This is a genomic window from Glycomyces niveus, assembly GCF_017592475.1.
GTDB classification, from domain to species: Bacteria; Actinomycetota; Actinomycetes; order Mycobacteriales; family Micromonosporaceae; genus Glycomyces; species Glycomyces niveus.
The window spans coordinates 1-55,853 of the sequence record NZ_JAGFNP010000009.1 but is presented as its reverse complement, the minus strand read 5'-3'; the positions used below and the strand labels follow the sequence as shown (position 1 = coordinate 55,853).

General features: G+C 70.9%; 50 protein-coding genes and 2 pseudogenes (1 of these 52 running past the window's edge). 24 read left to right on the top strand and 28 right to left on the bottom strand.

Features of this window, described 5'->3' with window-relative positions; genetic code table 11:
• Nucleotides 1-301 carry the 5' portion of a sugar nucleotide-binding protein gene (locus J5V16_RS16145; RefSeq protein ID WP_208497474.1) on the bottom strand. It extends 530 nt beyond the left edge of the window, so 301 of the gene's 831 nt are visible here — the first part of the coding sequence; it begins with the start codon at nt 299-301; its stop codon lies off the left edge, out of view.
• 93 nt (nt 302-394) lie between these two features.
• Between J5V16_RS16145 and J5V16_RS16140 the strand changes: the two genes are divergently transcribed.
• Nucleotides 395-1,228, top strand: coding sequence for an MBL fold metallo-hydrolase (locus J5V16_RS16140; RefSeq protein WP_208497473.1), 834 nt, complete (start codon nt 395-397; stop codon nt 1,226-1,228).
• Here the strand turns inward: J5V16_RS16140 and J5V16_RS16135 are convergent.
• Together J5V16_RS16135 and J5V16_RS16130 are read right to left on the bottom strand one after the other, a co-directional pair.
• Entirely contained in the window at nt 1,225-3,528 is a 2,304-nt protein-coding gene (locus J5V16_RS16135; protein WP_208497472.1) for a beta-galactosidase, read from the bottom strand. The two genes, J5V16_RS16140 and J5V16_RS16135, sit on opposite strands and share 4 nt — an antisense overlap.
• Entirely contained in the window at nt 3,525-6,920 is a 3,396-nt protein-coding gene (locus J5V16_RS16130) for a DUF5107 domain-containing protein (protein ID WP_208497471.1), read from the bottom strand. Before J5V16_RS16130 ends, J5V16_RS16135 begins: the two co-directional genes overlap by 4 nt.
• 67 nt (nt 6,921-6,987) lie before the next feature.
• On the opposite strand from J5V16_RS16130, the gene J5V16_RS16125 reads away from it, so the two are divergent.
• Complete coding sequence (locus tag J5V16_RS16125; RefSeq protein WP_208497470.1) at nt 6,988-7,878, top strand: helix-turn-helix domain-containing protein; 891 nt, start codon at nt 6,988-6,990, stop codon at nt 7,876-7,878.
• On the opposite strand, the gene J5V16_RS16120 is transcribed toward J5V16_RS16125, so the two are convergent.
• Nucleotides 7,851-9,110 carry an MFS transporter gene (locus J5V16_RS16120; RefSeq protein WP_208497469.1) on the bottom strand — a complete coding sequence of 420 codons (1,260 nt, stop codon included), beginning with the start codon at nt 9,108-9,110 and terminating at the stop codon, nt 7,851-7,853. The two genes, J5V16_RS16125 and J5V16_RS16120, sit on opposite strands and share 28 nt — an antisense overlap.
• A 99-nt stretch (nt 9,111-9,209) precedes the next feature.
• On the opposite strand from J5V16_RS16120, the gene J5V16_RS16115 reads away from it, so the two are divergent.
• From J5V16_RS16115 to J5V16_RS16105, 3 genes are all read left to right on the top strand, one after another.
• Entirely contained in the window at nt 9,210-10,295 is a 1,086-nt protein-coding gene (locus tag J5V16_RS16115; RefSeq protein ID WP_243901324.1) for a helix-turn-helix domain-containing protein, read from the top strand.
• Nucleotides 10,296-10,333: 38 nt separating this feature from the next.
• Nucleotides 10,334-11,269, top strand: a complete 936-nt coding sequence (locus J5V16_RS16110) for a nucleoside hydrolase (RefSeq protein WP_208497468.1) — start codon at nt 10,334-10,336, stop codon at nt 11,267-11,269.
• A gap of 61 nt (nt 11,270-11,330) precedes the next feature.
• On the top strand, nt 11,331-12,320 hold the full coding sequence (locus J5V16_RS16105; RefSeq protein ID WP_208497467.1) for a lactonase family protein: 990 nt from the start codon (nt 11,331-11,333) through the stop codon (nt 12,318-12,320).
• Here J5V16_RS16105 and J5V16_RS16100 read toward each other — a convergent pair.
• Nucleotides 12,309-12,992 (bottom strand): response regulator, encoded by a 684-nt coding sequence (locus J5V16_RS16100; protein ID WP_208497466.1) that lies wholly within the window; start codon nt 12,990-12,992, stop codon nt 12,309-12,311. The genes J5V16_RS16105 and J5V16_RS16100 overlap by 12 nt on opposite strands.
• Nucleotides 12,989-14,128, bottom strand: a complete 1,140-nt coding sequence (locus tag J5V16_RS25555) for a sensor histidine kinase (protein WP_208497465.1) — start codon at nt 14,126-14,128, stop codon at nt 12,989-12,991. The genes J5V16_RS16100 and J5V16_RS25555 overlap by 4 nt, the downstream gene beginning before the upstream one ends.
• Before the next feature lie 109 nt (nt 14,129-14,237).
• On the opposite strand from J5V16_RS25555, the gene J5V16_RS16090 reads away from it, so the two are divergent.
• A complete protein-coding gene (locus J5V16_RS16090) occupies nt 14,238-14,939 on the top strand; it encodes a hypothetical protein (protein ID WP_208497464.1) in 702 nt (233 codons plus the stop codon).
• 85 nt (nt 14,940-15,024) lie between these two features.
• Here the strand turns inward: J5V16_RS16090 and J5V16_RS16085 are convergent, their stop codons facing one another.
• Nucleotides 15,025-17,256, bottom strand: coding sequence for an ATP-binding cassette domain-containing protein (locus J5V16_RS16085; protein WP_208497463.1), 2,232 nt, complete (start codon nt 17,254-17,256; stop codon nt 15,025-15,027).
• 62 nt (nt 17,257-17,318) lie between these two features.
• Here J5V16_RS16085 and J5V16_RS16080 point away from each other — a divergent pair, with 62 nt between their 5' ends.
• A complete protein-coding gene (locus tag J5V16_RS16080; protein ID WP_208497462.1) occupies nt 17,319-18,275 on the top strand; it encodes a helix-turn-helix transcriptional regulator in 957 nt (318 codons plus the stop codon).
• Nucleotide 18,276: 1 nt separating this feature from the next.
• Here J5V16_RS16080 and J5V16_RS16075 read toward each other — a convergent pair whose 3' ends face one another.
• Nucleotides 18,277-19,470: an MFS transporter gene (locus J5V16_RS16075; RefSeq protein ID WP_208497461.1), complete on the bottom strand. Its 1,194-nt coding sequence runs from the start codon at nt 19,468-19,470 to the stop codon at nt 18,277-18,279.
• 289 nt (nt 19,471-19,759) lie between these two features.
• Here J5V16_RS16075 and J5V16_RS16070 point away from each other — a divergent pair, with 289 nt between their 5' ends.
• The 3 genes from J5V16_RS16070 (at nt 19,760) to J5V16_RS16060 (ending at nt 22,688) form a co-directional block, all read left to right on the top strand.
• Nucleotides 19,760-20,272 (top strand): SigE family RNA polymerase sigma factor, encoded by a 513-nt coding sequence (locus J5V16_RS16070; RefSeq protein ID WP_208497460.1) that lies wholly within the window; start codon nt 19,760-19,762, stop codon nt 20,270-20,272.
• Nucleotides 20,273-20,284: 12 nt separating this feature from the next.
• On the top strand, nt 20,285-21,817 hold the full coding sequence (locus J5V16_RS16065) for a hypothetical protein (RefSeq protein ID WP_208497459.1): 1,533 nt from the start codon (nt 20,285-20,287) through the stop codon (nt 21,815-21,817).
• A 295-nt stretch (nt 21,818-22,112) separates the two neighbouring features.
• On the top strand, nt 22,113-22,688 hold the full coding sequence (locus tag J5V16_RS16060) for a DUF7144 family membrane protein (protein WP_208497458.1): 576 nt from the start codon (nt 22,113-22,115) through the stop codon (nt 22,686-22,688).
• Nucleotides 22,689-22,727: 39 nt separating this feature from the next.
• Here the strand turns inward: J5V16_RS16060 and folE are convergent, their stop codons facing one another.
• The gene (gene folE / locus J5V16_RS16055) at nt 22,728-23,315 is read right to left on the bottom strand and encodes a GTP cyclohydrolase I (RefSeq protein WP_208497457.1); all 588 of its coding nucleotides are present in this window, start codon (nt 23,313-23,315) and stop codon (nt 22,728-22,730) included.
• A 90-nt stretch (nt 23,316-23,405) separates the two neighbouring features.
• Here folE and J5V16_RS16050 point away from each other — a divergent pair, with 90 nt between their 5' ends.
• Nucleotides 23,406-24,068, top strand: coding sequence for a helix-turn-helix transcriptional regulator (locus tag J5V16_RS16050; protein WP_208497456.1), 663 nt, complete (start codon nt 23,406-23,408; stop codon nt 24,066-24,068).
• Nucleotides 24,069-24,126: 58 nt separating this feature from the next.
• Here the strand turns inward: J5V16_RS16050 and J5V16_RS16045 are convergent, their stop codons facing one another.
• On the bottom strand, nt 24,127-24,498 hold the full coding sequence (locus J5V16_RS16045) for a VOC family protein (protein WP_208497455.1): 372 nt from the start codon (nt 24,496-24,498) through the stop codon (nt 24,127-24,129).
• Nucleotides 24,499-24,580: 82 nt separating this feature from the next.
• Between J5V16_RS16045 and J5V16_RS16040 the strand changes: the two genes are divergently transcribed.
• A complete protein-coding gene (locus tag J5V16_RS16040) occupies nt 24,581-25,519 on the top strand; it encodes a helix-turn-helix transcriptional regulator (RefSeq protein ID WP_208497454.1) in 939 nt (312 codons plus the stop codon).
• A 20-nt stretch (nt 25,520-25,539) separates the two neighbouring features.
• Here J5V16_RS16040 and J5V16_RS16035 read toward each other — a convergent pair whose 3' ends face one another.
• Nucleotides 25,540-25,977, bottom strand: a complete 438-nt coding sequence (locus J5V16_RS16035; RefSeq protein ID WP_208497453.1) for a universal stress protein — start codon at nt 25,975-25,977, stop codon at nt 25,540-25,542.
• A gap of 335 nt (nt 25,978-26,312) precedes the next feature.
• Between J5V16_RS16035 and J5V16_RS16030 the strand changes: the two genes are divergently transcribed.
• A complete protein-coding gene (locus tag J5V16_RS16030) occupies nt 26,313-27,182 on the top strand; it encodes a C40 family peptidase (RefSeq protein ID WP_208497452.1) in 870 nt (289 codons plus the stop codon).
• A 147-nt stretch (nt 27,183-27,329) separates the two neighbouring features.
• Here J5V16_RS16030 and J5V16_RS16025 read toward each other — a convergent pair whose 3' ends face one another.
• The 7 genes from J5V16_RS16025 to J5V16_RS15995 form a co-directional block, all read right to left on the bottom strand.
• Entirely contained in the window at nt 27,330-27,947 is a 618-nt protein-coding gene (locus J5V16_RS16025; protein ID WP_208497451.1) for a hypothetical protein, read from the bottom strand.
• A 141-nt stretch (nt 27,948-28,088) separates the two neighbouring features.
• Complete coding sequence (locus J5V16_RS16020) at nt 28,089-28,352, bottom strand: GlsB/YeaQ/YmgE family stress response membrane protein (RefSeq protein WP_208497450.1); 264 nt, start codon at nt 28,350-28,352, stop codon at nt 28,089-28,091.
• A 254-nt stretch (nt 28,353-28,606) separates the two neighbouring features.
• Nucleotides 28,607-29,392, bottom strand: a complete 786-nt coding sequence (locus J5V16_RS16015) for an ABC transporter ATP-binding protein (protein WP_208497449.1) — start codon at nt 29,390-29,392, stop codon at nt 28,607-28,609.
• Nucleotides 29,389-30,444 (bottom strand): FecCD family ABC transporter permease, encoded by a 1,056-nt coding sequence (locus J5V16_RS16010; protein ID WP_307792989.1) that lies wholly within the window; start codon nt 30,442-30,444, stop codon nt 29,389-29,391. Before J5V16_RS16010 ends, J5V16_RS16015 begins: the two co-directional genes overlap by 4 nt.
• Nucleotides 30,441-31,487 carry an ABC transporter substrate-binding protein gene (locus J5V16_RS16005; RefSeq protein WP_208497448.1) on the bottom strand — a complete coding sequence of 349 codons (1,047 nt, stop codon included), beginning with the start codon at nt 31,485-31,487 and terminating at the stop codon, nt 30,441-30,443. The genes J5V16_RS16010 and J5V16_RS16005 overlap by 4 nt, the downstream gene beginning before the upstream one ends.
• Nucleotides 31,488-31,771: 284 nt before the next feature.
• On the bottom strand, nt 31,772-32,983 hold the full coding sequence (locus tag J5V16_RS16000) for a NosD domain-containing protein (RefSeq protein ID WP_208497447.1): 1,212 nt from the start codon (nt 32,981-32,983) through the stop codon (nt 31,772-31,774).
• Nucleotides 32,984-33,033: 50 nt separating this feature from the next.
• Nucleotides 33,034-33,210 carry a hypothetical protein gene (locus J5V16_RS15995; protein WP_208497446.1) on the bottom strand — a complete coding sequence of 59 codons (177 nt, stop codon included), beginning with the start codon at nt 33,208-33,210 and terminating at the stop codon, nt 33,034-33,036.
• Between the two features lie 243 nt (nt 33,211-33,453).
• On the opposite strand from J5V16_RS15995, the gene J5V16_RS15990 reads away from it, so the two are divergent.
• The 6 genes and pseudogenes from J5V16_RS15990 to J5V16_RS25775 all read left to right on the top strand — a co-directional run bounded on the left by J5V16_RS15990 (nt 33,454) and on the right by J5V16_RS25775 (nt 39,982).
• On the top strand, nt 33,454-34,758 hold the full coding sequence (locus J5V16_RS15990; RefSeq protein ID WP_208497445.1) for an extracellular solute-binding protein: 1,305 nt from the start codon (nt 33,454-33,456) through the stop codon (nt 34,756-34,758).
• Nucleotides 34,759-34,834: 76 nt separating this feature from the next.
• On the top strand, nt 34,835-35,722 hold the full coding sequence (locus J5V16_RS15985) for a carbohydrate ABC transporter permease (RefSeq protein ID WP_208497444.1): 888 nt from the start codon (nt 34,835-34,837) through the stop codon (nt 35,720-35,722).
• A complete protein-coding gene (locus tag J5V16_RS15980; RefSeq protein WP_208497443.1) occupies nt 35,719-36,558 on the top strand; it encodes a carbohydrate ABC transporter permease in 840 nt (279 codons plus the stop codon). Before J5V16_RS15985 ends, J5V16_RS15980 begins: the two co-directional genes overlap by 4 nt.
• Nucleotides 36,559-36,595: 37 nt before the next feature.
• A complete protein-coding gene (locus J5V16_RS15975) occupies nt 36,596-37,645 on the top strand; it encodes a LacI family DNA-binding transcriptional regulator (RefSeq protein ID WP_208497442.1) in 1,050 nt (349 codons plus the stop codon).
• A gap of 3 nt (nt 37,646-37,648) precedes the next feature.
• Nucleotides 37,649-38,302 (top strand): annotated as a pseudogene (locus tag J5V16_RS25780) (glycosyl hydrolase family 32); the annotation flags it as partial.
• Nucleotides 38,303-38,620: 318 nt separating this feature from the next.
• A complete protein-coding gene (locus J5V16_RS25775) occupies nt 38,621-39,982 on the top strand; it encodes a right-handed parallel beta-helix repeat-containing protein (protein WP_408612470.1) in 1,362 nt (453 codons plus the stop codon).
• Nucleotides 39,983-40,157: 175 nt separating this feature from the next.
• Here the strand turns inward: J5V16_RS25775 and J5V16_RS15965 are convergent, their stop codons facing one another.
• The 4 genes from J5V16_RS15965 to J5V16_RS15950 all read right to left on the bottom strand — a co-directional run bounded on the left by J5V16_RS15965 (nt 40,158) and on the right by J5V16_RS15950 (nt 45,613).
• Entirely contained in the window at nt 40,158-41,261 is a 1,104-nt protein-coding gene (locus J5V16_RS15965) for a hypothetical protein (RefSeq protein ID WP_208497440.1), read from the bottom strand.
• Nucleotides 41,262-41,589: 328 nt separating this feature from the next.
• Nucleotides 41,590-42,141: a peptide-methionine (S)-S-oxide reductase MsrA gene (gene msrA / locus J5V16_RS15960; protein WP_208497439.1), complete on the bottom strand. Its 552-nt coding sequence runs from the start codon at nt 42,139-42,141 to the stop codon at nt 41,590-41,592.
• A gap of 151 nt (nt 42,142-42,292) precedes the next feature.
• On the bottom strand, nt 42,293-43,924 hold the full coding sequence (locus J5V16_RS15955) for a GH39 family glycosyl hydrolase (RefSeq protein ID WP_208497438.1): 1,632 nt from the start codon (nt 43,922-43,924) through the stop codon (nt 42,293-42,295).
• A gap of 147 nt (nt 43,925-44,071) precedes the next feature.
• Nucleotides 44,072-45,613 (bottom strand): hypothetical protein, encoded by a 1,542-nt coding sequence (locus J5V16_RS15950; RefSeq protein WP_208497437.1) that lies wholly within the window; start codon nt 45,611-45,613, stop codon nt 44,072-44,074.
• A gap of 245 nt (nt 45,614-45,858) precedes the next feature.
• Between J5V16_RS15950 and J5V16_RS15945 the strand changes: the two genes are divergently transcribed.
• Both J5V16_RS15945 and J5V16_RS25770 read left to right on the top strand, forming a co-directional pair.
• Nucleotides 45,859-46,830, top strand: coding sequence for a DUF389 domain-containing protein (locus tag J5V16_RS15945; RefSeq protein ID WP_208497436.1), 972 nt, complete (start codon nt 45,859-45,861; stop codon nt 46,828-46,830).
• A gap of 131 nt (nt 46,831-46,961) precedes the next feature.
• A pseudogene (locus J5V16_RS25770) lies at nt 46,962-47,300 on the top strand (SHOCT domain-containing protein); the annotation flags it as partial.
• 289 nt (nt 47,301-47,589) lie between these two features.
• Here J5V16_RS25770 and J5V16_RS24555 read toward each other — a convergent pair.
• From J5V16_RS24555 to J5V16_RS15930, 3 genes are all read right to left on the bottom strand, one after another.
• Nucleotides 47,590-48,234, bottom strand: coding sequence for an NIPSNAP family protein (locus J5V16_RS24555; protein ID WP_243901322.1), 645 nt, complete (start codon nt 48,232-48,234; stop codon nt 47,590-47,592).
• Nucleotides 48,231-48,671, bottom strand: coding sequence for an Rrf2 family transcriptional regulator (locus tag J5V16_RS15935; protein WP_208497434.1), 441 nt, complete (start codon nt 48,669-48,671; stop codon nt 48,231-48,233). Before J5V16_RS15935 ends, J5V16_RS24555 begins: the two co-directional genes overlap by 4 nt.
• Before the next feature lie 316 nt (nt 48,672-48,987).
• On the bottom strand, nt 48,988-51,339 hold the full coding sequence (locus J5V16_RS15930; RefSeq protein WP_208497433.1) for a beta propeller repeat protein: 2,352 nt from the start codon (nt 51,337-51,339) through the stop codon (nt 48,988-48,990).
• Nucleotides 51,340-51,694: 355 nt separating this feature from the next.
• Here J5V16_RS15930 and J5V16_RS15925 point away from each other — a divergent pair, with 355 nt between their 5' ends.
• A complete protein-coding gene (locus J5V16_RS15925; RefSeq protein ID WP_208497432.1) occupies nt 51,695-52,003 on the top strand; it encodes a hypothetical protein in 309 nt (102 codons plus the stop codon).
• Between the two features lie 41 nt (nt 52,004-52,044).
• Here the strand turns inward: J5V16_RS15925 and J5V16_RS15920 are convergent, their stop codons facing one another.
• Together J5V16_RS15920 and J5V16_RS15915 are read right to left on the bottom strand one after the other, a co-directional pair.
• On the bottom strand, nt 52,045-52,542 hold the full coding sequence (locus J5V16_RS15920) for a hypothetical protein (RefSeq protein ID WP_208497431.1): 498 nt from the start codon (nt 52,540-52,542) through the stop codon (nt 52,045-52,047).
• Between the two features lie 54 nt (nt 52,543-52,596).
• Entirely contained in the window at nt 52,597-54,189 is a 1,593-nt protein-coding gene (locus tag J5V16_RS15915; protein WP_208497430.1) for an LPXTG cell wall anchor domain-containing protein, read from the bottom strand.
• 194 nt (nt 54,190-54,383) lie between these two features.
• Here J5V16_RS15915 and J5V16_RS15910 point away from each other — a divergent pair, with 194 nt between their 5' ends.
• Nucleotides 54,384-54,737, top strand: a complete 354-nt coding sequence (locus J5V16_RS15910; RefSeq protein WP_208497429.1) for a LuxR C-terminal-related transcriptional regulator — start codon at nt 54,384-54,386, stop codon at nt 54,735-54,737.
• A 21-nt stretch (nt 54,738-54,758) separates the two neighbouring features.
• Here the strand turns inward: J5V16_RS15910 and J5V16_RS15905 are convergent, their stop codons facing one another.
• Nucleotides 54,759-55,094 carry a hypothetical protein gene (locus tag J5V16_RS15905; RefSeq protein WP_208497428.1) on the bottom strand — a complete coding sequence of 112 codons (336 nt, stop codon included), beginning with the start codon at nt 55,092-55,094 and terminating at the stop codon, nt 54,759-54,761.
• 189 nt (nt 55,095-55,283) lie between these two features.
• Here J5V16_RS15905 and J5V16_RS25550 point away from each other — a divergent pair, with 189 nt between their 5' ends.
• Nucleotides 55,284-55,448: an N-acetylmuramoyl-L-alanine amidase gene (locus J5V16_RS25550; protein WP_208497427.1), complete on the top strand. Its 165-nt coding sequence runs from the start codon at nt 55,284-55,286 to the stop codon at nt 55,446-55,448.
• Nucleotides 55,449-55,853: the final 405 nt, after the last annotated feature.

Sequence of the window (55,853 nt, the reverse complement as noted above, 5' to 3'; positions counted from 1 at the left end):
GGATCACGCGCTGCGGCAGCGCGGGCAGCGCCTTGGCGAGGCGTCGCAGCGGGGTCACGAGGTCGGGCGAATCGGACCGGTCCGGGGTCAGGGTGACGACCATCGAATCGACGGCCGGGAGCGCCGCGTTGAAGGGCCGGCGGTAGTCGAGGGCGATACCCGTGAACGAGTCGGGGAGAGCGGCGGCATCGCGTCGCACCGCGAACACCGGGCGGCCGGATTCGACGAGCGCTTCCCCGAGCCGGGTGCCGACCTTGCCGCAGCCGAAGAGGAGCACCGGGGCATCGCGGTTGTCCGTCACGACCGGCCCCCTTCCTCTCTACGATTGTCGCATGAGTGATCGCCGCGGCCGTCCTGCGAGGAGCGGTCGCCGACCGTCCCGAGGAGGAGTTCGATGCTGAGCCAGGTCGCGGAGGGCGTGTTCACCCACCAGAGCGCGTTGCTGGAGAACAACGCCGTCGTCGTGCAGGGCCCGACCGGCGCACTGCTCGTCGACCCCGGGCTGACCGAGGCCGAAATGGCCTGCCTCGCAAGCGATCTGCGCGAGTCGGGCCAGACCGTCGCGGCGGGATTCGCGACGCACCCCGACTGGGACCACGTGCTCTGGCACCCCGACCTCGGCGAAGCGCCGCGTTACGGCACCGCCCGCTGCGCGGCGTTCATGCGGGACTTCCGTTCGAACCCGGACTGGCAGGCCCTCGCCGCCGCGGCCCTGCCGCCGGAGATCGCGGACGAGACCCCGCTGGACCTGTTCGGCCTCATCACCGGCCTGCCCGCCGGCACGACCGAGTTCCCTTGGGACGGGCCGCGAGTCCGCATCATCGAGCACCCGGCGCACGCCCCGGGCCATGCGGCGCTGCTCGTCGGGGACCGCGGTGTGCTCATCGCCGGCGACATGCTCTCCGACGTCCTGGTCCCGAACCTCGACACGTTGAACGACGCCAACGACCCGACCGAGGAGTACCTGGTCGGTCTGCGGCGGCTCGAGGCCGTGGCCGGCGAGGTCGACGTCATGATCCCCGGCCACGGCTCGGTCGGCGGCGCCGACGAGTTGCGCGCTCGCATCGACCGGGACCGGGCCTACGTCCTCACGCTGCAAGAAGGGGACGTCCCCGAGGACCCGCGCGTCGGCCCGACCGCCAAGCCCGGCTGGGAGTGGACGACCGACATCAGCACCGACCAGGTCAGGCGCCTCGCCGAGCGCCACGAACACGCGGCCCCCGCCTAGGGAACCGCCGACGTTGCGGCACTGAGGCGGACGCTGCCGATCCTGACGATCGCGGCGGAGCGGATCGCGATGCCGTCCTCGATGTCGCGGACCGACGGGTCGACCCAGACGCCGGTGGCGCCCCGCCACGGGAGGAGTTCGAGCCGGACGCCGTGCCGGGCGACGACGTCGCGGTGCGGGGTCAGGTCGATGTCCCAGTCGCGGCCGTGCCAGAAGTGGTCGCTGACGAACGTGTCGCCGATGTAGGCGCGGCCGGTGTCGCCGGTCCACTCGAGGCGCAGCAGGGCGCGATCGGCGTCGCCGAAGTCCGGCACCTCGATGTGGACGGTAGCCGCGCCCGTGTAGTCGGTCGGAGCGCTGAGGCGGTCCATGGGGCCGCCGCGGCGCGGTTCGGGTGCGGTGGCGGATCCGGGCGGTTCGACCGGGACCGGGATCGCACCGGCGTGTGCCGCGGTGAGCGTCCAGGTCGCCCAAGGACCGTCGCCGGTGTCGGCTGCGAGTCGGCCGCCTTCGGCTTTGAGTGCGGTCGGTGCGGGGAGGATCGCGATCGCGGCGTACTCGGTGTCAGGTCGGACGATGAGGTCGCCGTTGTCGAGGTGGACGGGGGCGTCGGAGAGGATGAGGCGGTCGCGGCCGGCGAACGGGAGTCGGTAGAGGCGGTTCGCGCTCGCGTCGTCGAGCACCAGGAGGCTCACGCCGTCGAGGTCGATGCGGCAGTCGGGGCCGGGCGGCGCGGGCGGGTCGAGGACTGTGCCGTCGCCGAGGACGATCTCGACCGGGACGCCGTCCGTCGCGGCCAGGACGACGAGGTCGTCGATCCGGGTGAGCAGTTGCGCTGTGGCGCTGCGCAATTCGAGGTCGGCGGTGAGCGGGTAGCGCAGCGGCCAAGCCACCGAGACGCCGGCGGGGAGGTCGATCGGTGCGGCCGGAACGGTCACCTCGCCCTCATCGAAGCGGACGGTGAACTGGACGCCCGGCTGGGCGGCGATGGGCCGCTTGGGCGGCTGGTACGTGGTGGCGAACAGGTAGCCGCTGCGGCCGTCGGAGCGGACGGCCCACCGCAGCTCCTCCGGATCGGCGCTGCCGCCGCCCACGGTGGAGGCCATGGTCGCGATCCGGTGGCCCTCCTCGCGCAGCCAGAGGTGCTGGCGGCGCAGGTAGTGGTGGTGCGGGCGGATCTGGCCGTGCGCGCCGATCGGCGCGTGGAAGTCGTAGGTCAGCTGCGGGACGTCGTTGGGGTAGCCGGTGGCGTGCGATTCCTGTTCGGTCCCTTGGGCTCCGGTGCGCTGCATGCCGCCGGCGTACATGTAGTAGCCCTGCCAGGCCGAGCCGGAGCCGATCTTGGCGAGCGCCAGGTTCGCCACGTCTTCGGGGGAGACGAGCGGGCGGCGGTGGTAGGCGACGTGCATGCCGCCGCCGAGTTCGCAGGTGGCGAACGGGGTCCGGTCGTCATGCTCGAGCGGTTCGGTGGACTCGGTGGCGATCCCGTCGAGCGCTTCGCGGAGGTCGGCTCCCACCGTGAGGTCGTCGCGGACCTCGGAGTAGCGGAAGTGGAAGGGCGCGAAGGCGGGCCACTCGACGGTCGAGTCCTCCCAGAACCCCTCGGAGTAGGCGCTGTAGAGCGGCAGGAGCGTGTCGGGCACCTGCGCGCCGCCCCATCCGGTGGCCGTCCACATCGGCACCAGCAGGCCGGATTCCTCGGCGATCTCGCGGAGGGTCGCGAGGTGGTCGGGCTGGTCGTAGAGCTCGTTGTCGACCTGGGCGCCGATGATCGGGCCGCCCTCGTTGTGGGTGAGGCCCTTGAGTTGCGCGATGATCTGCGCGTAGAGGGGTCGCACCAGTTCGAGGTAGGCCGGGTCGTCGGTGCGGGTGCGGAGGTCGTCGCGTTCGACGAGCCATTCGGGGAAGCCGCCGTAGCGGTACTCTCCGTGGCCCCACGGGCCGAGGCGGACGATCATGTCGAGGCCGTGCGCGGCGGCGAGCTCGATGAACGCGCGCAGGTCGCGGTTCCCGGTCCAGTCGAAGCGGCCCTGCTCGGGCTCGTGGACGCGCCAGAACACGTACGTCGCGATCGAATCGAGGCCGCCGGCGCGGGCGTGGCCGAGCACTTCGCTCCAGCGTTCGCGCGGGATGCGGGAGTAGTGGATCTCGCCGGTGATCGGCATCCACGGGCGGCCGCCGCGCTCGAACCACCGGCTGGTGACCTCGATCCGGTCGGGTGTGCCCGCGGCATCGCCGAACGGCAAGTGCCTGCGGAGGGGCGGGACGGGAGGGAGGACCCGCAGTTCGTGGGCGTTCATGTCGCTCCTTTGAGCAGGCTCGGGGTGGGTGTCGGCGTCTTCGGTGAGGCTGCGGTGCGCGCGTAGGGGTTGAGGGGGTCGCGGGCGAGGACGCGGCGCGCGAGGTCCGCGGCCCCTTCCGTGTCGCCGTCCAGGAGCGCGAGCTGGGCGCGGAGGACGAGCACACGCGTCTCATGGATGGCCTGAGTGTCCACGGCGAACAGCAGCATGGTCGGCAGGGATGTCGCGAAGTAGTCGACCGCCGCCACCGCCTGGGCCTGCTCGGCGATGTACCGCTCGAGGTCGTCGCGCAAGGCGGTCGCGGCGCCGCGCTTGCCGAGGCGGCGCAGCGCGGTGACCGCAGCGGCGGTGTGCTCGGAGTAGGCCTGTACCCGCATCCCTTGGAAGTCGCCCTCTTGCGCGGCGGCCTGCTCCCAGGCGGCGCGCGCGGCGAGCGCCTCCCCTGCCGCTGAGAGGGCGTCACCGAGGACGAGTTGCGGGTCGGCGGTGTTGGCGAGGGGATGGCGGGCCTCGCCGAGGCTGCGCGGCGGCTCCAGAGCGGCCCCGGCATGGACGACCGCGCGCTGCGGGTCGCTTCCGATCGCATTGCGGGCGAGGAGGAGATGCGCGACTTCCCACGCGGCGAGCACCCGGCCCTCGCCGCCTTCCCAGGGCTGGAACGCCCGGCCGGAGAGCACGCCGACAGCCTCTTCCGGACGGCCGACGGCGGTCAGCAGCTCGGCGAACTGGACGGACAGGTCGTCGCGCGCGCCCACGAGGTCTCGCCGGCTCTCAAGGGCGGCAACGCGTTCGGCGGGATCGAGACCTCGTCGGCCGTCGAGCTGGTCGGCCTCGAAGAGCAGGCGGGCGTCATCGGGCGCGGCGGCGCGGGCCAGCGCGTACCAGTGCGCGGCGCGTTCGGGGTCGCCCTGGACGTTGTGGGCGGCGACCCCGAGGTTGCGCAGCACCACCGGGTCGCCGTGGTCGGCAGCGGTCTCCCAGGCGGCGATGGCCTCCTCGCGGCGGCCTGCGGCGTAGCGGCGGTGTCCGGCGAGCGCGGCGAGGACCGGGTCGTCCGGGCGGTGCCCGCGGAGGCGCGCGAGGGCGTCGTCTTCGGTGTGCGAGGGGAAGCACCAGGTGCGGTCGAGGCCGTGGACGTGTTGCAGCGCGGCATCGGCCGATTCGGTGTCGTCGCGTTCGAACTCGAGGTCGGCGCGGTGGAGCCAGGCGATCGGCGCGACGTTGACCTGGCCGTGGGCCGGGTCCAGCGTCGCAGCGGTCGTGAGGAGGTCGATCGCGGCCTCGTCCTCACGGATGGATCGGTATTCGAGGGCGACGTCCAAGGCGATGGTCGGGTCGGTGGTCGGCTCCGCTTCGAAGTCGAGTCGCACGGCGAGGTCGCGGGCCCAGGCGTCGAGCGGGTCGTCGCGGAGGGTGCCGCGCACGAGGTCGCCGGCCGCGGCGATGTCGCCGGTTCGCAGTGCGGCGACGGCGGCGAGGTTGCGGGCCTGGACGTGGCGGGGGCTGCGTTCGATCACGGCGGCGAGTCCTGCCGTGGCGTCGCGGCCTTCGGCGAGGTCGAGTCGGGCGGTGGCGACGGCGGCGGCGTCGCCCCAGGCCTGGTCCCACAGGGCCTTTCCGAAGGCTTCGCGGGCTTCGGTGGCGCGGCCTTGGCGGGTGAGCACGAGGCCGAGCTTGTAGTGGGCCTCGCCGTCGCGCGGGTTCGGATTGCGGCGGGTCAGGCGCTCGACCGCGGTGCGCAGCAGGGCTTCGGCCTCGTCGAGCAGGCCGGCTTTGAGGCGGCGGGTCGCGAGCGCGGTGTTGGTGCGGGCGTCGCCGGGGTCGCGGCGCAGTGCCTCGGCCCAGTACGGTTCGGGCGAGCGGGTGGCGTGCCGGTACTGGTCAAGGTGGAGGCCGGTCTGGTAGAGCTCGTCGACCGATGGGATCGCTTCGGGCGCAAGCGGTTCGGTGGCGGAATCGGCAGTGGCCGGTGCGGTGTGCCCGGGCCGGGGCCGCCAGGACACGAGCGTTTCGCCGCCGTGCTCGACGGCGAGTTCCAGGTCGGTTCCGGGAGCCGCGCCTTCCTGCTCGCCTCCGGTGTCGAGGTCGAACTCCTCGATCAGGGGGGCACCCGGGGCGAGGTCCGCGACGATCTCGCGGATGACGCGGCCGTCGGCTCGCAGCAGGAGGCGCGCACCGGGGCGGGGCGAGGTCGCCGCCGCCGCGATCCGCACTCGGCGACCGTCGACGTCGAGCCTGACCGCGGCGTCCAAAGTGGCCTGGTGGACGGGACCGGTGTCCTGGATCGGGTACCAGTACTGCGAGAAGGTCTTCGTCTCGCCGGGCTTGAGGAACGCGAAGTCGGGCTGGTTGTCGGTGAAGACTCCGGCCATGAGCTCCACGTACGGGCCGTTGGTGTCGGTCAGGTGCGCGTCCCAGGCCCACCCGAAAGGCGCGTTGCCCCAGGTCCACTGCTTCTTGCCGGGCGCGATCCGGTGGTCGGCCCAGTGCACGAACCCGGCGCGAGCAGCGTGGTCGTACCCGCCGAAGAAGTCGTCCTCGGTCACGATGCACATGTACGAGGTCGGTACCGGGATGTTGCGGTACCAGTCGAGCCGGTCGCCGTCAGGGCGATCCTCCGTCCGCTGCGCGGGGTAGTCGACGCCGTAGTAGCGGCCTTGGGCCGCAGGGAAAGTCGTGGTGGCGCGCTTGGCGTGGTCGGCGACCACGCGCACGTCCGTGGGGAAGAACGACTGGTAGTCGTCATGGACTTCGGCGGCGACGTTGGCCCACCACAGGAACGTCTGCACCTCATCGGTGCGGTTGACCAGGTGGCCGCGCAGCTCGATCACGGCGCTGTCCGGCCGCAGCCGGATGCCGTGCATGCCCTGCATGCGCGCGAACGGGTCGTGGTCGGAGCACCAGACCGTCACGGCCCCATCGGTTTCGTGCTCAATCAGCGCCTCGACGGGCAGGTGCGTGGCGGGGCGGTGGTGCTGGGGCCAGTTGAACTCCACGCCGCCGGAGATCCAGGGCCCGGCGAGGCCGACGAGGGCGGGCTTGATGACGTCGTTGCGGTAGAAGAAGTCGTACCCGCGGGTCTTGTCGAGTCCGATGTGGATTCGTCCGCCGAGTTCCGGGAGGATCATCAGCCGCACGTACTCGTTCTCGAGGTGGATCGCGTCCCAGTCGCGCGGGGCCTTCTCGCGCGAGACCGCGTCGATGAACGGCAGCGGATAGACCGCCCCCGAGGAGCCCTGGTAGACGCGCTGGTCCAGGTAGGCCGGGTAGCGGTCGGGCGCGGCGGGCGCGTAGGCGTCGATCGCGACCGGACGGCGCCAGGCGCGCACGGGCCGGTCGGTGAGCTCCGCGGGGGCGTCAGGCAGGACGATCCTCGACTCTTCGGTTGGCATGTTCCGAGCCTATGAAGACTTGACATGCCTGTCGATGGTCATTTCACTAGCGGATATGGACGAACCGATGATCGTTACCGATGCCGACGGCGTCAGGGAGGGGTTCGCGGGCCAGCGCATGCTGGTCGTGCCCCGCGCGGCCGTCGACCAGGCGCTGCGGCATCCGGTGGCGGGGAAGCTCCTGGTGACGGACGCCGGATACTTTCCACACGCCGCCCGGCACGGCCGCTCGCGGCCGCGCGGCGCGGGCCAGCACCTGCTGCTGGTCTGCACCGACGGCGAGGGCTGGTGCCGGTCGGAGGGCGCCGATTTCACCGTCTCGCGCGGCGGCGTGGTCCTCCTGCCCGCCGAGCGCCCGCACGCGTACGGCGCCTCCGACGAGGATCCCTGGACCCTCTGGTGGTGCCATTTCACCGGTGCCGACGCCGCGGACCTGGTCCGGACCGCGCAGGCGGCGGCGGGCGGGCGCGTGACCCATCTGCGCGATCCGGCGCCGGTGGCGAGCCTGCTCTCGCAAGTGATCGACGCCCTCGACTCGGGCCCGACCCTGTCGGCGCTCATCCGGGCGTCGGGCGCGGCCTGGCACGCGCTCGCGCACGTGATCGCGACCGGCCGCCGGAACCCCGGCCCGGCCCTCAACCCGCTCGAACGGGCCGTCGACCACTTGCGCGCCACCGCGCCGCGCCGCACGTCGGTGACCGCCCTGGCTTCGATGGTGGGGCTCAGCGCCTCGCAGCTCAGCTCCCTCTTCCGCGAGCACTTGGGCGTCTCGCCGCTGCAGTTCCAGGTCCAGCTCCGCATGGCCCGCGCCCGCGAACTCCTCGACGGCACCGACCTCCCGATCGCCTCGGTCGCCCGCGAAGTCGGCTACGACGACCCGATGTACTTCTCCCGCCAGTTCTCCCGCACGCACGGCATGACCCCGACGGCTTACCGGGAGCGTCCGGCGGGGACCTGAACGCGACGCCGGCTGATCCTCATCGGACCCGCCGATCGCGCTTCCCGTTCGGTGGCGACGGCGCCGGCGGCCGCGAGGGTCGCGGCGGCGAGGCCGCCCCAGAGGGCGGCCGGGCCGATCGCCGCGAGGGCGGTGATGGCGGCCGGGGAGACGGCGAGGCCGAGGCCGGTGGAGAACTGGAAGCGGGCGAGGGCGCGGCCCATCGCGTGCGACGGGGCGAGGGCGGTGACGAGCGCGGTGGCGCTGCCCGCGTACAGGATCTCGCCGAGGTTGCAGATCAGGGACACGGCCACGATGGCCGGGGCGGCCCAGCCGTGCCCGAGGAGGCTCGCCGCGAGGAAGCCGAGGTAGGAGGCGGCGAGGACCGCACCGCTGAGGGCCAGCACGGACCGGCGGGGGTAGCGGGACATCAGGACGGTGACCGGCACCTGCAGGGCGACCACCATGACCGTGTTCGCGATGAAGACGACCGCCGACCACGCCGGGGAGGCGTCCAGCTGGGTCACCAGGACCAGGGGGAGGGCGATTTCGGGGACGTTGAGGCAGAAGGTGTAGACGACGTTGGCGGTCAGGAGCGTGCGCATCTTGGGCGGCGGCCCCTGGACCTGCTCCCCTGCTTCGGCCTCGGCCGTGTCGGCGCGCGAGCGGACCGACCAGGTCAGGGCGGCCGCCGCGAGGTAGGCCACGCCGGTGACGGCCGCCAGCGCCTGCAGGGCGGTGGCGCCGCCGGTCAGGAAGGCGATCGCGAGGAGCGCGCCGACGCCCATGCCGCCGTTGCGGAGCGCGCGCCCGGCGGCGAGGGCGGCGTCGCGTTCGCGGCCGTGCGCGACGGTGGCGACCAGGGCCGCGTGGGCGGCGGGCCACGCCTGGTTGCCGACGCCGAGGAAGAGCGCCGCCGCCGTGAACATCGCGACGTTCCCGGCGGGGGCGGCGAGCAGCAGCGCCACGCCGGCCACCCGGACCAGCATCGAGGCCGCCACGACGGTGCTGCGGGCGCCGCGGTCGAGCCAGCGGCCCACGAAGGGCGTGCACGCGAGGGCCACGACGATCCCGGCGGTCATGGCGATGCCGGTGACGGGCGCGGACAGGCCGAGCACGGTCACTCCATAGAGGAGCAGGAAGGGTCGCAGCAGTCCGGTGCCGAGGGCGTCCACGGCGAGGGCAACGGCGTAACGGGGTCCTCCGGAGGCGCGGACGAGGGCGCGGGGCCGGGACTCGATGGCGGTTGGCATGGCCCCAACGTTGCGTCCGGCCCCCGGCTCGCCCGCGTCGATTGACGGAGTTCGTCAACCGATGCGGTCCCCGGCCCTGCGACCGGCGAGAATGAGCGCATGGCGTTGAGGATCGACATCGGCGGGCTGCCGCCCGGGCGGCTGCGGTTCTCCGTCTCCCCGCTGGCCGAGCTGACCGCGATGCTCCATGTGCTGGCCGAACCCTCGCACCACCCGCGGCACGTCGGCTGGGCCGGGAGCGTCTGGGCGACCCTGCCGCCGGAGCTCGCCGAGCGGCTCAAGGAGGCGGAGTTCCTCTGGCGCTCTTCACGGGCGGACTTCCTGGTGCCCGCCCGCCCCCGGCCGACGCTGGCCGAGGAGCTCGACGACGTGGACCGGATCGACGACGAGGCCTACGCGACCGCCGCGCTCGTCACCACCTGCGGCAGCAACCGGGTCCGCTTCAACGCCCCGTCGCCGCTCGCCGACGCGACGGCCCGCGACCGGGCGCTCGCCCTCGCGCAAGCCCGCGGCGCAGTCCAGGAGGCCTTCGCGGAACGGCTCCTGGCCGACCCCGCGGCGGTGCGGGCGCGGGTGCGCGAGACCCTCGAAGCGTGCGCCGAGGCGTTCTTCGACGCCGCCTGGTCGGGCGTCGCCGTGCGGCTCGCCGACGACCGGCGCCTGAAGCACGACCTGCTGCAGCGCAAGGGCATCGGGCCGGCGCTGGCAGCAGTCTCCAGCGCGGTCGCCCTGGCGCCCGACGGCGGTGCCATCGTCGTGGACAAGCTGCAGGACTCCGCGACCGCCGCCGACGACGCCGGGATCACCTTCCTCCCCAGCGTCTTCGGCCGCCCGCACCTGGTGGCGGTCTACGCCAAGGGATGGCAGCCGGTGGTGCAGTACCCGGTCGCCGAGCCGAACGCGCCGGAGTCGGTCTCGCTCGAGACGGTCACCCTGCGCCTGGAGGCGCTGTCGCACCCGGTGCGGCTGCGGCTGCTGCGCACCCTGGCCCGCGGCGCGCACACCACCGGCGAACTCGCCCACGCCTGGGAGCTCTCGCCGCCCGAGGTCTCCCGCCACCTCGCCGTCCTGCGCCGGGCGGGCCTGCTCACCTTCCAGCGGCACGGCCGCTATGTCCGCTACAGCCTCAACCTCACCGACCTGACGGCGCTGGGTTCGGACCTGCTGGGCGCGGTCCTGCGTTAGCCTTCGGATTCGATGCGCCGCAATGGAAGGAGTGAAGCATGACCGTCAGGTTCGTCCTCGACTGCGACACCGGCTCGGACGATGCGGTCGCGATCTTCGCGGGCGTGCGGCATCCGGGGCTCGAACTCGTCGCGGTCACCACCGTGAGCGGAAACGTCGCGATCGAGCACATCACCGACAACACCCTCCGCGCGCTCGACCTCGCGGGCGCGGACGTCCCGGTCTACGAGGGCGCGGCCCGGCCGCTCGTCAGGTCGGACCTGCCCGTGCCGCGGCGCGTCCTCAACAAGGACAGCGACTTCCAGAAGCACGGCCTGGGCCTGCCCGAGGCGGTCTCGGCCAAGCGCGAGGGGCACGCGGTCGAGTTCCTGCGCGACTGCTTCATGGACGAGGCGAACGCCGACCTGACGCTCGTGGCGACCGGCCCGCTCACCAACGTCGCGCTGGCGCTCGCGCTCGAACCACGGCTGGCCTCGCGCATCCCGCGGCTGGTCCTCATGGGCGGTGCACACGGGAACGGCAATGTCACCGCCGCGGCCGAGTTCAACTTCTGGGCCGATCCCGAAGCGGCCGAAGCGGTCCTGAGCGCCGGTATCCGTGACGTGGTGATCGTGCCGCTCGACGCCACGCACTCCGCCCCGCTCACCGCCGCCGACTGCGCGGCCTTCGAGTCGACCACGGTCGGCGCGGCCGCGGCCGACCTGGTCCGGCACCGCCTCGAGACCGACCGCTCAGCGCAAGCGACCGCGGCGGCGCCCGTCCACGACCCGATGTGCCTCGCGTACCTGGCGCACCCGGACCTGTTCACCGAAGCGGTCGAAGCCCATGTGAGCGTGGAGACCTCCGGCGCCCGGACCCTCGGCGAACTCCTGGTCGACACCCGTCCGTGGCGCCCCGAGCCCGCGAACGCGACCGTCGCCCTGCGCGCCTCGGCCGCCGTCTACCGGGAGTTCCTGCGCGAAGCCCTGACCTGAGACAAGCTGGCCCTGCTCGACGGTCGCCTCGAGGTCCGCAGCGGCGGTTAGGATCGCGGCCATGCGGTATCTCCTCGGCGACTTCACTTCTGCGGGCGGACCGGGCCTGGTCACGGCCGGGCCCGGCGGGCTCGGTGCGGCGGCGGCGGTGGCCGATCCCTCGTGGGTCGTCGTCGGACCTGCAGCGGTGTACGCGCTCAGCCGTTCCTCGACCGAGCCCGGTTCGGCGTCGGCCTGGCACCTGGGCGAGGACGGCGCGCTCGAACATGTCGGGCGGGACCGGTCCACGGGCGGTTGCAGCCCGTGCCACGGCGCGGTCGATGTGAGCGGGCGGTGGCTGCTGGTCGCCAACTACGGCAAGGCGGACGGTAGCGGCGCGACGGTCGCGGTGCTGCCGGTCGGCGAGGGCGGCGTGCTCGGCGAGCTTGCAGACGTGGTCGAGCTGGAGGGTTCCGGTCCGCATGCGGATCGTCAGGCGGGTCCGCACGCGCACCAAGTGGTCTGTCGCGGAGAGCGTGTGTTCGCGGTCGACTTGGGTTCGGACCGCGTCCATGCGTTCGACCTCGGCGAGGACGGGAAGCTCGTCCCGGTCGCGGTGACGCCGCTCGAGCCGAGGTTCGGTCCTCGGCACCTGGCGTTCCTGGGCGATCGGGTGGTGATCGCGGGGGAACTCGCCGGCGCGTTCGCGGTCGGCGCGTACGACGAGCGGTCGGGGAGGTTCGCGTTCGGGTCGCCGGTGCCGTTGCCCCGCAATGGGACGGCGTCGCTGCCGGCGGCGGTCGTACCGGATCCGGCGCGCGGTCTCGTGTACCTCACGGTCCGCGGCCCTGATGTGCTCGCGGTGGTCGACCCTGCCGCGGGCGCGCTGCTGCGGTCGGTCCCGGTCGGTGCGGCATGGCCGCGGGATGCGGTGCTCGCCGAGGACGGGTCCGTCCTGGTCGCCTGCCAGCACGGCGGCGAGGTCATGCGCGTGGACCCCTCGGGCAGGCGTCCGCCGGTCGCCGAGTGGACCGTGCCGGGCGTGAGCTGCGTTGCGGCCCTAGAGAGCTGACTCAGGGTTCGCGCCTGTGGTGACCAGGCCGGTTTCGTAGGCGGTGATGACCAGTTGGGCGCGGTCGCGGGCGTGGAGCTTGGCGAGGAGGCGGCTGACGTGCGTCTTCACCGTGGCCATGCTGACGTGGAGGCGGGCGGTGAGTTCGGTGTTGCTGAGGCCGCGAGCGATCAGGGTGAGGACTTCGCGTTCGCGTTCGGTGAGCGCGTCGAGGCGGCGCGCGGGCGCGGGTCCGGGCTCGGGACGGAGGCTGAACTCCTCGATCAGGCGGCGGGTGATCGTGGGGGCGAGCATGCCTTCGCCCGCGGCGACGGTGCGGATGCCGTCGAGGAGCAGCGCGGGCGAGGTGTCCTTGAGCAGGAAGCCGCTCGCGCCCGCCCGCAATGCGGCGTAGACGTATTCGTCGAGGTCGAAGGTGGTCAGCATCAGGACGCGCACCGCCGTCAGCGCGGGGTCGGCACCGATGCGGCGGGCGGCTTCGATGCCGTCCATGCCCGGCATCCGCACGTCCATGACCACCACGTCGGGGACCGTGGCGCCGGCCAGGACGACCGCTTCGCCGCCCGAGCCGGCCTCGCCGACGACGGAAAGGCCCGGGGCGGAGTCGATGAGCAGCCGGAAGCTGGCGCGCACGAGCTCCTGGTCGTCGGCGATGAGCACCCGCACCGTCATCGGGCCGCCCCGCTCTCGACCGGCAGGACCGCCCGGACGGCGAAGCCGCGCCCGCTCGGCCCCGCGGTGAACGTGCCGCCGTACATGAGGACCCGTTCGCGCATCCCGATCAGGCCGTGACCGCCGTCGTGCCGCCGCGGCCCGCCGTCGTCGGCGACCTCGACGGTGACGCGGCCGCCGTCGCGGCGGACGATCACCTCGCAAGCCCCGCCTCCTGAATGTTTGACCACATTGGTCAGTGATTCTTGGACGATGCGGTAGACGGCGAGGGCGATGCCCGGCGGCAGCGGCTCCCGCACGTCGACGCGGCTGGCCACGGCGACGCCCGCGACGCGGGCGCCCTCGACGAGCGGCGCGAGGTCGGCAAGGCCCGGCGCGGGCGCCCGGTCGGCGTCCCCGGCGGTGCCGGTCCGCAGCACGGCCAGGACGCCGCGCATCTCCGCGAGCGCGCCCTTGCTCGTGGATTCGATGGAGCGCAACGCTTCCCGCGCTCGCTCGGGCTGCTCGTCGGCCACATGGTTGGCGACGCCCGCCTGCACGGCGATGAGGCTGAGGTTGTGGGAGACGATGTCGTGCAGCTCCCGGGCGATGCGCAGCCGCTCCTCGGCGACGACGCGCACCCGCTCCCGGGCCTGCTCGCGCAGCCGCACCGCCTGCCGGTGTCGCATCGCCACGCCCGCCGCCCAACCGCCGCCCGCGACCGCCCCGACCGTCGCGGCCAGCACGAGCAGGCCCGGCAGGGTCTCTGAAGGCGTGTGCAGGTAGACGCCGACGACGAGGCCCGCCGTCAGGACCGCGAGCGCGGCGGCGAGGACGACCGCGGACCGGCGGCGGTCGACGGAGGCGCCGACCGCGTACAGCACCAGGGCCGCGGGAACGAACGGTTCGCGCGCGAAGTCGAGCACCGCGGCGGCGGCGCAGCCGGTGACGGCGACCGCCGCGGCGGGCACCGGCCAGCGCCGCCGGGCGGCGACCGGCAGGCCGATCGCGGCCGCCGTCACCCATGCGAGCCAAGCGGGTCCGGTGAAGACCGGCGTCCCGTCGCCACCGCCGTACGCGGCGAACGACAGGTAGACGGCGGTGACGGCCAGGGCGACGGCGGCATCGGCCAGGACGAGGAGGCGGCGAGTGGACACCAGGAAACGGTAGCGTCCGGTTGACGAGTCGTCGTCATACCGAGGGCTGACGGGCGAAACCAGGCCTCGGTCCGACGCGGCGGACCGGCCCGGCGCCGATCGTTGGGGCATGACCGAAACCCGCTTCCCCGGCCGCTGGCTCGGCGGCACCGCCCTCGTCCTCGCCCCGCTCCTCCTGCTCACCGGTGTACTGCTCCGGGCCGGAACGCCGTTCTTCTTCCCCGACCAGCTCCGCGCCTACGCCGAACGCCCGGGCCTCATGACCGCCGCCTACAGCTGCTTCCTCGCCGGGGTCGTCCTGCTGTGGCCCGCGGTCCTCCTGCTCGCGCAACGCGTCGGCCGGTCCCGCCCCGGCTGGGCGCTGTGGGGCGGCGCCATGGTCCTCTTCGGACTTTTCGCCCGCGCGTTCCACGCCGGCGCCGACCACCTCGCCTTCCAGCTCGCCGCCGACCGCGGCCCCGAAGCGGCGACGCAGGCGGTCGCCGACGCCTACGGCGCTTGGCACCTGATGTCGGCGTGCTCGGTGGCGATCATGGCCGGCTGGATCGTCCTCGCCGTCGGCGCGCTCCGCTCCGGAACCTTCGGCTGGTTCCGGGCGGCGGCGCTCGCCGCGACCGCGCTCCTGCCGCTCGGGGTCCTGAAAGGCACCACACCGCTGTCGATCGCGGCGGTGCTGGGCCTGGCGATCGCGTTGGCGCCGTTGGGCGTCCAGGTGCTCCGCGAAGGCCCCGTCCCGCGCAGGCCGGCGGTCTCCATTGCCGGGATGGTCCTGCTCGTAGCGGCGATGGCGCTCGTCGGCACCCTCGGCTGACGGTCACCGCGCGACTGAGGGCCTACACGTTCCAAGCCCCCGCAGTGAGGGTCCCGCCCGCCCCTCGTGCGGGACCCCTGGCCGGTCAGTCCTGCCCGAGCGCCCGCGCGGTCGCCGTGCCCCGCATGGCCGCCACCGGGCCCTCGTACAGCACCCGGCCCCCGTGGCGGCCCGCGCCCGGGCCGAGGTCCACGACCCAGTCGGCGCGGCGGATCACGTCGAGGTGGTGCTCGATGACCACGACGGTGTGCCCGGCCTCGAGCAGCTGGGACAGCACGTCCATGAGCGTGTCGACGTCGCGCAGGTGCAGGCCCGTCGTCGGCTCGTCGAGCACGTACACCGACGGCTCGGCGGCCTCGCGCAGCTCCCGCGCGATCTTGACGCGCTGGCATTCGCCGCCCGACAGCGTCGAGAGCGGCTGCCCGAGCCGCAGGTAGCCGAGGCCGACCCGGTCGAGGTGCCGCAGTCCCTTGCGGATCGAGGGGTCGGCGAGCCGCCGCATCGCCTCGGCGATGGTCAGGTCGGCCACGTCGGCGATGGTGAGGCCTTCGACGCGGTGCCGCAGCGCCTCGTCGGTGAACCGGCGCCCGCCGCACGCCTCGCACACGGACTCGTGGCCTTCCATGAACGCCAGGTCCGTGTAGACGACGCCGAGGCCCTTGCACTCCGGGCAGCCCCCTTCGGAATTGGCGCTGAAGTACTTGGCGGACAGGCCGCTCGCCTTCGCGAACAGCCGCCGGACCGGCGCGGCGATCCCGGCGTAGGTGAGCGGCGTGGACCGGCGGTTGGCGCCTACCGGGCGCTGGTCGACCACGATCGCGGCGTGCTGCTCGACGAGCGCCGCCGCCAGGCTCGACTTGCCCGAGCCGGCGACGCCGGTGAGCACAGTCAGCACCCCGGTCGGGACGTCGACGGTGACGTCCCGCAGGTTGTTGCGGTCGGCGCGCTCGATCGTGATCGCCCCGGCGGCCTCCCGCGGCGCGGTGACCGTGGGCGTCGGCTTCGCCAGGGCGAGCGCAGTCGGGGTGTCGGCCGCGCGGAGCCCGTCGAACGTGCCCTGGAAGACCACCCTGCCGCCGGCCGCGCCGCCGTCGGGCCCGATCTCGACGATCTGGTCGGCGACGGCCATCACGGCCGGGTCGTGCTCGACGACGAGCACGGTGTTCCCCTTGTCCCGCAACCGTTCCAGGAGGCCGGTCATGGCCTCGACGTCGTGGGGGTGCAGGCCGACGGTCGGTTCGTCGAAGATGTACAACATCTCGACGAGGCTGCTGCCCAGGTGCTTCACGGTCTTCACCCGCTGCGACTCGCCGCCGGACAGGCTCGCCGTGGCCCGACCCAAGTGGAGGTACCCCAGCCCGATGGCGTCCATGGCGCGCAGCCGCTCCACCAGCGCCGCGACCACCGGCGCCACCGCCGTGTCGTCCACGCCCGCAACGACGTCGGCGAGTTCGGCGACCTCCATGCGCGCCATCTCGCCGATGGTGCGGCCGTGCACGGTGACGGCCCTGGCGTCGGCGTTCAGCCGGTCGCCGCCGCATTCGGGGCACACGCCCGACCGCGTGAACCGGTCGATGGCCTTCTGCTTGGTGTCGGAGATGCTGTCGGAGGTGTGCAGGTAGATGCGTTCGAACCAGGGCACCAGACCTTCGTAGTCCTTCGGGGGCCGCACGCCGAGGCGGGCGATGTGCTCGCCGCCGTAGAGCAGCGCGAGCCGCTCGTCCTCGGTCCACTCCCGCAGCGGCGCGTCGGCCGGGAGCCACTCGACGCCGGTGTACTTGTCGAACCAGTAGCCGCCGTCGCCGAAGCCGGGCAGGAGGATCGCGCCCTCCTTGAGCGACCTGCCGGGGTCGAGGAAGGCCGCGACGTCGATCTCGACGGCGTCGCCCAGGCCCGAGCAGGTGGGGCACATGCCCCCGGGGTCGTTGAAGGAGAAGCGGGTGGACTCTCCGATCAGCGGTTCGCCGACCCGCGAGTAGAGCAGCCGCAGGTACGTCCACGTGTCGGTGACCGTGCCGACGGTCGAGCGGGCGTTGCCGCCGAGGCGGCGCTGGTCGATGACGACCACGGGCGAGAGGCCGGCGATCTCGTCGGCCTCGGGCCGCGTCCACTTCGGCATCCGGTTGCGCAGGAACGGCGGGTACGTCTCGCTGACCTGGTGGCCGGCCTCGGCGGCGATGGTGTCGAACACGAGCGAGGACTTCCCGGAACCGGACGGCCCCGCGAACACGGTCAGGCTTCCTCGCGGCACCTCCAGGTCCACCGACTTGAGGTTGTTGGACCGGGCGCCGCGGATGCGGATCATGCGTTCGTTCATGCCTGCGACACTAAGCCCAATTGCGGCCGGATCCTGACCGCGATTTCGGGCAGACTGGGGGCATGTCAGATGTCACCCGCCGCATGCTCTCGCTCCTGGCGTCCCTCCAGACCGGACGCTCGTTCAGCGGCGGCGAGCTCGCCTCGCGCCTCGGCGTCAGCCCGCGCACGCTGCGGCGGGACGTCGACCGCCTGCGCGAGTACGGCTACCCGGTCGAGACGCGCCCCGGACCGGGCGGCCACTACCGGCTCACCGCCGGCGCGGTGATGCCGCCGCTCATGCTCGAGGACGACGAGGCCATCGCGGTCCTGCTCGGCCTCGCCGCGCTCGCCTCGACCGGCAGCGCCGACGAGGGATCGGTCGACGAGGCCGCGACCCGGGCTTACGGCAAGGTCGAGCAGTACCTGCCCAAGCGGCTGCGCCACCGGATCGCGCGGGTGCGATCCAGTCTGGAGACCAGCGACGTGCCCGCCCCGAGCACCAGCGCGGGCGACCTCGGCGCGCTCGCGGACGCGATCGCCGCCCGGCAGGTGGTCGCGTTCGACTACGAGCGCAAGGACGGCGCGGCCTCCTCCCGCCGCGTCGAACCGCACCGGCAGATCCACCACCTGCAGCGCTGGTTCCTCCTCGCCTGGGACCTCGACCGCGGCGACTGGCGGGTCTTCCGCACCGACCGCGTCTCCGGCCTGCGCCTGTCGACGACCCGGTTCGAGCCGCGGCCGTCGCCGCCGGCCGTCGACTACCTGATCGAGGGCATCAACCGCAACCGCGCCTCGGTCATGTTCACTGTGGAGGGACCGGCGGGCCCGGTCGCCGAGGCGTTCCGCCACGACACCGTGGAGCTGAGTTCGCTCGACGGCGGGCGCACCCGTGTCGACATACGCCTCGACTCCTGGGAGTGGCCGCTCGCCGCGCTCGCGATGCTCGACGCCGACTTCACGATCGAAGCGCCGGACGATTTCCGGGAGGGGTATCGCCGCTTCGCCGAGCGCCTGCGCGCCGCCGTCGAGGAGGACTGACTCAGCGTTCGCCCGCGTCGACGGGGACCGGTTCGATCCGTGCGGTCGCCTTCATGGCCACCGCGGTCGTCAACGCCGCCAAGGCGAGTGCGGCCCCGGTGAGGGCGGTGGCCCGCGGTCCCGAGTGGGTGAGGGCGAGGCCGCCGAGGGACGAGCCGAGGGCGATGCCGATGTTGAACGCGATCGAGTTCCCGGCCGAGGCGGTGTCGGTGCTGCCTGGGGCGAACTCCATGACCCGGTTCTGCAGGGCCGGGATGAGCGCGCCCATGGCGAGCCCGGTGAGCATGATGGTCAGGGCCGCGATCCACGGGTCGGAGCCGAGCGCGAACATGGCGAGCATCGCGGCGGCGAGCAGGCCGACGGGGAGGATCACGGCAAGCCGCTGGTTGCGGTCGGAGAGGGCGCCGCCCGCGGCGATCCCGCCGAAGTCGGCCAGGCCGCGCGCGAGCAGCAGCGGCCCGAGCAGCGCCGCGGACATCCCGGCGACGACCGTGACGAACGCCGACGTGTAGGTGAAGGCGGCGAAGAACCCGGCGACCGCGAGGGAACTGGTGACGAGCACCAGGGTGAACTGGCGGGCGTCCGGGGTGGTGCCGCGTCCGGCGTGCTCGTTGCGGACCGGGCTGGCGGGCAGGGCGAGCACGAGGGTGAGCAGGGCGAGCATGCCGAGCCCGGCGAAGGCGAGGAACGCGGCCTGCCAGGTCGCGGCCTGGCCCAGCCAGGTCCCGGCGGGCACGCCGAGCATCGGCCCGATGGACCCGCCGGTGAAGACCACGGCCATGACCCGGCCGCGGACGTGCGCGGGGAACATCCCGGCGGCCGCCGGCGCGACGATGCCCCAGAACACGGCCTGACTGAGCGCGGTCGCTACGCGCGCCGCGAACAGCAGCTCGTAGGTGGGCGCGGCGGCCGAAAGCGCGGTCGCGGCGACGAGGACGGCCATGAGGGCCAGGAGCAGCGGGCGCCTCGGCACGCGGGCGGTCAGCTTCACCAGCGGCAAGGTGAGGACGGCGACGGTGACGCTGTACCCGGTGACCAACAGCCCCACCCGGGAGTGCGACACGTCGAGGTCGGCGGCGATCTCGGCGAGCAGCCCCACCGGGACGGTCTCGACGGTCACGTAGCAGAACGCGGCCACCGCGAGCGCGAGCAGCGCCGCCACCGATCGCCTGTCGAAATCGGACAGTACGGTCATCTGGATTTCACCTCGTCGCTTCTCGCCGTTCGGGGAACGGTCGGCGGGCGCGCCGAATGGGGCCGCTCGAGTGACGAGGTGAAGGGGGTCGTGCATCCGGGCCGCCCCATTCTAAGGACCGGATCCCCACCCGCGCAAGAGGACCCGTGCGAATCGGGGAGGCCCGCGGGCACGGGCGCGATTATCTTGACAACGGGTGTTCCGCGGACCCGCGTAGTTACGGGTGCAGGGCCGAGAATCCACCACTGCGCGGCCCCGCACCCCGACCCGTCACCCGAAAGAGGCCCTAGTGCAGAGCAAGGAGCAACGCGAGGACGAGTTCCAGTCGTTCGACCTCGCACACCGCGACCGCCTCAGGCGGTACGCGTACTACCTGAGCGGGGACTGGCACCAGGCCGACGACATCGTCCAGAAGGCGCTCACGAAGCTGTTCGCCGCCTGGCACCGCGTCGAGCCCGGCGGCGCGCCCGCATACGCGCGCCGGATCGTCACCAACGTGTACCTGTCCCACCGGCGGCTCGCCTGGGTGCGCCGCGAGCGCGCCACCGACGACATGCCGGTCCAGCGCATCGAGGCGCCCCAGGCGGAGGTCGAGCTGCGGCTCACCGTCGCCGGCGCGCTCGACCAGCTCGCGGCGCGCGAGCGCGTGACGATCGTCCTCAGGTACTGGGAGCAGCTGTCCGTCGAGGAGACGGCCGCCGCCATGGGCTGCTCCCCCGGCACCGTGAAGAGCCAGACCTCAAGGGCCATGGGCAAACTGCGACGACTGCTGGCCGGGACCCCGGTCCCCGCCGGCGCGTAAGGAAGGACACCGATGGAACACCACGACCACACCGAGCGGCTCCTGCTGCAAGGACGCCCCGACGACCCCGCCCCGCCGTCCGCAGTGGACATCAAGCGGGTCATGAGCCGCGGCTACCGCGCCCAGGCCCGCCGCAACGCCGCCATCGGCGGCGCCTCGGCCGCCGGCATCGCCGCGATCGCCGCCGTCCTCGCCCTGTCCCTCACCGGACTCGGCGACGACGGACAGGCCCCCGACGCCGCCCAGACGTTCCCCCCGGGCGAGCCGTTCGATTTCGACCCGGCCACCGCCGCCTACCCCTCCGTCCACCCCGTGTTCGGCACCGTCGACCCGGTCGGCCGGGAGCTCAACACCGCCGCCAAGGACGCGTTCGGCGAACTCGCGGTGGACGCGGGGATCTTCGACGCGGACGCGCTGGACTACGAGTTCCCCTCCGACGAGGCGGCACTGGAAGTCATGGGCGAGCACGACCTGGACTACTACTCGGCCCTCTCCGACCTCGGCTTCAACCAGGAGCAGTTCAACTTCGCGCCCCGCGGGCTCGACGCCAAGGGCGGACAGGCGTACCTCCGCGCCTACGTCGCCCTCGACTCGGACGAAGAGGCCGAGCACCTGGCGTACCGCATCTCCGGCTACCAGCCCGGCGGCTGGACCGCCGAACCCGGGCCCACAGGCGACGTCGCGTTCCCCCAGCACCTCATCAGCGACGAGGCCGTCTGGACCGACGAGGCCCCCGAGTTCGCCACCGAGACCCTCGGCGACGGCCGCGTCCTCATGACCGCCGACCACGGCTGCGCGCTCGAAGCCGCCGTCGTGTACCCGAACGGCTCGGCGCTCACCTCCCGGTGGGACCTCGACTGCCACGGCCAGGGCCGCGAGATGTCCCTTGAGGACCTGAGCACCGCGATGCTGGCCATGCCCCAGATCGACTACGACACGAGCGAACTCGCACCGGTCGAATTCCTCGACATGCCGCCCGCCTGGCCCGCCGACGAGTCCTGGCCCCAGGCCGCGGACGCCGACGCGCAGGCGAGCCTCGACGCCGCCGTGGCCGTGATCGAAGGCGTCTACGGCGAGACCGAGCAGCACGGCGGCAGCGCCGTCGGACTCCACACCGGCTCCGGCGAGGTCGTGCAGCGCACCTACACCGCCGACGTCACCCTGCCGCTCAACGACAGTCTCGACATCCCGATCAGCATGAACGTCCGCTACTACCTGCCGGGCGGATGGCTGCCGGGCCTGCCGCCGGAAGGCGCGGGCACCGGCCCGTACCTGATCGACTGCGGGGCCCCGGGCGACGGCAAGGACGACCAGTGCGCCCAGAGCGAGCTCGACGGCCGCACCGTCGCCACCCGGACCTGGTGCATCGACGACGAGCACTGCTCCTGGTTCATCGGGGTCTTCGACGAATCCGGATGGGCCGTCGTGATCGAGACCGGCGTCGGCGGCGGCATGGTCGAGGGTTACGGCCTCGAAGAGCTCACCGAACTCGCGACCGCCCTGCCCGCCCCGGTATACGACCCCGCCGAGTACGAAACCGATTGATCCGCAATGACCACCGCCGGGGCGCCGTCCGAACCAGGACGACGCCCTTCGCGGTGTGCGGTCGAGCGCGCGCCGCCTCCCGGCACCGGATCGACCCCGCCGTCATCCTCCACCGCATAACCGCTGCTCAGCCGTAGCGACCGCACAGTTCCACGCCCGCGTCCCGGCCAAGAATCGCGACAAGATAACACGTATCTCCGGCGCACACACCCCGTAGTGACTACTGTTCGAATAGTAAGCATTCGCGAGTCTTCCGCCGGTTCGCGACGGGAGCCCGAGCAGATAGGGAAGCGCCATGGCACGCACAGAGACGCGCAGCACCTGGGCTGCGGGAGGCACCGTCTTCGCCGCCTCGATGATGGTGATGGTCGGTATCTGGCAGGTGCTGGTCGGCATCGCAGCGCTGGTCGAAGACGAGATCTTCGTGACGACACCGAACTACCTCTACCAGTTCGACCTCACCGCTTGGGGCACCGTCCACGTCATCATCGGCGCGCTCGTCGCCCTGACCGGCGCCTTCGTCTTCATGGGCAGGAAATGGGCCTACTGGACCGGTGTCGTCATCGCGGCCATCTCGGCCACCAGCCAGTTCTTCTGGATGCCCTGGCAGCCGCTGTGGTCGATGGTCATGATCGCGATCGACATCTTCGTGATCTGGGCCCTGGCGACGGCCGCCCGCGCCACGCCGATGACGGACACCGGCGAGGACGAGTACACGGGCCGCACCACCGGCTCCTGGTCGAACCTCAACACGCAGACCACCAGCACGGCGACCAACCCGGCCAAGGGCATGGACGACGCGCAGACCCGAATGGAGACCGAGTCCCCCGCCGCCGGACGCACCGAGCAGCGCCCGCCGGAAGCGATGTAGGGAACCGGACGCGCTCGCGGCCGTATCCGGCTGGCCGGCTCAGCAGCCGGCCAGCGCCAGGAACTCCTGGCGGGAGCTGGGATCGGTGCGGAGCGTGCCGAGCAGCGTCGAGGTCACCGTGCTCGAGCCGGTGGCCAGCGCGCCGCGCAGCGTCATGCACGAGTGCTCGGCCTTGATCACGACGCCGACGGCCTTGGCGCCCAGGCGTTCCTGGAGCCAGTCGGCGGTCTGCTTGGTCAGCCGCTCCTGCGTCTGGGGCCGGCAGGCGAAGTGCTCGACCACGCGGGCGAGCTTGGAGAGGCCGAGCACGCGTTCCCCGGGGAGGTAGCCCACGCAGGCGTGGCCGGTGAACGGCAGCAGATGGTGCTCGCAGACGGAGCGGAACGGAATGTCCCGGGCGAGGACGAGCTCGTCGTAGCCCTCGTCGTTCGGGAAGGTCGTGAGGTTGAACGGGCGCGGGGTGAGCATCTCGGCCCAGGCCCGCGCCATCCGCCCGGGCGTGGCGCGGAGGTGCTCGGAGTCGTGCCGCATGCCCAGCGCCTTGAGGAAGTCCGCCGCCGCGGCCTCTGCGGCGATCAGATCCGGCTCGAACGCCTGCTCGGCGGCCTCCTGCGCAATGGTCGACATGGCGCTCCCTTCTAAAGACAAAACGTTCTTACTTTAGTGTCGGAGCCCGAGCGGAATTTGTCAAGAATCATTAGTGGTAGAGTTCACGGTATGGAGGAGGCTGCCGTCCCGGCCGACCTGGACGCCCTGGAACTGGACGCACTGTCCAACCCGGTGCGGCGCCGGGTCTTCGACCACGTGGTTTCACAGTCGGCGCCGGTCCGCCGGGACGAGGTGGCCGAAGCGGTGGGCATCAGCCGCACGCTCGCCGCGTACCACCTCGACCGGCTCGCCGAAGCCGGCCTGCTCACCACCGGCTACGCCCGCCCCGAAGGCCGCGGCGGCCCCGGAGCCGGACGCCCCGCCAAGCAGTACGCGCCCGCCCGCGACGAAGTCTCGGTCACCATCCCGCCGCGCGACTACGGCCTCCTCGCCGAAATCCTCGCCGACGTCGTCGCGGCCACCGACTCCCCTGCGCTGCACCAGGCCCTGATCACCGCGTCCGAACGCCGCGGCCGCGCGACCGGAGACCTCGGCGCCGATCTGCTCGCGACGCTCACCGCATGCGGCTACGAACCCGAGTGCACCGAGGACGACGACATCGAACTGCGCAACTGCCCGTTCCACCGCATCGCCCAACGCGAGACCGCACTCGTCTGCGGCATGAACCACGCCTTCCTCCGCGGCGTCCTCACCGCCCGCGACGACGCCCCCGACCGCGCCGAACTCGCCCCCCGCCCCGACCGCTGCTGCGTCGTCATCCACCCGGACTGAAACCGCGGAACGCCTGCAACGCAATCGGGCGGCGGCCTTGGGCCGCCGCCCTGCCGCACTAGTCGACGGGTGCGACCCGGATGAGGTTGCCGTCAGGGTCGGCCGCCACGAAGGTGCGGCCGAAGACCTCGTCGCGCGGCTCGTCGACGATCCGCACGCCCTTGCCGCGCCACTCCTCGTAGAGCGCATCGACCGATGCGGGTGCGCCGGCTCGGTCCACGGCGAGGCAGACCTCGCTGGTGCGCACCGGTTCCGCGGCGAAATCCACGCCCGAGCGGCTCCACAGCGAGAGGCTGACCCCGCCGCCGAGGTCGAACGAGATATACCCCGGCGTCTCGAAGACCGGCTTCATGTCGAACAGGTCCCCGTAGAAGCGGGCCGCTTCAGGCGCGTCGGAGACGTAGACGATGAAGATGTTCGGTGCGGGCATGATTGCCCTCCTTTCCGTCGGAGCCGCAACCGTAGACGCGAAACCTGACGGGATCTGTCAGGTTCTCTGGGAACATGGGAATGTGACTCCCGACAGGTGCTTCTCCCTCCTCCTCGCGCTGCGGTCGCGACCGGACACGACGGTCGCCGCGCTCGCCGAAGACACCGGCGTGTCCGAGCGGACCGTCATGCGCGACCTGCGCTGGCTCCAGGACGCCGGCTTCCCCGTGCTCGCGCGCCGCGGCCGCTACGGCGGCGTCTCGATGCTCCCCGGCGCCGCCCTCGACACGAGCCGCCTCACACCGCCCGAACGGGAGCACTTGGCGCTCACCGGACTCGACGAGGACCAGCGCCGCCGCCTCGGCGTCGAAGCAGTCAGCGACCGGGCCCGCCGCAAGGTCGCCGGAGCCCGCTCCGGCGACGGCCTGCTCGCCGTCGGCGACCTCGTCGTCAGCGACAACCGGCCGTGGTTCGGCCGCGACCCCGGCGGCGTCTCCCCCGCCGCGCTCATCGGCGACCTGCGCCGCGGCGTACGGCTCAAGGTCCACTACGAGCGGACCGGCCGACCACCGCAGTGGCGGACCGTCGACCCTTACGGGCTCTTGGCGAAAGGCGGGCGCTGGTACCTCGTGGCCGACGAAGCGGGCACACCCCGCCTGCTCAACCTGCTGAAGATCGACCGGTGGGAACCGCTCCGCACCGCGCGACGCCTCCGCCCGGACGTACGCCTCGCCGATGTCGCCGCCGAACTGACCTCCGGCTGGGAGACCGCAGGCGACCTCGAAGTGCACCTGCGCATCCAGGCCTACCAAGTGGAGCGGGCGCAGCGCATCCTCGGCTCACGCCTGACCCTCGGCGAACCCGAACCGGACGGGACCACCCCGGGCGTCCTGCGCTGCCGCGTCCTCGAAGACGTGCGCCAAATCCTGGCGTTCGCCGACTCCGCCACCGTCACCGGGCCACCCGAAGCCCGGGACCACCTCAAGGCACTCGCCCAGCGCATCGTCGACCACTACCGCTGAACCATGACGCGCCTCGACGCCTAGTCGGCCTCGCGCACCACGACGACCGGACAGGCCGCGTGGGTGACGCAGTGGAGGCTGACGGAGCCGAGGAGGGTGCCTTTGAAACCGCCGCGGCCACGGCTGCCGACGACGAGCAGGTCGGCCGATTTCGACTGCTCGACCAGGAGCTTCGGGGGATAGCCCATCTCTGCGATGCGTCCCACCTCGAGGTCGTCCCGACCGCCGAGTTCCCTGTCGACCGTTTCGTTCAGCGCCCGTTGGGCGGTGGCGGCGAAGTTCTCGCCGGGGAGGACCTCCACCGGGGTGCCGTACGTCGTGGGGATCTGCCACGCGTGGACCGCATCGAGCTTCGCGCCCGTCCGCTCCGCGTACCGCATGGCCCATTGCAGCGCGCGCACCGAAGTCGCCGAACCGTCGACGCCGACCAGGACTCGTTCCGGCGCTTGCTGGGCCATGCCGGTCTCCTTCCGCAGATCGATTACATCGTTGCCGATATATATTCGTGCTTCAGGGATGAAGCCCCCGCGTCACCATACGTCTGCTGAGTTCCGTTTGGTGTGTGTTCCTCGAACTCGTCCCAGTGATCTCGACCCGGGCCATCGTGGATGGCGGCAGTGATGCCCCGCCCTCGGGTGGTCCAGCAGTCCCCTACCGGGAAGCGAGGAAAGAACCGTGCAGCCGACTCAACCGAACGTGGCCCGCTCGCGGCGCCATGGTGATTGAACCTATGACCGACACGAAACAAGGCTCAAGCCATGCACCGCAACAGATCCGAGCACACGTCCCGAGAATGCGGAGCTTCGGGATCATCGCCATCGCACTGGTCGACCTCACCGCGGCGGTGAGCCTCACCGCGACGCCGGCGCACGCCGGCGAGATCGACCTCGACACCGCCGGCTCCGGCGAGATCAGGTCCCATCTGGAGGACCTCCGGCAGCGTCAGGCCTCCGAAGAGGAGCAGCTCGACCGGCTCGAATCCGAGCGGACCGCACTGCTCGCCGTGATCGAAGCGTCCGAGCGCGACTACGGCGCCATCGAATCCCAGCTCGAGCAGGCCACCCAGGCCCTCGACGCCGCAGAAGGCGGCTTCTCGGGCACCATCGAGGCACTGGGCGACTTCAGGGCCGAGCAGGCCCTCCGCTACGAGGCCGCCCAGCAGGCCGCAGCGCGGCTCGAAGCCGTCGAGCCGGAGATCCCACGCAGCACCGAGACGATCGCGAAGCTCGCAGGGGACATCAGCAGGGCCGGTCGCGCTCTGGAGGCGGCTGAAGAGGCGGAGGCCCGAACCCGGGTCACGGTGACGGCCGATCCCCCGGCCGGCGCGAACGACATCGTCCAGTTCGCCTACGACCAACTCGGGAAGCCATACGGCTACGGCAAGACCGGACCGGACGCCTTCGACTGCTCCGGCCTCGTGGCCGCCGCCTACGCCCAGTCGGGCGTGTCGCTCAACCGCACGTCGCAGGGGCAGTGGAGCGACTCCACCGCGATCAGCCGCGGCGACCTGAGCCCCGGGGACCTGGTGTTCTCCTACGGGACCGGGCACATCGCCATCTACGTCGGCGGGGGGCAGGTCATCCACGCCTCGAAACCGGGCGACACCGTGAAGATCGCCCCCATGGACGTCATGCCCGTGTCCGGGTACCGGCGAGTGCAGTGATCACCCGAACGGCGCGCTGACCTCGCGCGCACGCGGGCAAGCTGAAGGGCGGGGCATCCGCAAGGGATGCCCCGCCCGTTCTTGCACAGTTGGATCATCTTCATCGGGCCGTCGGCGGCCTTGCGGCCGCGTGGCGGGCCCCTCCGGTCAGAAGCCCTGGATCTGGAAGGAGAACCTGAGCATCGACGCTTCGCCCGCCCCGCTCGCCCCGGACAACGCGATCGGCTCGTGGAGCTTGTAGACCGCGTGGAAGTCAGGGAAGTCGGCCGGCTTGCCGACCAGTTCGATCGGGACGTTCGCCCGCAGCGACAGCGGGTCGTCGGACCCCTCGGGCAGGCCGAGCGCGCGCGGGTTCGCGATGGTGACCTCGCACTCGAGCGCCAGCGTGTGCTGGAACCTGGGCGAGCGCGGCGACACGCGCCGCAGCACGGTCGCCTCGGTGCGGGAGCCCGCACGCTGCTCCATGGTGACCACCGCATCGCGTGCGCCGGTCGAAGAGAGACGGAACTCGGTGATCCTCGTTCGGACCGCGCCCGGGTCGTCCGGGTGCTCCTCGATCTCGAACGTGGCCCGGCCCTGGAGCGGCCCGGTGCGGATCTTGCGGCCCGCGACGGCGAGTTCGATGCCCTTCGAGACCAGCTGGACCTGCGCGGTCGCGCCCGGAGCCGGGAGCTTGGGAAGCACCCGATCGGCGCGGCGGGCGGCCACGGCGACCCCCGCGACCGCCAGACCCACGGCCGCACCAGCGGCCACTCCGGTCCTCACACGGCGCACGGTCCTCGCCCGTTTCCTCTTCTTCGTGTTGATCATGGTCACGGCTGTTGAGCCTCCTTCGGAGTCGGAAAACGACTCCCTGAGGCTAAGCCGCATCCGCGGACTTTTCACTCGAACGCGTGAATATCGACGTCATGAAGCGGTCTTGCGGTGGCTCGAGGCGATGCTCTCGGCGACGCCGATGAGCAGCACCGAGGCGACCACGGCGACCACGAAGCCGAGGACGTTCAGCTCCCAGATGTCGCCCGTCCCGAGCAGGTTCGCGATGGTCCCGCCGATCACCGATCCGACCAGGCCCAGGATGAGCGTGGCGAGGATCCCGAGGTGCTGCCGCCCGGGCTTGATGAGTCGCGCCAGCACGCCGATCACGAGCCCGGCGATGATGAATCCGATCATTGCAGCCTCCATATTCGAATGAGTCGAGGCCCTTGGTCTACCCGCAGCGGACGATTTTCACACCGCCCCAGGCAGAAACGCGATCAGCAGCCTCGACGCCCTGCGCTGCTTCCCATCTCATGCGCCGGCGCGCGCCACTGCATTGCTGAGGTCGATTGTGGCCAGTGCGCCGCCGTCCGGGGCGTCGGCGAGTTCGAGCCGGGCGCCGAGCACCTGGGCCTGGCCGAGGGCGATCCGTTCGAGTCGGCGCGGGACTACCTCGACTGAGCCGCCCGGGCCCGAGGGGTGAACGCGATCTGCGGGCAGCCCGAGGACTCGTCCATGTTCACGACGGCGTCCACCTCGTAGACCTCGGCGATCAGTGCGGGCGTGAGGACCTCGGCCGGTGTCCCGGCCGCGATCGCCTTGCCGCCCTTGAGGATCAGCACCGAGTCGCAGAACATCGCCGCGAGGTTGAGGTCGTGCAGGGCGACGACCGTGGTGACCGGCAGATCGGCGACGAGTCGCAGCAGGTCGAGCTGGTGGCGGATGTCGAGGTGGTTGGTGGGCTCGTCGAGCAAAAGCTCACGGGGACGCTGAGCGAGCGCGCGGGCGATGTGGGCGCGCTGGCGCTCACCGCCCGAGAGGCGATGCCAGGACTCCCCCGCCTTGGCGACGAGTCCGGTGCGCTCCAAGGCTTCCGCGACCGCTTCGGCGTCGGCCCGGTGGTCGCCGCCGAAGGCGCCGCGGTGCGGGATGCGGCCGAGGGCGACGATGTCGCGCACGCAGAGCTCCACTGCGGTGTCCGCATGCTGGGTGACAGTGGCGATGGCGCGCGCGGCCTCGCGCCGCGGCACCGCGGACAGCGCGCGGTCGTCGAGGGTCACGACGCCGGCGGTCGGTCGGGCGATCCCCGAGAGCAGGCGGATGAGGGAGGACTTGCCGGAACCGTTGGGCCCCAGGAGCCCGATGGTCTCGCCGGGGTTCGGGCGCAGGCTCACGCCGTCGACGACGAGTCGGCCGCCCCGGTCCCAGGCGACCTCGCGGGCCTCGAGCGTCATGGCGTCCTCCTTCGGCGGTACATGATCGCGATGAACACCGGGACGCCGACGAGCGCGGTGCTGACGCCAATCGGCAGCGGCGAGGGCGAGAACGCGATCCGGGAGACGGCGTCGACCCACACCATGAAGACCGCGCCGACGAGCGCGGTCACCGGCACCAGGCGCAGGTGGAGCGGTCCGGCGAGGAACCGGGCGGCGTGCGGCAGGACGAGGCCGACGAACCCGATCGCGCCGGCGACGCTGACCATCACCGCGGTCAGGAGCGCCGCGGCGGTGATGAGCACGGCGCGCTCGCGTCCGACATGGACGCCGAGCGACGCGGCCACGTCGTCGCCGAACGCGAAGGCGTCCAGCACATGCGCTCGGGCCAGGCACAGGACCGTCCCGGCCAGCGCGGCGAGGCCGCAGAGGGCGGCGCCGTTCCAGCGGACCCCTTCGAGGGAGCCGAGGAGCCAGAACATGACGCCGCGGGTCGCGTCGGAGTCGGCGAACGCGAAGATCACGAACGAGGTGATCGCGGAGAACAGCTGCGTGACCGCGATCCCGGCGAGGATGAGCTTGTCGTCGCCGCCTCCGGCGAGGCGCGCGATGAGCAGGACCGCGCCGAAGGAGACGAGCGAGCCGACGAACGCGCCGCCGGGCACGCCGAGCCCGGCCGAGCCGACGCCGAGGATCGCGACGACGACCGCTCCCGAGGAGGCGCCGGAGGAGATCCCGAGGACGTAGGGGTCGGCGAGCGGGTTGCGCAGCAGCGACTGCAGGATGAGGCCGCACAGCCCGAGCCCGGCGCCGCAGGCGGCGGCCACGAGCGCGCGCGGCAGCCGGTCCTGCCAGACGATGGCCTCTTTCGAGACCCGCACCGGGATCTCCGCTCCCGCGAGGTGGTTGAGGAGGATGTCGCGCACGTTCACCAGGGACACGTCGGCGGGGCCGAGCGTGATCGCCGCGCCGATCGAGGCGAGCAGAAGGACGAGGGCGCCGAGGCCGACGGCGAGGAATCGCAAGCGGTTCCCGCCGCGCGGGGGCGCGGCCTCGGCGAGCGCGGTCGTCACGCAGCGGCCTCGATGGCCTGTAGTCCGGCGGCGAGCGCCTCGATGCCGTCGACCATCCGGATCGAGGGGTTCATCTCGGCTCCGGGCAGCGAGATGAACCGCTCTCCGACGACGGCGTCGAGGCCCTTGGTGACCGGGTCGGTGGTGAGGAATTCGATCTTCTCGGCGGCCTGGTCGCCGGGCCATCGTTCGCGACTGAGGTCGGCCATGACGATGACGTCGGGGTCGCGGTCGACGAAGTCCTCCCAGGTGGTGGCGGGCCAGTCGTCGGGGAGGTCGCCGAACACGTTCGAGACGCCCGCCTCGCTCGCGAGCAGCGCGGGCGCGCCGAGACCGCCTGCGACGTAAGGGGTCTTGAGGTCGGAGAACCAGAACGCGGCGGTCAGGTCCGAGGCGGCGATGTCCGCGAGCGCGGCCTGGCGGCGGGTCTCGAGCTCGGCGACGAGGTCTTCACCGCGGCTGGAGACGTCGAAGATCTGCGCGAGTTCGCGGATCTCCTGGTAGAGGGAGTCGAAGGTGAGCGGCTGGGTGCGGGTGCCGCCGCCGTTGATGCTGACGTCGCCGTCGCAGTCGGTGGGCGAGAGGTAGGACTCGATGCCGGTCTCGGCGAACCGGCCGCGGTCCGCGACGCCGCCTTGGGCGAAGTGGCGGCCGAAGGAGGCGGTGACGAAGTCGGGGTCGGCGCCGAGGACCACTTCGTAGGTCGGCGCCTCGTCGGCGAGCCGCGGCACGTCGGCGTTGGCCTCGGCGAGGGAGTCGAGGATCGGGTCGGTCCAGGAGGCGGTGCCGACCACGCGGTCTTCCAGGCCCAGGGACAGGAGGATCTCGGTGGAGCCCTGGTCGAGCGAGACGACGCGCTGCGGCGCGGCGTCGAAGACGATCTCCTGGCCGCAGTTCTCCACGGTCAGCGGGTACGCGGTCGCGCCTTCACCGGCGGCCGCGGCCGTCTCGGGCACGGGTTCGGAAGCGCCGCAGGCGGCCAGACCGGCCAACAGCAGAGAGGCGGTTGCGGCGCATGTGATCGCGCGTCGGCCGAGATGCATGGTGGTGTTCCTTCAGGCTGGTCCGGGGAGTGCGGCCTCTCGACCGCCTTGCGCGCGCTACATTAGGCTAGCCTTTCCTAATACTTGAACGTTCATCAGAAACTTGTGTCGGCCGTCATAACGCGTGCCGCTGCAACCACCCGCGGATCACGGCGCCTCCCACTGATCCTCGACACCTGTTGTGCCGCTTAAGCAAGCGTTCCCGAGCACGGCCCGAACGAGACCGGAGCGCCCCTCCGGCGAAACTGCCGGCGGGACGCTCCAGAACGCCGCTCCGCGCGCCGCTACGGCGTCGCGCGGAAGCCGTAGGTCGCTCCGCTCAGCGCCTGGAACTCGGCGGCGGTCCCGGAGTCGAGCACCTTCGTGTTCGTCGTGCTGCCGTCGAGCACGGCCGAGCGGACGCCGACGTTCGCGACGTGGTGGTTCATCGCCAGGTAGTTGCCGCTCCCCGACTTCACCAGGACGAGGGTCGGCACCGCTCCCGAAGGGGTGATGGAGCCGGAGGGCACGTCGTACGTGAAGTGGTTGCCCGTGACGGTGTTGCCGCTGCCGTTGATGTGGACGAGGCCGAAGAGGTCGTCGGTCGTGAGCGGGACACCCTGGAACGGCCCGAACGATTCGCGGTTGCGAAGGAAGTGGTTGGCGCCGATGAGGTTGCTGCGGCAGTCGCCTTCGAGGGTCACCATGCCGGACGAGAACGAGTGGAGGCGGTTCGCCGAGACGGTGCTGTCGGAGCAGTTCTTCAGGTGCACCGAGCTCTTGCCGCGCGGGAAGACGTTGTTGCCCGACACGATGAGCCCGAAGTGCCCTTCGGCGAAGAACGAGAACCCCGCCGGGCCCGCTCCGAGGTGGTTGTCGTTGACCATCGTGGCCTGCCCGGAGCCCACCAGTTCGACGCAGCTGCCGCATTCGGCGATGAAGTTGCCGTTGAGCTGCAACGCGTCGACGCCGGTGAGGACGACGCCGCGTTCGAGGTAGACCATGCCCATGCCCGCGATGCGCACCGAGTCGGTGTCGCTCGTGGAGCGCACGCCGATCTTGCCGTTGCGGTAGCTGTTCTGGTTCGGGGTGAACGAGAGCCCGTCGAGGCAGAAGTCGACCAGTTCGATCGAGCTCAGGCGCGGCGAGCCGCCCCGGCTGATGAGGATCGCCTCGGCGTTCCCGTCGGTGTTCTCGACCTTGATGCGGCTGCCGCCCGGCCAGACCTCCCACCAGTCGGCGGTGTTCGCGGTGTTGTACCGGATGCTCGAGGAGGTGAACCCGTGGCCGGACCCCTTGATCTGGAGGTAGCTGATGTCGATCACGATGCGGGTCTTGAGCGAGTAGTCGCCCGGGGGGATGTAGACGACGGCGCCCGGCTTCGCCGCCTGGGTGGGCTGGTTCGCCTTGATGTCGGCGATGATGCTGTTCACGACGGCGCCGATGTCGGTGTACGCGGTCGTGCCGGGGCTGCCGGGGATCGTCCAGGTGGTCACGTCGTAGATGGTCGAGGGCATGGTGGTCTCCCGCTTCGTCGAGGTCGATGTCGTAAGGGGTCGGCAAGGGGCTAGATCAGGCCGAGGAGCGTGCGGTGCGGCCGCTCTTCGGGGGCGGCCTCCTGGGCGGGGGCCGCCCCCGGTTCGGCGCGGGCGGGCCGGGGCGCGCCGAGCGCTGCCGCGATGCCGCTGGCGCCGGCAGCGAGGATGAGGGTGCGGCGGGTGGGGCCGGTCGGTGGAAGGCTCATGGTGCTCCGGAAGGGCTGGGAGCCAAATGGATTTGGCAATGTGCTGACCGATGCTAGGGGCGTCCGTCGCAGCAGGTCAATGCGCCAAACGATTTTGGCGACATTTTTTCAATGTTTGGCGTTGACAGTCGCCGGTCCGGGGCCGCAGACTCGTGCCAAGACGTTTTGTCAAAACGTTTTGTCACCGGCCCGACGGTGACCCCTCACGCGTAGCAGAGCAGCTACAAGAACGGAGTCGAAGTAATGACGCTTCGCGATACCAGCGGTCGTGTCCGGACCGCTTCCCTCGCAACCGCACTGGCGACGGCGGGCACGCTCGCGCTCTCCGGCTGCGGCGCGGGCGGCGCCGCCGCGGAGGACGAACTCACCGTCGTCGTCGAGGGCGGCGGACTGGCGGAACTGCAGCCGATCGCCGACCTCTACGAGCAGGAGACGGGAACGACCGTCACACTCGTCGAACTGCCCTATGACGGCCTCTACGACCGCATCCAGACCGAGCTCGGATCGGGCAGCGTCTCCTTCGACGTCGCCGCTCTCGACGCGATCTGGCTGAGCGCGTTCACCGAGGGCGTCTCGCCCCTCGACGACCTGTTCACCGACGACGTGAAGGCGGACCTGTTCCCGGGCCTCGTGAGCGAGGCGCAGGTCGGCGGCCAGTACGTCGGCATGCCGATCTTCACCAACTCCGAGATCCTCTACTACCGCACCGACCTGTTCGAGGACCCCCAGCACCAGGCCGACTTCGAGGCGCAGTACGGCTACCCGCTCGCTCCGCCGACGACCTGGGAGCAGTACCGCGACGCCGCCGAGTTCTTCACGATGGACACCGACGGCGACGGCCAGATCGACCTCTACGGCACCGATGTCAAGGGCGCCGTCGAGACCGAGTGGCTCGCCACGGTCTCGCAGACGGGCGAGGAGCACATGGTCCTCGACCCGGAGACCGGCGAAATCACCATCGGCGACGCCGAGCACCTCGAGGCGCTCGACTACTACACGAGCCTGCTCCCGTACGCCCCCGCCGGGGCGGCGCAGCTGGACTGGGCCGGAGCGCAGAACCTCTTCTACCAGGGGCAGCTCGCCATGATGCGGTTCTGGGGCCACGCCTACACCCAGACCCCCGCCGACTCGCCCGTCGCGGGCCAGATCGGCGCGGCCCCCATGATCGCGGGCGAGGGCGGCGTCGCCGGAGTGCCCGGCGCCTGGTACCTCTCGGTGCCCGCAGCCGGGACGAAGCAGGACCTGGCGAAGGACTTCATCGCCTTCGCGTACGAGCACAACGAACTCTCGATGGACACGTCGCTGGGCCTCGTCGCGCGCATCTCGGCGTTCGAGTCGCAGGCGGGGGTCGCCGGCAGGGAGAACTACCCCGCGATCCTCGAGACGCTCAACTCACCGGCCACCCGCGCCCGCCCGGCGACGCCGCAGTGGCAGGAGATCGTCGACACCGTGCTCACGCCCATGCTGCAGAAGGCCGTCGAGCCAGGCGCCGACAACGCCGCCCTGCTGCAGGAGGCGGAGGCGCAGATCGAGGCGATCCTCGAGTAGCCGCCGACCGCTCCGCACCGGTGGCCGACCGCGTCGCAGCGGTCGGCCATCCCGTCCGACAGAAAGACCTCCCACATTGCGTGTCTCCGATCGCCGGTTCGCCCTGCTGCTCATGGCGCCGGCAGCCCTCTTCCTCGCGGCCTTCGTGCTCTGGCCGCTCATCAGGTTCGTCTGGAACGCCTTCTACGACATCTCGCCGATCGCGGGCGGACCGCGCGCCTACGTCGGCCTGCAGAACTTCATCGACGCGTTCGCCTCGGCCTCGTTCCAGGGCGCGTCGCTCCGCACGGTCGTCTACACGCTCGTCGTCGTCGCGCTCGAGTTCGCGGCCGGGCTCGTCGTCGCCCTGATCTTCGCGGCCCTGGGCCGGCGCTCGACGGTGTTCCGCACGATCTTCATGTACCCGCTCATGATCGCGCCCGTCGTGGCCGGCCTGCTGTGGCGATTCCTGCTCATCGACAACTTCGGCATCGTCAACGAACTCCTCGTCCGGGCAGGCGTCCTCGACAACCCGAGCCAGGTCGGCTGGCTGAGCGACCCGGCGATCGCGCTCTTCGCGGTCGCCCTCCCGGACATCTGGCTGACGACGTCGTTCATCACCCTCGTGCTCTTCGCCGGCCTGCAGACCATCCCGGGCGAGATCCTGGAGGCAGCCCGCATCGACGGGGCGCGGTTCCCCACGATGCTGTTCCGGGTGATCATCCCGCTGCTGCGACCCGTGATCGCCGTCGCGCTCATCGTGCGCGGCATCGACGCGGCCCGCGCGTTCGACATCATCCTCATCCAGACCAACGGCGGTCCGCAGGAGAGCACGACCACGCTCAGCCTGCTCATCTACCGCACCATGACCCGCTACGGCGACATCGGACTGGCCAGCGCGATGGGCACGATCTACCTGATCGGCATGCTCCTCGTCGCGGCGGTGGCCGTCACCGCGATCTGGCGGCCGGGGGAGGCGCGATGAACGGCCTCGAAACCCGCCGCCGGTCGACGAAGGCGATCCTCGGCGTCATGCTCGCCGTGATCCTGGTGCTCTACGGCTTCCCGTTCGTCTACCTGCTGCTCACGTCGTTCAAGACTCCGAGCGAGGCGATCGCGGTGCCCCCGTCGGTGATGCCGAACGTGTGGACGCTGGAGAACTACGTGGCGGCCCTGGCGAAGGAAGGCGTCGTCCCGGCGCTCATCAACAGTGTCGTGACGGCCGTGCTCAGCACGCTGTTCTCCCTGGTGCTCGCGGTTCCGGCCGCCTATGCGGTCACCAGGTACCGCACGCCGAGCGGGCGCGTGTTCGTGCTCGCGGCGCTCGTCACCCGGATGGTGCCGACGATCGCGATCGGCGCCCCGCTGGTGGAGACGATGCGCGCTATGGGGATCGGCGACACCTCGTTCGCCCTCGCGATCGCCCATACGACGATCTCGCTGCCGCTCTCGATCTGGCTCATGGCGAGCTTCTTCGAGGCCGTCCCCGACGAGATCGAGGAGGCCGCGAAGATGGACGGGGCGTCGCGGCTCGGAGCGCTCTGGCGGGTCGTCCTGCCGGTGGTGTCCGGCGGTCTGGCGGTGACGGCGATCTTCGCGTTTCTCGCCTCATGGAACGAGTTCCTGTTCGCGCTGCTGCTCACCTCGGTCCGCGCGCAGACGACCCCCATCGTGATCGCGAACTTCCAGACGCAGTTCGGGCTCGACTGGGGCGCGATGACGGCGCTCGCCGCCGTCTACTCGCTCCCGGTCATCCTGCTCACCCTCGTGCTCCAGCGCCACATCGTCGCGGGCCTCACCCTCGGCGCCGTGAAAGGATGAGCGGAGGCAACCCGATGCGAGCAGGCAGGAGTCCACAATGGCGGTGAACGGGGTCGGCATCCGAGACGTGGCCCGGCTGGCCGGCGTCTCCATCACCACGGTGTCCCACGTCCTCAACGACACGCCGAACACGCGGGTCTCCGCGGAGACGCGAGCGCGGGTCCGCGAAGCGGCGGCCCAGCTCGGTTACGGTCCCAACCGGGCGGCGCGTGCGCTGCGCACCAACCGGTCCGGGCTGATCGGGCTGCTGAGCGAGGAGATCGCGACCACCCCGCACGCGGGCCGGATCATCCTCGGCGCGCAGGACGCGGCCCGCGCCCACGACCTGACCCTGGTCATCGTCAACGCCGAGCGCGAATCCAGCGCCAGCGCGCACGAGGACTACGTCCAGACGCTGATCGACCGGCAGGTGGAGGCGGTCCTCTACGCGACGATGTACCACCGCCGGATATCCGTGCCCGCGAATCTGCGGCGCGTGCCGGCCGTGCTGATCGACGCGACCGACGAGGACGGCGTCGTCCCCGCGGTCGTCCCCGACGAGGTGGGCGGCGCGGTCACCGCCGTCACCCACCTCGTCGAGGCCGGTCACCGGCGCATCGGCTTCCTCAACAACGACGACGACGTGCCGGCCACGCACGAACGCCTGATCGGCTACCGGCAGGTGCTGCACCGGCACGGCATCCCGATCGACGAGCACCTGGTCCGCCAGGCGCCGTCGGAGACCCTGCCCGGCTACGCGCTCGCGCGGGAGATGCTCGCCGGGGACGACCGGCCCACCGCCTTGTTCTGCTACAACGACCGGATGGCGATGGGCGCCTACCGGGCCGCGGCCGAGCTGGGCCTCGACATCCCGCGCGATCTGTCCATTGTGGGCTTCGATAACCAGGAGCTCATCGCCGCGAACCTCTTCCCCGGCCTCACCACGGTGGCGCTGCCGCACTACGAGATGGGCGAGTGGGCCGTCGAGACGCTCGTGCGCCTGCTCGGCGGGGAAGCCGAGCTCCCCCACGACGGTCCGACCCGCCTCGACTGCCCGCTGGTCACCCGCGGCTCGGTCGCCGCCCCCCAACCGCACCGAAAGGCCTGAAACATGCTTCGACTCGCCGCATCGTGGGTGTGGGACTTCTGGATCGCCGACGACGGCGACCGCTACCACCTGTTCTTCCTGAAAGCGCCCCGGGCGCTCCTCGACCCCGACAGGCGGCACTGGCGCGCGACGGTCGGGCACGCGACCTCCACCGATCTGACGAACTGGACCGAGCACGCCGACGCGTTGCTCCCGGACGACTCCCCCGCGTTCGACGACCTCGCGACCTGGACCGGGTCCGTCGTCCGCGGCGACGACGGCCTGTGGCGGATGTTCTACACGGCGGTCAGCCGCGCCGAAGGCGGGCTCGAGCAGCGGATCAGCTCGGTCGTCTCCGACGACCTCTTCACCTGGCGCCGCGAGCCCGACCGGCAGGTCCTCGAACCGGACGACCGCTGGTACGAGACGGCCGCGACGCGGCAGTGGCCGGACCAGGCGTGGCGCGACCCGTGGGTCTTCCGCGACCAGGACGGCTGGCACATGCTGACCACCGCGCGCGCGAACCGCGGCGCGCCCGACGACCGCGGCGTGATCGGGCACGCGACCTCACCGGACCTGGTCCACTGGACCGTCCAGCCCCCGCTGTCCGAGCCGGGCGCCGGCTTCGGGCACGTCGAGGTGGTCCAGACCGCCGTCGTCGACGGCACCCCGGTCGGGCTGTTCTCCTGCCTCGGCCCCGAACTGGCGCAAGGCCGCCGGGACGCAGACCCCGTGGGCGGCGTCTGGGCCTTTCCGATCGACGCCATGACGGGGCCGTTCCCGCTGGAGGAGGCGTACCGCGTCACCGACGAGCGCGTCTATGTCGGCCGGCTGGTGCAGGACCGCGCGGGCCAGTGGTGCTTCATGGCGTTCCGCAACGAGGACGAGCACGGGAACTGGATCGGCGAGATCACCGACCCGCAACCGGTCCAGTGGGTCGACGGCCGACTCGCGATCGACCGGTCCGCAACACCGCCGACACGAAGAGGAACCTCCATGTCGGCCAATTACTACGACGTCACGCAGTGGCCCGTCGGCGACGCGGGCGAGGACATCGGCGAGGTGTTCAACAGCATCATCGCGGACGTCAAGAGCCGGCAGAAGTCGACCGACGAGCATGACGGCGGCAAGCCGGGGGCCGTGATCTACATGCCTCCCGGGGACTACCGCCTTCGCACGCAGGTGCTGATCGACATCGGCTTCCTGCGGATCGAGGGCGCCGGACACGGCTTCACGTCGTCGAGCATCCGCTTCAACGTCCCCGAAGAGGAGTGGCCGGACCTGCACGAGCTGTGGCCCGGAGGCAGCCGCATCCTCGTCGACCTGCCCCCTGGCGGCGATGAGGCCGCGGGCGCGGCCTTCTACGTCGCCCGGAGCGGGAACCCGCGGATCAGCTCGGTCGAATTCGCGGACTTCTGCATCGACGGGCTGCACTTCACTTCGGACGGCTCGGGCACCGCGGACGACTCGGGGCTCCACCCGGAGAACACCTACGTCAACGGCAAGACCGGCATCTACGTCGCGGACGCCAACGACTCGTTCCGCGTCAACGGCATGGGCTTCATCTACCTCGAGCACGCCCTCACCGTCCACAATGCGGACGCGCTCTCGGTCCACGACAACTTCATCGCCGAATGCGGCAGCTGCATCGAACTGCGCGGCTGGGGCCAGGCCTCCAAGATCACCGACAACCTCATCGGGGCCGGCCCCAAGGGCCACTCGATCTACGCCGAGCACCACGGCGGACTGCTGATCACCGCGAACAACGTCTTCCCCCGCGGAGCGAGCAGCGTCCGCCTCAACGGCGTCACGAGGTCGAGCGTCACCAACAACCGGCTGCACTCCTTCTATCCCGGGATGGTCGTCCTAGAGGCGAGCTCGGAGAACCTGGTCGGTTCGAACCACTTCCTGCGCGACCACGAGCCCTGGTCCCCCTTCTTCGGCGTCGACAACGGACTCGACGACGACTTCGGCCTGCTCACCGTCAACGGCAGCGACAACTCCGTCATCGGCAACCACTTCTCCGCCATCATCGACGCCGACAGGATCCGCCCGACCGGAGCGGCGCCCGCCATCATCCGCCTGAAAGCGGGAGGCCGGAACTACGTCGCCACCAACCACACTGTGTCAATGAACGTGCAAGGCAAGCCGAGCAGCTCGGCCTTCGAGGCGCAAGTCGACGCCCTGCTCTCCACCGACGCCGCGAAGCACCTCCCGGTCACCACCGTCATGGTCGACCCGGAGTCGAAGCAGAACACCGTCCTCGACTCAGGGACCGAAGACCAAGTCCACATCGACCTCGCAACGAACGCCTTCCGCGCCAGCCCCACCGTCCCCGCCCAGAACGCAGGAGGGTAGAACATCGGCGCAGGCGTCCTTGTCGCCGTATGCGCTCGCATCGCCGTCATCAGGTACCGCCGCAGCGCGTCGATCCGGCTCGAGCGCCGACTCCGCGGCAATGCGGCCCCGTAGCGGGCGGCGACGTGGCGGCATAGGCTGCTTCCCGGCGCTGTTGATGGCGCGCACCGACGTCTCAGGGAAGCTCCCAGCCCAGTTGCGGAAAGGCCATGGCCACGGCTGCGTAGATCGAGGCCGAAGTGGTGAGGACGACGTAGAGGATCGCGATCGGTTTGAGGGGTCCGAACCAACCGGCGATAAAGCGGGCGCCCTGCTTGAAGTCTGGGGCGTCGCGGGAGTCACCGCCGGAGTTGACCACGCCGGCGGTGAACAGGAGGACGGCGACCGCGAACCACCAACGGCTGCCGTTCAGGCCGAGAAGGCCGAATGCCAGGAGGGGCACGAATTCGAGGATGCCGGCTTCGAATTTCGGGTGCTTGCCCCGGATCGCGGCAGGGAAAGACACCGCCATGGTCGCGATCATGCCCGCGAAGACGGTGCCGAACGGGCCGAAGCCCGAGTGCCATGCGGCGAACGCGGCTGCGGTCACGGCCGCTGCTGACAGGACGAACGGCAAGGGTCCTTTGGCGTAGAAGTCGTCCTCGATCCGCCCGGCTACGGCGGTGAGGACGAACGTGACCGCTGCGGCGGTCAGCAGGCCGAGGTATGCCTCGGTGATCGTCCCGATCCAGAAGCCGACTCCGGCAGCGGCGCTGTAGGTGACCAGCGCATCAAGTCCTGCGCCTTTCTGACGCGGTTCGCGATCGTCCCAAGTGAGGTTCCAACCTTGCGCGGCCATGGCGGCCAGCAGCGCCCATGCTCCCGCCACGACGGGCAGCAGCCTCGCGGCGTGGTCCGCCGCAAAGCCGGTCAGGGGCAGTGGCGAAAGGGTCGTCTCAGGAGCGGTCATCGATGCGGCGACCGCCAGAGCACAGGCGAGCGGGAGACGGATGTTGCGGACGGCTTCGAGCGGGTGACGGGCCACGTCGGGCCAGGTCCACGCCGCCGGCGCGCGCCGGGGCGGCTGCCCTCCTGCGGCCCCGGAGACGATCGTCGCGATGATCGACGCCATGCCCGCCAAGACCGCTCCGGCGGCGGCGATCGCCAGCGCGGCAGGGCCGGTGAGCAGGTTGACCACCGAGCCCGCGAAGGTCGCGCACATGGTCAGGGTGCCTACCACGACGGCGGCGACGAGGACCGGGCGGCGCCCGCGGGGCTCGGTGAGTTCGGGGTCGTCCAAGACCACTCCAGGGAGGCTTGTCGGGGGTGGTTCCTTGCTTCATGCTGGGGCGCGACCGATGCGACTGTGGACTGCGGCGGTACACCAAGGTACCTGCCGTGTCCCCGCGGCGGGCGCGCCCGCGCTGAAGGATGGAAGCGGCCGCCACGGTTCCGTCATCGATCGGTCATGCCGCGGCCGCGGGCCACCGGACCCGAGTTGAGCGGTGAGCACTCACCAAGCCATCTTGGAGGATCTCGGGACGGCGGCGCTGACGCCGTCCATGCCATCGCGCGCAAAGGGGTAGTCGTCGATTTCGCCTGTGTAGACGCGGGCCTCGACGGGAGTGTCAGTCGGTCGCGGTACGCGCCGGCAGGACCCAGCCCGGGCGCGGGAAGTGGCAGGTGTAGCCGTTCGGGTAGTTGAGCAGATAGTCCTGGTGCTCGGGCTCGGCCTCCCAGAACGGACCGGCCGGCTCGATCGTGGTGACGGCCTTGCCCGGCCACAGGCCCGAGGCGTCGACGTCGGCGATCGTGTCGCGCGCGACCTGCTCCTGCTCGGGGGTGAGCGGGAAGATCGCCGAGCGGTAACTGGTGCCGAGGTCGTTGCCCTGCCGGTTCAGCGTGGTCGGGTCGTGGATCTGGAAGAAGAAGGCCAACACGTCACGATAGGTGGTCTGTGTCGGGTCGAAGACGATCTCGACCGCCTCGGCGTGGCCGGGGTGGTCGCGGTAGGTCGCGTGGTCGTTCGTGCCGCCGGTGTAGCCGACGCGGGTCGCGAGCACGCCCGGCTGGCGCCGGATGAGGTCTTCCATGCCCCAGAAGCAGCCGCCGGCGAGGACGGCCGTCTCGGTGCCGGGGTTCCTGGTGATCGCGCCGGTGTCGGTGATGCCGCTGGTCATGACGGTTGCTCCTTCGTGCTGGTGGTCTCTTACTGGGCACAACGCCCCCGGGACCGGAATTGGTCCCGCACCCCGCGAATGGTCCCTGTGACCGCTGTCGCAGCGGCCGCAGGGCGGCGCCTCAGTCCAGGTATCTTGCCTCGCTCCGTCGTCAGTCCGACTGCCGCACGGACGCGACGGCCCAGGGCGGCAGGTCGAGGTCGAGTTCGAGGACGCCGGTGTCGGAGGCGGTCAGGGTGTACCGCAGCAGCGCGTCCGCGACCGCGCCCAGGTGCCGGGTCGCCTCCCGGGACAGGTTGACCGGGCTCCCCAGCTGGTACCAGGCCTCGGCGACGTTCCCGTGCTCCCAGTCGAGCACCTCGACGAGGAACGCGGTCCCCGGTTCCAGACCGGCGATCGAGTGCCGGACCCTCCTGTTCGGCCCCTGCTCGCGGAGGTGGCGCGTCGCCTCGTAGGAGTCGGACGAGCCGATGGACTTCCCGCCCATGTCGTCGGGGTAGTTGAAGAACACGGCCGAGACCGCCGAGGTGCGGCTGTCGCGCGTGACGGCGCCGTGCGGCATGGAAGCGAGCAGTCGGTCGCCGAGGTGGCCCAGCATCCTGAAGGCGTGGAACGTCGGCTTGTGGATCCCCTGCTCGTTCACCAGTCCGAAGCCGCCGTGGAACGGCCCGAGGCCAGCGCCGCCCTCCTCGAAGACGTCGGTGAACGTCCAGTAGGAGATCGATTCGGCGAGCGCCGCGCACTGGAGGTATGAGCGGGTGATCGATGCAGCCGCGAACACGGTGTCGTGCATGCGGTCCCGCGAGGACGGGGACGTCGACCACTCGGTGATGTGGACCTCCGCGTCGGGGTACGCGCTTTCGGCGATGAGCTTGCGCAGGAGGGTGAGGTCGTCGCGGGTCGCGTCGATGTACCGCGAGAGCGGCACGCCCACGCCGTTGGAGTCGAACGCGTAGTCGGTCGGATAGGTGTGGGTCGAGACGAAGTCGACCGGGACCTGCCGCTCCGCGCACCAGGTCAGGAACTCCTCGATCCACACCGGACGCCAGTCGAGGGCGTCGACGTCGGCCGCCGCGGCGGTCGCGTGCTCCTTCGAACGGTCCTCGACCTCGCCCTTGTACCGGTCGTCGGGCACGAAGACGCTCGACGAGGGCCCGCCGACGCGAAGCCCGGCATCGATCCCCTTGAGCGCCTTCACGGTCGCCTTGTACAGCTCGAAGTACTCCGTCCTGGTCCCCGTCCAGAAGTGCGGCACCAGGTTCGGCTCGTTCCACACCTCGAACGGCCACTGCCGCACCTCGTCGAGCCCGTACCGGCCGATCCAGTGCTCCACCGTCGTCGTCACCAGCTCGACCCACCGCGCCATGTCCTTCGGCGGGCTGCAGTGCGCGCCCCACCAGAACACCGTCCCGGTCTGCGTCGCGAGCTCGCTCGGCATGAACCCGAGCTCCACGAACGGCCGCGTGCCGCTGTCGAGGATGAAGTCGAAGACCTTGTCCACGTAGCTGAACGTGTGGACCGGCGCCTCCAAGGGCGTGTTCGGCCCGAACCCGCCACCGTAGCTCTCCCGGTAGACGAACATGTCGTCGTGGAACAGGCCGTGGAACCGCACGTACTTGAACCCGAGGACGTCCACGGCCTCAGTGAACTGCCGCTGCCAGTCCGCCCGCAGCGCCTCATTCGCCCGCCCGGCCCCCGCGCACTCGCTCCACACGTGCACCAGCGGCACGTCCTCGCCCGGTTGCCCATCGACGCTGATCACGGATAGGGGGAGGTTCGCCATGCTCTCACTTCACTCAGTCATCACGATTCGAAACTGTTTCGAACGATTCTTGGACTCAGAGCAGGTTATCGATCTTGGGGCGCCTGGGTCAATAGGCCTTTCCTGGGTTTTCTCAGATGCACCGCGAAACGGCGCCACTGAAATATTTCAAAACGGTGGCGTTCGGTGGTCAGTGGCCGAGGTCGCGGAGACGCGTCCGGGTATGGATGAGGACGGCCCGCGCCGGGTTACGCAGCCCCTGACCCCGCTCGAGGTGGCCTCCCCCAGGCCTGTGCAACCCCCGATCGAAGGAGCTGGCATCTGGTCGCGGCCGGGGCCGGTGAAGCGCTTGTAGAGGCGCTCGGCCCCAGTGCCGCCGCCGGCTCGTTGTCCTTGCTCGCCAACGGCGTCCGCCGCGAATAAGACCGCTCTCGCCCTGCTCTGCGCGGCTTTGAAAGCGGCGCGGCCGATCAGTTCGACCACGAGGATCAGCACGGCGACGACCAATGCGACAGTGAGGACGCCGGAGACGCCCGGGTAGCGCCACAGCACGATCCAGAGGAGACCGGCGGCGACCAGGGCCACTTCGATGCCGCGACGGTAGCGGTGGACGAAGGCGCCCGCAGCGCCGAAGGTGACCCCGGCGCCGGCGAGGCCCCGAGCGGCGGCGTCCCGGCCGGTCGCGCCGAGGCGGCGCGAGGCGCGGGCGGCGGTGCCCGGTCCGAGGAGCCAGCAGGCGAGGGCGACGATCAGCGCGAGCACCGTGACGGTCTGCGCCGCGTCGCCGAGGAAGCGGGTGACAGCGTCGTAGACGTTCCCGGCGGCCGCGGGCGACTGTACCGCGTCGCCGAGCCCGGCGAGGTACGCGCTGCGGCCGATCTCCAGGCCCAGCGAGAGCAGCAGCATCCCGACGGCGACGGCGAGCGCGCCGATGAGCAGGCCGCGGCGGCGGTCCGGCGCGAGGGCGACCCCGGCGGCCAGGAGCGCGAGTCCGGCGATCGGGAGGATCCAGGCGGCGGCGTCCAGCAGGGCCGCGGCGGTCCGCAGCTGCGGCAGGGCTTCAGAGGAGGCGATCGTGAAGGTCACAGACATCGCAGGAATGCGCTCGGCCAGCGCGAATCCGGCGTCGACCATGCGCTGCTTCACCTGCTCCAGGACCGGCCCGAGGTCGAGGACGAGGTCCTCGCCTTGCAGCTCGAGCGCGCCGCTGCCGCTCTCGCCGCGCAGCAGGCTGACGAGCGCAGTGTGCGCGCCGCGGGTGGCCTGGCTCCACAGCTCCGTGAACTGGTCGGAGTGGACGACGGCGGTGACCTGCTTGTCGATGAACGAGTCGATCCCGGAGGCGAGCGGAACCGCGAGTCGGTCGAGCACTTCCGGGCCGCCCCTGGTCTGGACGGCGTCGATGGCCTCGGCCACGAGGGCGTCCACGTCGAGGGCCTCGTCGACCGCGTTCGAGACCCTGGCCGCGATGGCGGCCCGGACCTCGTCGTCGTGGTACAGCGGTTCCATCGTCTCAACGAACCGGTCGGTGTTCAGGACCTCGTTGCGCGCGAACACGGTCACCGTCGCGAGCACGAGGACCACGGCGGCCAGCACGAGCAGGACGACCGACCCGGTCCAGCGGAGCCCGCGGCGGCCCCGGCCCTGGGCCTGCGCGCGCAGCCGCTCCAGTTCGGCGCGCTCGTCCCGGTTCAATGCGGCGTCGCTCATTTCCCGCTCCCCCTGCCCCGGCGGCACCGCCGGGCACCCAGATCGTACGAGCTACGGGATGCTGAACTGCGGGTTTCTCATTTTCTCCATAGGCGCCGCAGCTCGAATCGCCCAGCGCTGCCATGGCGCAGCAGTCAGAGCAACGATCGATGCCGGTGCGACGCCGGCGGCGGTGCCATGCGGCGTCCGCACGCGAAAGCAGTCCCACTCCACCGAATACGCCCATAATGGATTCGGAGGCGATAATGGGCGTAGTGATTCCCTCGAGCCAGCGACGGACGCTTCCGGAGCTGGCGGCACGGCTTGACCTCGACCAGGGCGACCGGGCCGCCAAACGGTCCGCGTACTGGACGATGCTGGCGCTGTCCGGGCTGATCGCGACGGCCGGGGTGATCGGGGACTCAACGGCGACCGTGATCGGCGCGATGATCGTCGCACCGCTGTCGACGCCGATCCTTGCGGTGGGCCTGGGGATCGTCACCGGCAGTCTGGCGCTGGTCGGACGTTCCATGCTCTACGTGGCGGTGAGCGTCGCCGTCGTGGTCACGACCGGCGTCCTCTTCGCGCTGATCCTGCCCAATCCCACTGACGTGCTCGCCAACTCCCAGGTGACCGGTCGGGTCTCCCCGAAGCTCACCGATCTCGCGGCAGCGGTCGCCACGGGTTTCGTGGGCGCGATCGCGTTCACCCGCCGCGACGTCGGCGACGTGCTTCCCGGCGTGGCCATCGCCATCTCACTGGTGCCCCCGCTCGGCGTCGTGGGCGTATGTCTGGGCTCGGGCGAGCCGAGTCTGGCACTCGGGGCACTGGTCCTGTTCGCGTCCAATATGGTGGTGCTCATCATCGCTGCCGTAGTGGTGCTCATGGCGGCCGGGTACGCGCGCGAATCCGCCGCGGCCTCGAACGCACGGTGGCGCGGGCGCGCCTATGCGGCGCTCGCGGTGGTGCTCCTGGCGGTCGGCATCCCGATGACGCTGAACTCGGTCACCTCGGTCTGGGCCCGGCAAGTGCGTTCACTGGCCGAGGACTGGGTCAGCGGCACGCCCGAGGCCGAAGTCAGCAGCGTCACCTGGCAGGGCCACGGCGTGGTGGTCGAAGTGCGCAGCCCTGCGGAGCTGCCGGACATCACCGACCTGCAGCTCTCGGTCGACGACCTCCTGCCCACCGACCCGCAGGTGACCGTGGTGCACACTGTGGGCGAACGCATCAGCGAATGAGCGGGGACCGTACTCGATCGGGCGCTGCGGCGGGCCTGGGTACACGATTTCGCGAAAAGTGCTTCCATGTTTTGCGATAGTGGTTGATCGTCGGGACAGGACGATTCCGGGCCTGGTGAGAGGGGGACGTCATGTCGTTCTGGGATGTCTTCTGGCTGCTGCTGATCTGGCTGCCGCTGGTGATGATGTGGACGTTCCCGCTGTTCGACATCTTCCGCAGGGACGACCTCAAAGGCTGGCTCAAGGCCCTCTGGGTCGTGATCGTGATCCTCTTGCCCTTCTTCGGCACCCTGATCTACCTGATTGCCCGGCCGGCCGGCGCGACCACGGCCGAGCGGGAGGCGATCGATGCGAGCAGTCGAGCGTTCGTCGCAAAGTACGCGCCGGACAACACCGCCGCACAGCTGCAGGTGCTCGCCGAACTGCACGACCGCGGCAAGCTCACCGACGACGAGTTCCAGGCCGAGAAGGCGCGGCTGCTGGAGGGATCGACCCCCTCGCAGGGTTGTAGCGCTCATCAATGGAAGGGCGGGGGATCGACCTCCCCCGCCCTTGCCGCTTTCGCGCCCTGGCGAAGGCCCCTGCCGGACCGGCAGGGGCCTTCTTCAACTCCCGCCGCGGCGGGCACAGCCTGGTCGTTCCGGCGAAGTCCGACTCTGCCGCGAGGATATAGCGCCCGGCACGTCGGCCGTCTCCAAGACGAAGTGCTCGACCCCTTCGGTTTCGGCCAGGGCGCTTCTCCTCGTCGCAGCGCGGCGCTCAGCGCAGCTGCGAGCGTGCGGTGGATTCGAGACGCAGCGTCTGCGTCAACTCGGGAGCGATGCGCTCAGGAGCATCGATCTCGCCCGCGGCGAACCAGGCGAGCACGTGCTCTCCGGTGCGGACCGGCAGTGCAGGGAACGTGTTCTCGGCGGGTTCGGTCACCAGACAGGCGACCAACCGATCGCCGAGGGCCGCGCGAACCTGCACGGCGGTCGCTCCCGCCGAGTCGGGGTCGACACGGTGGACGGCCGCGGTGAGGCGCGTGGGAGTCGGGCGGTCCCGCAGGCCCGGACGGGCTTGCTGCGCGCGCGGAAACCCCGGCCCCAGTCCGGCCGGGCGGAGCAGGAGCACGTTGCCGGAGTCGATCATGGTCGCGTTGGCCGCGCCGCCGTGCTCCTTCCACACCGGTCCGCTGTAGAAGGCGGTGAGCGCGTCGGCGCGGGAGGCCATGTCGCGGAAGCCGCGGACCCAGACGAAGCGGTCGGGGCGGTCGAGGTCGCGGAACTGGCCGACGATCCACATGCCGGTCGCCTCCTGGGACTCGACGAACTCGCGGTCGAACAGCGCGATCAGATCATCGCGCCGTCCCGGGCGGAGGGTGTACTGGCGCAGTTCGAACACCGTGGCGTCGGGGGCGGTCATGGCGTCTCCTGGGAAGCGAGGGTCTGGGCGAGGACGTCGGCAATGGTGTGCCCGGCCAGTTCCCGCCGGACCGCAGCATCGGCGGCGGCGTACACCTCGGTGAGCACCGGTCTGATGCCCTGGCCGACAGGGCATTCGAGGTTGGGCGTACCGGGGTGCAGCGCGAACAGCGGTTCAGCGCCGAGGGCTTCGTGGACCTCGAGCACGGTGATCGCTGCGGGCTCCCGGGTCAGACTCCAGCCCGCGCCGGCGCCGCGCCGCGACACGACGAGTCCGGCAGCCCGGAGCTCGCCGAGGCTGCGGCGCACGATGACCGGATTGGTGGCAAGGCTCGCGGCGATCTCCTCAGAGGTCATGACCTCGCGTCCTCGGCGACTCGCCAACGCCATCCAAGCGAGCGCGTGGACAGCGGTCGTCAATCGGCTGTTGGCCGCCATCTGCGCCTCCTGCTATGCGCCATCCGAAGTCCGCCGATCGTAACACTTCTTGTTACAACACGTGCGAGGGAGGGAGCGGTCAACGCATGGACCAACTCTGAGATCCCACTGGCGCTGGACAACGCCGACGAACGTTGCCAGAGGCGGCGATTCACTTGGGACCTAGGAGTCGCTGGTTATCCGCACCTAGTCGTCCCTTGTGCAGCCAGGAGAAGCCTGGGTGGCTGGTATTTGGGCGAATAGACACGCGGCATGGGGTCGGAGCCATGAGGGGCTTCGGGACGCCGCCCCGCTCAATGCGGGGCGGCGTACCTCGTCAGCCGATGTCGCCGTAGATGAGTCCGCGGCCGTTGGTGGCGATGTAGACGCGGCCGTAGACCTCGGGGTCGCCGGTCACCCGCGTGTTGGTGAAGGCCCACTGGTGGGCGTCGTCGTTGATGCGGGTCCAGGTGCCGCCGGCGTCGTCGGAACGGTAGATGCCCTGCGTGCCGCCGATCATCGCGGACGCGTACAGCGCCGGGTAGTCCTGGCCGTCCGCTGCTTTGCCGAAGCCCACGACTTGGGCCTGGTCGACGCCCGCGACCTTGGTCCAGGTCGAGCCGCCGTCCTGGGAGCGCCACATGCCGCCCGCGCCGTCGCCGCCCGCGAGCCAGAGGTGGCCTTCGCGTCCGAAGACGGCGCGGAAGTCCACGCCGTTGCCTCCCGGGAGTCCGCTCGCGCCGGTGCCGCTGAAGCTCGCGCCGCCGTCGGTGCTGCGGTAGAAGGCCCCTGCGGCGTAGGCGTAGACCGTGCCGGCGTTGGCGCGGTCGGCGCGGATCTTCGCGCCGGCCGGCAGGCCCGCGATGGCGGTCCAGGTCTGGCCGAGGTCGGTCGAGCGGACCGGGGTGACCTCGCTGTCGCCGGGGGTCCACAGGATCGCCGAGCCGTCGGCGGTCACCGCGACGATGCCGCCGTGACCGTCGCCCGGGACTCCGGAGACTCTGGCGGTGGGCTGCCAGGTGGCGCCCCGGTCGGTCGAGACGGCGACGTGGCCGTGCTCGCTGGTCACGTTGCCGGTGCCGACGAGAACGTCGGGGTTCAGTTCCGCGAAGTCCACACTGGTGCCGGTGGTCCAGTTGGGCTTGCGGATCATCATGACCGCCTTGGTGAGGTCCGTGTGGACGAACCCGCCGAGGTCCCCGACGGCGCTGAGCAGCGTGCCGCCGAGCGCCGCGACGTCTTGGAACGAGCATTCTTCGAGTCCTTGGGCGCGGACGGCCACGGTGAACCGCTCGATCGGCAGCGCACCGCCGTCTTCGCCCACCAGGTCGCCTTGGGCGTCCCACTGCGTCAGGCTTTCAGTGCCCCAGATGGTCGCGCCGGTGCCCCACATGATCCGGTCGGAGTCGTGCGGGTCGATCGCGAGCGCCTCGATCATCCAGCCGTGCTTGACTTCGAGGTTCCAGCCGTCGCCGGCGTTGCCGAAGGTCAGCCACGGGCTGGCGCTGTGGTCGAGGTCGAAGCGGTCGGTGCGGCCTTGCGAGCCGTCGGGCTTGGCGACCTTGTCCCAGCTCGTCCCCCAGGTCTGTCCGGAGTCGGTGGAGCGGTACAGGATCTCGTCGGGCTGCCAGTTGTTGAGCGTGGCGACCATGATCGTGCCGGGCCGCTGCCGGTCGACGGTGATGCCGCCGAAGGCGGGTGTCCGGTCGGCCGGGTTGTAGTTGGGCGTGACGTCGGTCCATTCGCCGGTGCCGATGTCGAGCCGCTGGACTTCGCCGCCGCGACCCGAGGACGGTGCCGAGGTGAACGGCCCCGGGTCGTTGCCGGTGGCGATGAACAGGTGGCCGCTCGCGTGGTCGGCGGCGGCCTGCTTGGGGATGGTGCGGTTCTCGCCCGCTCGGCCGATCGCTTCGGCCGCACCGGCGACCGGCTGCCAAGTGGAGCCGCCGTCGGCGGAGACGTAGAGCGGGTCGTCGGGGTCGGCGACGCCGACGAAGATCTTCCCGCCGGTGGGGTCGAACTCGGCCCACAGGACGCCCTGGTTGTCGCCGTTGTACGGGTCGCCGGGGGTGACCACGAAGTTCCCCGGGTTGGGGAAGGACTCGACCTTGCTCCAGGTCCGGCCGTAGTCGGTGGACCGCTGGAGGCCGTTGCCGTTGGGCGCACCGAGGTACAGGGTCTTGTTGTCGGTGGGGTCGACGGCGAGGCGTTCGCCCATGCCGCGGCCGGGCATGTTGCCGCCGAGCTTGAACGGCAGCTCGGCCACGCCCCAGGTGTCGCCGTAATCGTCGGAGTAGAGGATCGCGCCGTTGTTGGGATCCCAGTCGTTGGTGTAGGTCCCGACCGCGGCGTAGACGCGGTTGGGCTCGACGGGGTCGGTTGCGACCGAGGCGATCCCGGTGTAGCCGTAGTGGTCCGCTCCGATCCAGTCGGTGAGCGGCTTCCAGGTCTGGGAGTCCTCCTGCCAGCGGTAGAGGCCGCCGATGTCGGTGCGGGCGTAGATCAGTCCCGCTTCAGTGTCGTTGAATACGATGCCGGGTACGAATCCACCGCCGTTGACGACGACATTGCGCCAGGTGTAGGCCTGCTGCTGGCGTGGCTGGTCTGCCGCCAGGGAGTTGTAGACGGGGAAGGCGGCGGCCGCTGCTGCGGCCGCACCGAGTGATGCTGCGAGGGTGCGTCGTCGCACTTACGCTCCTATGTGTTCGAAACTTAGTTTTGCTTCGCAACATAGTTGCGGGACAAAACCTGTCAGGTCCCCCCCTCGTTCCGAGGAGAACACACATCGTTTCCGTTGACAGGGATCTCCTGAACGGCCAGAAGACTACATACTGACCCCCGACTTTGTTACATGTCAATACATAGTGAGTCTTCCTTTGCGGCAACCGCTCTCCCCTTCGCGCAGTGTCACGAACACGACGCAGCGTGACCCTGGATCCCCGCCGCGTGAGGCGTGTGGTCCAGCGAACGAAGACTCACCGAGAGACGATTGCCGAACCGCCATTTCGCTTCGCCGCCGCTCACCGCACCATACGATCGGCATCATGCTCAGCGACTACGCACACCTTGACGCCGGCACACTGCACCTCGACGGCGAACACCCCGTCGACGGGCGAGTGCAATTCGGCCTCGGCACCCCGAACTACCAGGGCGCCGAATTCCACACCGAGCCCCTGACGCAAGAGCAGGCGAGCACCATCAACGACGGTGGGATGACCTTGACGCTCCTCCACGAGAACACGGAGATCGAGATCGGCCCGGAAGAGCTTGTCATCGGCGCCCCGGTAAAGGCAGGCGACGAGGTCGTCCAGCTTCGCGCGAGCGACCCTGAAGGATGGTCGCTCGACCTCTAAGGCCCGCTCCGGAGGGTGATGCTCAGTTGCGGCACTGGGCGTTACCGGTTACGAGGCTGGTCACCAAGCCGCGGCTGGCGCAAGTCGACCGCGCCGTCGAAGCTCCGGAAGCCCCGGTCGCGGGCCGCCGCGGTGCATGCCTCCTCCGATGCGTCGCCCAGCTCCCACAGCCGCCGCAGGAACTGCCGGACCGCTCCTGCGTCGAGGCCGTCCACTGTGACGCCATGCATGGTGCCCCGGTCGTTCACCGCATATGCCCGGGCGACCGCTTTGACCGTGCCCTCGGGATCGCCCCCGGGTCCAGGTGCGGCCGCGCCGAAACCGATGCTGCGCAACAGGATGCGGATCAGCCGTTCCTTCGGGGCGAGCGCGGTGTCCTCGCCGACGGTCAGCCATTGCCGCCGTTTCTCCACGGTGAGGTCCTCGGGGTGCAGTCTCGTTTGCGCCGCCCCTGCGCCGACGACGTTGCCCTCAGCACCGACCTTCGGACTGCCGAAGCCAACACACGCGTGGGCCTCGCCGGGACCATCATCCGTCACCAACGCCGGCCAACCGCCCGAGGCGTCACCTTACTAGCGGTGACCGCCGCCCGATTAGCTCGAGCGGCGCATCTGCTGGCCGGGATCGGTGGGCTCCTTGCGACGGCGCGTCACGAGGTACAGGACGACGCCGAGGACCACCGCGCCAGCGGCAACCGCGGCAAGCAGGATCGTCGACCTGCCTGTGTTCGGCAGCGAGCTGTCGTCGACGGTCAGCGCCGCCGAGTTGTTCGACAGGTCGCCGTCGAGGTTCATGCCGTCGACGCCGCGCCAGAGGGCGGCCACCTCGACCCGTCCGGCCTCGCCGGTCGCGTCGGTGACGTCAACGGTGAACTCGAACTCGTGTTGCTCCCCCGGCGGGAGGCTCCAGAAGTGGCAGACGAAGTCGAACCGGTCGAGCTCGGTCTCGTCCCCGACGGCCTCGAAGAGGTCGGACAGGTCGCCGCTCTCGCAGTACCAGTGGCCGTCGCCCTCGTTGTCGACGGAGACGAACTCGGCGCCCTCCGGGAGCTGCCCGCGGAGCTGGTATCCCGGCTCGGTCTCGCTGAGGGCGCGATTGAGCGCGGAGGCGGGGCCGAGGTTCTCGACCGGGATGGTCATCTGGTCTTGGCCGCCCGCGAGGTCGGCGCCTTCGACCTCGAGGTCGTAAGTGCCCTCGGCGGTGACGATGTCGACGAGGCCGCGGGACGGGTCGTCGGCGGGCTCGGGGGCGCTCTGGTCCGCGGCGGTGACGAGGGAGAGCAGGTTCGACGAGCCGGGGTCCCACCACGGGCCGCCGAAATCGCGCTCGAGGACCTCCTGGTTCATCGCCGAGAGCCCGAAGCTGCATCCGCAGACGCGGAGCGGGCCGGGCGCGTCCTCGGTGACCGCGTACTGGAGGGGTTCGGAGAACTCGAAGACGGTGCCCGGCAGGTCCTCGACCTCGGTGAAGAGACAGATGTACACGCCGCCGACACCGACCGAGTCCGGCTGGCAGTTGTCCCACGGGGCCCGGGCGGCAGCCCCCTCGATGGCGCTGCCCGGCGCGAACGAGCCGCCGACGTACGCGGCCAGGGCGACGATGTCGTCGGGGAGCGCGGGGCCTTGCATGATCCGCGGCTCGGCCTCGACGACCGTCCCGGGCTCCACATCGGTGAAGCTGAGGTACTCGTGGACGTAGTCGCGGTAGACGCCGTCGTAGCGCTCCTCGACGACTTCGACGGTCCCGGTCTCGGTGTACACCTCGAATCCGTCGAGGAGGAGCCGGAGCGTGTAGTCGTACTCGCCGAGTTCGGTGCCGCTCGCGGCGCCGAAGGCGAAGCCGAACTCGTTGACCGCGGCGGCGTCGGGGATCTCGCATTCGATGCGGGGCGAGGGGTCGTACGACTGGCAGCCTTGGCCGTGACCGAAGTAGACGGTCCCGTCGGAGGCGTCGACGTCGAGCGTCATGACGAGGGAGCCGGTCTGGTCCTCGTCGAAGGCGACGTCGAGCGTGGCGGCGCGCGGCGGGCTGCCGGCGACGAGCGGTCCGTCGAGATCGAGGACCACGTCGGTGGGCACCGGCGACTGCGCGGCGGCGGGAAGGGCGAAGGCGCCGGCGGCCGCCGACGCGAGGGCCGCGGCCAGGGCCACCGGGAGCAGCCCGGCGCGCCTGCGAGGTGTACTCATTGGACCCTCCTGGTGCTCGTCCAGGCGCTCGCCGCGTTCAGTGGCGAGTCGACTGATGAACGGGAAACGCGCGGACGTCACCGCAGGTTACGGGCCCCGAATCTGAACATTGGGTGAACGAACCGGTGTCACAATCGTCGATCGGCATGCTGCCCCCAGCGGCCCGCACGGGGCCGCGGTCAGGAGGAGTTCCGATGCCCGGCAACCGCTACCCGGATCTCCGCTCCGCGGACCACGTCACCCCGCGCCAACGGAAGATCCTCATCCACTTGGTGCGGGGGAAGACGAGGGAGGTCATCGCCAAAGAGCTCCACCTCTCGCGGAGCACGGTCATTCGCGACATCCGGGAGATGACCGGCATGCTCGGGGCCTCCTCCCCCGAGGCCCTCGGCGCCCTCGCCTACCGCGCGGGGGTCCTCGGGGAGGAGCACCTCGGTTTCGGCGGCCGCCGGCCGGAAGCCGACGCGGACTGGGCGCATTGGAGCGAGGCCGACCTGGTCGCGTCTGACGCACGTCAGGGGCGCCGCGGCATCGAAGGCCGCCCCTGACGGTTGCCGCCCCGCCTCACCTCATTCGGTGATCTGGATGCGATGCCAGATGTCGAAGTTCCCGTCCCGGCTGAGGTCCATGTAGTACGTGGCCCCGCTGCGGATGTCGTAGCTCGCGGAGTTGCAGCCCACGTCCGAGCCGTCGGAGATCCGCAGGAGGTCGCCGCTTCCTCCGACCCGGTAGAGCACGCCCCTCACCGCGTGCCCGTCCCGCTGCGTATCGCAGACCTTGAACGTGTCCGTCTCCGCGTCGTAGTGGGTCATGGTCCCGAGCTGCCGCCCGTCCCGGTCGCTCAGGATCAGGTAGGCGTTGGCGGCCTGGGCCTGCCCCGACGCTCCGATGACGATGGCGGTCATGGCCGCGCCGACGACCAGCGCTCGTCTGGCGAATCTGGAAAACCCAATCGACTCCTCTTCGGTAACAGGAGCCGGTATTCGACGACCCGCGCCCGACGACAAGGCGGTGCACCGGCGGGACACCGGCAGGAATCCGCACCCGCGCTCACCGCCCGGACCGGGGCGTCCGCCCGATGCCGAACTGGTCTCGTGGAGGCGGGCTTCTACGTCATCGAGAACACGTCCATGTCCGCGGTCCTCACCGAGAACCTCTTCATCGACAACGAGGTGAACGCCAACCTCCTTCGCAGGGAGGATTTCCGGCAGAACATCGCGCTCGAGCACTTCCACGGCATCAACAACTTCTTCAAATAGTGTGTCCGGTCCCTAGAGCCCGTTCATCGCGACAGCCCGGCCAGCGGCCTATTTACCGACGAACGTCCTCAAAGGTGCATGAGAGGCCGGTCGATCCCTCCAGGATCGACCGGCTCTTCGAGTCATCGGAACAACGAAGGCGATGCCGATCGCGGCGGAGGACTCGGCGACTGCGAGCATCGGAGCGGCCTTGGCCACCAGCGCGAACAGCCTCACGATCGCTACGAACAACCGCCCGGGAGGGGACGCCGGTCGGCGTCCCCTTCTATTGATGCGTCCCGCCTAGATCGTGCCGATGAGTTCCGGCAGGGCCCCGTCGCGTGCGAAGACCGGGATGACCTCGATCGGGGCCTCGGCGTCGATCCACTGTCCACCCTGGTGCACCGCACCGGAATGAAGATCGGT

Coding starts and splice junctions, on each gene's coding strand:
- J5V16_RS16085 (WP_208497463.1), bottom strand. CDS start 17,256: ATGAACGAACGCATGATCCGCATCCGCGGCGCCCGGTCCAACAACCTC.
- J5V16_RS16120 (WP_208497469.1), bottom strand. CDS start 9,110: ATGCCAACCGCCATCGAGTCCCGGCCCCGCGCCCTCGTCCGCGCCTCC.
- J5V16_RS16110 (WP_208497468.1), top strand. CDS start 10,334: ATGACCGTCAGGTTCGTCCTCGACTGCGACACCGGCTCGGACGATGCG.
- J5V16_RS16135 (WP_208497472.1), bottom strand. CDS start 3,528: ATGAACGCCCACGAACTGCGGGTCCTCCCTCCCGTCCCGCCCCTCCGC.
- J5V16_RS15915 (WP_208497430.1), bottom strand. CDS start 54,189: ATGAGTACACCTCGCAGGCGCGCCGGGCTGCTCCCGGTGGCCCTGGCC.
- J5V16_RS16030 (WP_208497452.1), top strand. CDS start 26,313: ATGCGGAGCTTCGGGATCATCGCCATCGCACTGGTCGACCTCACCGCG.
- J5V16_RS15910 (WP_208497429.1), top strand. CDS start 54,384: ATGCCCGGCAACCGCTACCCGGATCTCCGCTCCGCGGACCACGTCACC.
- J5V16_RS15955 (WP_208497438.1), bottom strand. CDS start 43,924: ATGGCGAACCTCCCCCTATCCGTGATCAGCGTCGATGGGCAACCGGGC.
- J5V16_RS16060 (WP_208497458.1), top strand. CDS start 22,113: ATGGCACGCACAGAGACGCGCAGCACCTGGGCTGCGGGAGGCACCGTC.
- J5V16_RS25775 (WP_408612470.1), top strand. CDS start 38,621: ATGTCGGCCAATTACTACGACGTCACGCAGTGGCCCGTCGGCGACGCG.
- J5V16_RS16020 (WP_208497450.1), bottom strand. CDS start 28,352: ATGATCGGATTCATCATCGCCGGGCTCGTGATCGGCGTGCTGGCGCGA.
- J5V16_RS16035 (WP_208497453.1), bottom strand. CDS start 25,977: ATGGCCCAGCAAGCGCCGGAACGAGTCCTGGTCGGCGTCGACGGTTCG.
- J5V16_RS15950 (WP_208497437.1), bottom strand. CDS start 45,613: ATGAGCGACGCCGCATTGAACCGGGACGAGCGCGCCGAACTGGAGCGG.
- J5V16_RS16005 (WP_208497448.1), bottom strand. CDS start 31,487: ATGCATCTCGGCCGACGCGCGATCACATGCGCCGCAACCGCCTCTCTG.
- J5V16_RS16045 (WP_208497455.1), bottom strand. CDS start 24,498: ATGCCCGCACCGAACATCTTCATCGTCTACGTCTCCGACGCGCCTGAA.
- J5V16_RS16065 (WP_208497459.1), top strand. CDS start 20,285: ATGGAACACCACGACCACACCGAGCGGCTCCTGCTGCAAGGACGCCCC.
- J5V16_RS15905 (WP_208497428.1), bottom strand. CDS start 55,094: ATGACCGCCATCGTCATCGGAGCGTCGGGGCAGGCCCAGGCCGCCAAC.
- J5V16_RS16080 (WP_208497462.1), top strand. CDS start 17,319: ATGTCAGATGTCACCCGCCGCATGCTCTCGCTCCTGGCGTCCCTCCAG.
- J5V16_RS15980 (WP_208497443.1), top strand. CDS start 35,719: ATGAACGGCCTCGAAACCCGCCGCCGGTCGACGAAGGCGATCCTCGGC.
- folE (WP_208497457.1), bottom strand. CDS start 23,315: ATGTCGACCATTGCGCAGGAGGCCGCCGAGCAGGCGTTCGAGCCGGAT.
- msrA (WP_208497439.1), bottom strand. CDS start 42,141: ATGACCAGCGGCATCACCGACACCGGCGCGATCACCAGGAACCCCGGC.
- J5V16_RS16000 (WP_208497447.1), bottom strand. CDS start 32,983: ATGCCCTCGACCATCTACGACGTGACCACCTGGACGATCCCCGGCAGC.
- J5V16_RS15990 (WP_208497445.1), top strand. CDS start 33,454: ATGACGCTTCGCGATACCAGCGGTCGTGTCCGGACCGCTTCCCTCGCA.
- J5V16_RS16105 (WP_208497467.1), top strand. CDS start 11,331: ATGCGGTATCTCCTCGGCGACTTCACTTCTGCGGGCGGACCGGGCCTG.
- J5V16_RS15995 (WP_208497446.1), bottom strand. CDS start 33,210: ATGAGCCTTCCACCGACCGGCCCCACCCGCCGCACCCTCATCCTCGCT.
- J5V16_RS15935 (WP_208497434.1), bottom strand. CDS start 48,671: ATGGCGGCCAACAGCCGATTGACGACCGCTGTCCACGCGCTCGCTTGG.
- J5V16_RS16090 (WP_208497464.1), top strand. CDS start 14,238: ATGACCGAAACCCGCTTCCCCGGCCGCTGGCTCGGCGGCACCGCCCTC.
- J5V16_RS15925 (WP_208497432.1), top strand. CDS start 51,695: ATGCTCAGCGACTACGCACACCTTGACGCCGGCACACTGCACCTCGAC.
- J5V16_RS15945 (WP_208497436.1), top strand. CDS start 45,859: ATGGGCGTAGTGATTCCCTCGAGCCAGCGACGGACGCTTCCGGAGCTG.
- J5V16_RS15975 (WP_208497442.1), top strand. CDS start 36,596: ATGGCGGTGAACGGGGTCGGCATCCGAGACGTGGCCCGGCTGGCCGGC.
- J5V16_RS16115 (WP_243901324.1), top strand. CDS start 9,210: ATGGCGTTGAGGATCGACATCGGCGGGCTGCCGCCCGGGCGGCTGCGG.
- J5V16_RS16050 (WP_208497456.1), top strand. CDS start 23,406: ATGGAGGAGGCTGCCGTCCCGGCCGACCTGGACGCCCTGGAACTGGAC.
- J5V16_RS16125 (WP_208497470.1), top strand. CDS start 6,988: ATGATCGTTACCGATGCCGACGGCGTCAGGGAGGGGTTCGCGGGCCAG.
- J5V16_RS16130 (WP_208497471.1), bottom strand. CDS start 6,920: ATGCCAACCGAAGAGTCGAGGATCGTCCTGCCTGACGCCCCCGCGGAG.
- J5V16_RS16075 (WP_208497461.1), bottom strand. CDS start 19,470: ATGACCGTACTGTCCGATTTCGACAGGCGATCGGTGGCGGCGCTGCTC.
- J5V16_RS16140 (WP_208497473.1), top strand. CDS start 395: ATGCTGAGCCAGGTCGCGGAGGGCGTGTTCACCCACCAGAGCGCGTTG.
- J5V16_RS16100 (WP_208497466.1), bottom strand. CDS start 12,992: ATGACGGTGCGGGTGCTCATCGCCGACGACCAGGAGCTCGTGCGCGCC.
- J5V16_RS16015 (WP_208497449.1), bottom strand. CDS start 29,392: ATGACGCTCGAGGCCCGCGAGGTCGCCTGGGACCGGGGCGGCCGACTC.
- J5V16_RS24555 (WP_243901322.1), bottom strand. CDS start 48,234: ATGACCGCCCCCGACGCCACGGTGTTCGAACTGCGCCAGTACACCCTC.